The organism is Pseudomonas sp. H3_D04 (assembly GCF_054669175.1).
In genome coordinates this window covers 4,456,176-4,511,257 of the sequence record NZ_CP162801.1, presented here as the reverse complement: position 1 = coordinate 4,511,257, position 55,082 = coordinate 4,456,176, and the positions used below count along the sequence as shown (strand labels likewise).

Here is a 55,082-nt window from a genome sequence, read left to right as displayed (position 1 = left end):
TGCGCCTGGCTTACGAGGCTCGCGAAAACCTGATCGAGAGTTAGTTGCGAGGCTGATGTTTTACTCAAGGCCCGGTACAATCCGGGCCTTGTTGTCTTCACGTTTCTAGACAGGATCACTATGCCGGCTTCATTCGTTCATCTACGCCTGCACACTGAATATTCCCTGGTCGACGGTCTGGTGCGGATCAAACCGCTGGTCAAGACCCTGGTCGGCATGAACATGCCTGCCGTCGCGGTCACCGACCAGAACAACATGTGTTCCCTGGTCAAATTCTATAAAGCCGCCATGGGCGCAGGCATCAAGCCGATCTGCGGTGCCGACCTGTGGTTGTCGAACAAGGACCCGGACAACGCCCTGAGCCGGATCAGCCTGCTGGTGATGAACGCTGTCGGCTATCGCAACCTCACCGAACTGATTTCCCGCGGCTTCATCGACGGCCAGCGCAATGGCTCGGTCATCATCGAGCGCGAGTGGGTGGCCGAAGCCAGCGAAGGCTTGATCATGCTGTCGGCGGCCAAAGAGGGCGAGATCGGCCTGGCCATGCTCAGCGGCAATCCGGCAGAAGCGGAAAACCTCGCGCGCGAATGGATGGCGGTGTTCCCGGATCGTTTCTATCTGGAGATCCAGCGCACCAACCGCCCCAACGACGAAGAGCAGTTGCACGGCGCCGTGGCGCTGGCCGAGAAGATCGGTGCGCCGCTGGTCGCCACCAACGACGTGCGTTTCATCAAGCAGGAAGACTTTGCCGCTCACGAAACCCGCGTCTGCATCGGTGAGGGCCGCGCCCTCGACGATCCGCGGCGTTCGAAGAATTACAGCGATCAGCAATACCTCAAAAGCGCCGAGGAAATGGCCGAGCTGTTCAGCGACATTCCCGAAGCGCTGGCCAACACCGTCGAGATCGCCAAGCGCTGCAACATCGAAGTGAAGCTGGGCACTCACTTCCTGCCCAACTTCCCGATCCCTGATGGCATGACCATCGACGAGTATTTCCGCAAGGTCTCGTTCGATGGCCTGGAAGAGCGCCTCAGCGTTCTGCTGCCCCGAGACACCACCGAAGACTACGAAACCAAGCGTCAGGTCTACGTCGACCGGTTGAATTTCGAACTGGATATCATCATCCAGATGGGCTTCCCCGGTTACTTCCTGATCGTGATGGACTTCATCCAGTGGGCCAAGAGCAACGGCGTGCCGGTCGGGCCTGGCCGGGGGTCGGGTGCCGGGTCGCTGGTGGCCTATGTGCAGAAGATCACCGACCTCGACCCGCTGGAATATGACCTGCTGTTCGAACGTTTCCTTAACCCGGAACGGGTTTCCATGCCCGACTTCGACGTCGACTTCTGCATGGACGGTCGTGACCGTGTGATCGACTACGTGGCCGAGAAATACGGCCGTAATGCGGTGAGCCAGATCATCACCTTCGGTTCCATGGCCGCCAAGGCGGTGGTCCGAGACGTGGCGCGGGTGCAGGGCAAGTCCTACGGTCTGGCGGATCGTCTGTCGAAGATGATTCCGTTCGAAGTCGGCATGACCCTGGAAAAAGCCTACGAGCAGGAAGAAATCCTGCGCGACTTCATCAAGGTCGATGAAGAAGCCGCAGAAATCTGGGAAATGGCGCGCAAGCTTGAAGGCGTTGTGCGTAACGTCGGCAAGCACGCCGGTGGTGTGGTGATCGCGCCGACCAAGCTGACTGACTTCTCGCCGATTTATTGCGATGAGGCCGGCGACGGTCTGGTGACCCAGTTCGACAAGGACGACGTTGAAGCCGCCGGCCTGGTGAAGTTCGACTTCCTGGGCCTGCGGACCCTGACGGTCATCGACTGGGCACTGAAAACCATCAACCGCGACCGCGCCAAGGTCGATCAGCCGCCGCTGGATATCGCGTTCATCCCGCTGGATGACAAGCCGACCTACCAGCTGCTGCAAAAAGCTGAAACCACCGCGGTGTTCCAGCTCGAGTCGCGCGGCATGAAAGAGCTGATCAAAAAGCTCAAGCCCGACTGCCTGGAAGACTTGATCGCACTGGTGGCCCTGTTCCGTCCGGGCCCTTTGCAGTCGGGCATGGTGGACGACTTTATCAACCGTAAGCACGGTCGCGCCGAACTCGCGTACCCGCACTCGGACTACCAGTACGAAGGCCTCAAGCCCGTATTGGCACCGACTTACGGCATCATTCTGTATCAGGAACAGGTGATGCAGATTGCCCAGGTCATGGCCGGTTACACCCTTGGCGGCGCGGACATGCTGCGTCGGGCCATGGGTAAGAAAAAGCCGGAAGAAATGGCCAAGCAGCGCGGCGGTTTCATTGACGGTTGCAAGACCAACAATATCGACGCCGACCTGGCCGGTAACATTTTCGACCTGGTAGAAAAATTCGCCGGTTACGGCTTCAACAAATCCCACTCCGCCGCTTATGGCCTGGTTTCATACCAGACCGCTTGGCTGAAAACGCACTACCCGGCGCCGTTCATGGCCGCGGTACTGTCGGCGGATATGCACAACACCGACAAGGTCGTCACCTTGATCGAAGAAATTCGCACCATGAAGCTGCGTCTCGACGCGCCGGATGTGAATACTTCCGAGTTCAAGTTCACGGTGAATGACGAAGGCCGGATTATTTACGGCCTCGGTGCGATCAAGGGGGTGGGCGAAGGCCCGGTCGAGGCGATTACCGAGGCGCGTCAGGACGGTCCGTTCAAGGACCTGTTCGATTTCTGTGCCCGTGTCGACCTCAAGCGAATCAACAAGCGCACCCTGGACGGTTTGATCCGCAGCGGTGCACTGGATCGTCTGGGGCCTTATTTCCATGACGAGCAGAAAGCCTATCAGGCCAATATCGACCGTAACCGGGCGGTCTTGCTGAACGCCATGGAAGGGGCGATCAAGGCGGCCGAACAAACCGCGCGTACCCATGACAGCGGTCATGTCGACCTGTTTGGTGGTCTGTTCGTTGAAGAAGACGCCGACGTCTACGCCAATCATCGCAAAGCCAAGGAGTTGACCCTCAAGGAGCGCCTGAAAGGGGAGAAAGACACCCTCGGCCTGTACCTGACCGGTCACCCGATTGACGAGTACGAAGGCGAGATCCGCCGTTTTGCTCGTCAGCGCATCATCGACCTGAAGCCGGCTCGTGATACGCAAACCGTCGCCGGCATGATCATCGCCTTGCGGGTGATGAAGAACAAAAAGGGCGACAAGATGGGGTTCATCACCCTCGACGATCGCTCCGGGCGGATCGAGGCTTCGCTGTTTGCCGAAGCGTTCCACTCGGCGCAATCGCTGTTGCAGACCGATGCGATGGTCGTGGTCGAAGGCGAAGTCAGCAACGACGACTTCTCCGGTGGCCTGCGGCTGCGGGTCAAGCGGGTGATGAGCATGGAAGATGCGCGCACCAACCTCGCCGAAAGCCTGCGCCTGAAGCTGCAGACCAAGGATTTGAAGGGCGATCAGCTACGCTGGCTGGGTGAGTTGTTCAAGCGTCATCGCGGCGCGTGCCCGATCACCATGGAGTACACGAGCCCCGATGCGAAGGCCTTGCTGCAGTTTGGCGAGACCTGGCGGATCGATCCGGCGGATGCGTTGATTCAAGCCCTGCGTGACCAGTTCGGGCGAGACAACGTCTTCCTCCAATACCGTTGACGGTCGGGGCTGTCTGTAGGCCCCGATCTCGACCAGAATTTTTAATCTCGACCTGAACGCGCCTGTCCCTTAAGGTAGGGCGCGAATAGACAACCGGCCGGCCCAAGCTCTCTTGGACGTCGACCCAAGACGGACGCCTATGAACCCGAATTTTCTAGATTTCGAACAGCCGATCGCCGACCTGCAAGCCAAGATCGAAGAGTTGCGCTTGGTCGGTAACGACAATTCGCTGAATATCGGCGATGAGATCTCCCGCCTGCAGGACAAAAGCAGCACGCTGACCGAAGACATCTTCGGCAAGCTGACCAGCTGGCAGATCGCACGTCTCGCGCGTCACCCGAAACGTCCGTATACCCTGGACTACATCGAACACATCTTCACCGAGTTCGACGAACTGCACGGCGACCGTCACTTCTCCGACGACGCTGCGATCGTGGGCGGCATTGCCCGTCTGGACGATCAGCCGGTGATGATCATCGGCCACCAGAAAGGCCGTGAAGTGCGCGAGAAAGTGCGCCGCAACTTCGGTATGCCGCGTCCTGAAGGCTACCGCAAGGCGTGCCGCCTGATGGAAATGGCCGAACGTTTCAAAATGCCGATCCTGACCTTCATCGACACGCCGGGCGCTTACCCTGGCATCGATGCTGAGGAGCGTAACCAGAGCGAGGCGATTGCCTGGAACCTGCGCGTCATGGCCCGCCTGAAAACCCCAATCATCGCCACCGTGATCGGTGAAGGTGGTTCGGGTGGCGCGCTGGCGATCGGCGTCTGCGATCAACTGAACATGCTGCAGTACTCGACCTACGCGGTGATCTCGCCGGAAGGTTGCGCCTCGATTCTGTGGAAAACCGCCGAGAAAGCGCCGGACGCGGCTGAAGCCATGGGCATCACCGCCGAGCGCCTGAAAGGCCTGGGCATCGTCGACAAAGTGATCGGCGAGCCATTGGGCGGCGCTCACCGCGATCCGGCAGCGGCGGCGGCTTCGATCCGTGCCGAGCTGAGTTCGCAACTGGCGATGCTGAAGAAGTTCGATAACGAGGCGCTGCTGGCCCGTCGTTACGAGCGTCTGATGAGCTACGGTCTCTGATCTGACCGCGCTTCACCCATGTGGGAGCGAGCCTGCTCGCGAAAGCGGTATAACAGCCAACAGATAAGTTGAATGTTAAGCCGCCATCGCGAGCAGGCTCGCTCCCACATTTGATTTGTGCGAAGTGATCGATATGAGTCTGCCAACGCGTGATCTCTCCACCAGGCTTCTGCTGAATCTCGCGCCGTGGCGCAACGCCACAACCTGGCGCGTCGCCTTCTCCGGCGGACTCGACTCCACCGTCCTGCTGCACCTCCTTGCCCACCTCGCAAAAACCCAATCCCTGCCGGCGCTCAGCGCCATTTATGTTCACCACGGCCTTCAGGCTGCGGCTGATGCGTGGCCGCAACATTGTCAGTCGGTCTGTGACGCGCTGGGTGTGCCGCTGCAGGTGGTTCACGTTCAGGTTCAGCCCGGCGCCAGCCTTGAGCGTGCCGCCCGGGATGCGCGCTATGGCGCCTTCGTTGAAGCCACTCAAGCCAATGAGCTGCTACTCACCGCGCAGCACCGGGACGACCAAGCGGAAACCCTGTTGTTTCGGCTGTTGCGCGGGGCAGGGGTGAGGGGCTTGTCGGGCATGCCGCGCGAGCGAGTCCTGGGTCGCGGGCATCTTTTGCGTCCGTTGCTCGATGTCACACGCGCCGAGCTTGAGGCTTATGCGGCCGAGCATCGGTTGAGCTGGATCGAGGACCCTTCGAACCAGGACCGCCAGTTCTCACGCAACTACCTGCGGCATCAAGTGTTCCCGGCATTGACCGAGCGCTGGCCGCAAGCGACGGCAACCATTGCTCGCACTGCCGCGCATCTGAGCGAAGCGCAGGGGTTGCTCGATGAGCTGGCCCACATCGATCTGGCCAGCGCCAATACCGCCAATGAATTCGATTGGCTGGGTTTGCCTTCCCTGGAGTTGGCGCCGCTGGTCAGGCTTTCTGCCGCGCGCCAGCGCAACGCATTGAGTCACTGGCTTGCAGCATTGACGCGGCTGCCGGATAGCGACCATTGGTCGGGTTGGAATGATTTGCGCGATGCCACGGGTGATGCCCGTCCGGTCTGGCGATTGGCGGAGGGCGAATTGCATCGGGCGGGCGGGCGTATCTGGTGGCTGTCGGGTCGCTGGCTGCGCGTCCCCCCCCCAGTCGGCCTTTGGGCTGATCCTTCGACAACGCTGGTTTTACCGGAAAACGGCGAGCTTACGATCACCGGCCAAATCCCCGCCGGCCCGCTGCAAATCCGCTATCGTGAAGGAGGCGAGGTCATGAATCTGCCTGAGCGCGGCCACCGGGATCTCAAGCGTTTGCTCAACGAACGCGGGGTTCCGGGCTTCGTCCGTGGCAGATTGCCGCTGCTTTACCGGGACGCGCAATTGCTGGCGGTGGCCAACCTGCGGGGCCTCGATGGCAACGAGCAGGAGGGCTGGCATTTGCAGTGGGACCCACTGAGCGAAGATCAAGGTTTGAGCTGAAAGGGGCTTTCCGGTAGACTACGCTCCCTTCTTGATACAACTTCTGTGGATTCGCCTGAATTACAGAAGTTGCCGATTACCAAGCAGTCTTTGCTGGGCGATTCCAAAAAATGTGTAGCGAGCAACGTACCGGTGTTTCATCTGCCGGTCTGTCCCAACGCGGCGGTTTTTTTGAAAGGTGCACTGTGATTAATGCAGGTGATCGGGGGCTTCGGCCTTCCTTCGCTTTCCCCGGCGGCTCGGACCGCTTTAACGCAGACTTCTAGGGTTTTTCATGACGCGCTACATATTCGTCACGGGCGGTGTTGTTTCTTCATTGGGGAAAGGCATTGCCTCGGCTTCATTGGCGGCCATCCTGGAGGCGCGGGGACTTAAGGTCACCATGCTGAAGCTGGACCCGTACATCAACGTTGACCCGGGCACCATGAGCCCGTTCCAGCACGGTGAAGTGTTCGTCACCCACGACGGCGCCGAGACCGACCTGGACCTGGGCCACTACGAGCGGTTCATCCGCACGACCATGACCCAGAACAACAACTTCACCACCGGCCGTGTCTACGAACACGTCCTGCGCAAAGAGCGCCGTGGTGATTACCTGGGTGCAACCATCCAGGTAATCCCGCACATCACCGACGAAATCAAGCGCCGCATCATCAAGGGTGCCGGCGATGCCGACGTGGCGATGGTCGAGATCGGTGGCACCGTGGGTGACATCGAGTCGCAACCGTTCCTCGAAGCGATCCGTCAATTGCGTTTCGAAGTCGGCGCCAAGCGCGCGATGCTGATGCACCTGACGCTGGTGCCGTACATCGCCACTGCCGGCGAAACCAAAACCAAACCAACCCAGCACTCGGTCAAGGAACTGCGTTCCATCGGCCTGCAGCCAGACGTGCTGGTGTGCCGTTCCGATCACCCGATCGACATCTCGTCGCGTCGCAAGATCGCGCAGTTCACCAACGTTGAAGAACGTGCGGTGATCGCGCTGGAAGATGCCGACACCATCTACAAGATCCCGGGCATCCTGCACTCCCAGGGCCTGGACGATTTCGTCGTCGAGCGTTTCGGCCTGCAATGCGGCAGCGCGGACCTGTCCGAGTGGGAAGCGGTGGTTGACGCCAAGCTGAACCCGGAGCACGAAGTCACCATCGCGATGGTCGGCAAGTACATGGAACTGCTGGACGCCTACAAGTCGCTGATCGAAGCGATGAGTCACGCCGGCATCAGCAACCGCACCAAGGTCAACCTGCGCTACATCGATTCCGAAGACATCGAAAACCAGGGCACCGCGCTGCTGGAAGGTGTCGACGCGATCCTCGTACCGGGCGGCTTCGGTCTGCGTGGCGTGGAAGGCAAGATCACCGCCGTTCAATACGCTCGCGAAAACAAGGTTCCGTACCTCGGCATCTGCCTGGGCATGCAAGTGGCCGTGATCGAGTTCGCTCGTAACGTGCTGGGCTGGAAAGACGCCAACTCCACCGAGTTCGATCGCGCCAGCGGTCATCCGGTCGTGGGTCTGATCACCGAGTGGGAAGATGCCACCGGCGCCGTCGAAACCCGTACCGAATCGTCCGACCTGGGCGGCACCATGCGCCTCGGCGCTCAGGATTGCCTGCTGGAACCGGGTTCCCTGGTGCACGATTGCTACGCCAAGGACGTGATCGTCGAGCGTCACCGTCATCGCTACGAAGTGAACAACAACCTGCTGCCGCAAATCATGGAAGCCGGCCTGAAAATCTCCGGTCGTTCCGGTGATGGCGCGCTGGTCGAAGTGGTTGAAGCCCCGGATCATCCATGGTTCGTCGCTTGCCAGTTCCACCCTGAGTTCACCTCGACACCACGCGACGGTCACCCGTTGTTCAGCGGTTTCGTTAAAGCAGCTTTGGTTCAACACCAGAAGAAGGCGTAAATCCGATGGCGCAGAAGATCATCCGTGTAGGCGATATCGAGATTGCCAACGACAAGCCAATGGTGCTTTTCGGTGGCATGAACGTGCTGGAAAGCCGCGACATGGCGATGCAGGTCTGCGAAGAATACGTAAAGGTCACCGAGAAACTCGGTATCCCTTACGTGTTCAAGGCCAGCTTCGACAAGGCCAACCGTTCCTCCGTGGCCTCTTACCGTGGCCCCGGCCTGGAAGAGGGCATGCGGATTTTCCAGGACATCAAGCAAGCCTTCGGCGTGCCGATCATCACCGACGTCCACGAGCCTGACCAGGCCGCGGTCGTCGCTGAAGTCTGCGACATCATCCAGCTGCCGGCCTTCCTGTCGCGCCAGACCGACCTGGTGGTCGCAATGGCCAAGACCGGCGCGGTGATCAACATCAAGAAAGCCCAGTTCCTCGCCCCGCATGAGATGAAACACATCCTGAGCAAATGCGTGGAAGCGGGTAACGATCAGTTGATCCTCTGCGAACGCGGTTCGAGCTTTGGCTACAACAACCTGGTCGTCGACATGCTTGGCTTCGGCATCATGAAGCAGTTCGAATACCCGGTGTTCTTCGACGTGACCCACGCGCTGCAAATGCCCGGTGGTCGCTCCGATTCCGCCGGCGGTCGTCGCGCCCAGGTCACTGACCTGGCCAAGGCAGGCATGAGCCAGTCGCTGGCCGGTCTGTTCCTCGAAGCCCACCCGGACCCGGACAACGCCAAGTGCGACGGCCCTTGCGCCTTGCGCCTGGACAAACTGGAGCCATTCCTGGCCCAGCTCAAAGCCCTGGACGAACTGGTGAAGAGTTTTCCGACGGTAGAGACCGCGTAAACCTCATTTCTCCGGTAAAGTACCGCACGATTTGTTGCTCAGGCCCTCGGGCCTGAGCCTTATCGTCCGCAAGTCTGCCCGCTGCACACCACTTGCCGACGGTAAAAGATTTCCTCTAGCTGCGTCGTTTTCGTCAACTTTGGAGTGTTTACAACAATGGCAAAAATCGTCGACATCAAAGGTCGTGAAGTTCTCGACTCCCGTGGCAATCCCACCGTGGAAGCGGACGTGCTTCTCGATAACGGCATCATCGGTAGCGCGTGCGCGCCGTCCGGTGCTTCCACTGGCTCGCGTGAAGCGCTCGAGCTGCGTGATGGCGACAAGAGCCGTTACCTGGGCAAAGGCGTACTCAAAGCCGTTGCCAACATCAACGGTCCGATCCGCGATCTGTTGCTGGGTACAGACCCAAGCGACCAGAAAGCACTGGATCACGCGATGATCAAGCTTGATGGCACCGAAAACAAAGGCTCCCTGGGCGCCAACGCGATCCTCGCCGTTTCCCTGGCCGCCGCCAAGGCCGCCGCACAGGACCAGGACCTGCCGCTGTACGCGCACATCGCCAACCTGAACGGCACCCCGGGTGTCTACTCGATGCCGGTTCCGATGATGAACATCATCAACGGTGGCGAGCACGCCGATAACAACGTCGACATCCAGGAATTCATGGTTCAGCCGGTTGGCGCCAAGTCTTTCTCGGAAGGTCTGCGCATGGGCACCGAGATTTTCCATCACCTCAAAGCTGTTCTGAAGGCCCGTGGCCTGAGCACCGCAGTGGGTGACGAAGGTGGTTTCGCACCGAACCTGGCTTCCAACGAAGACGCGTTGAAAGTGATCTCCGAGGCCGTGGCCAACGCCGGTTACAAGCTGGGCACCGACGTGACCCTGGCACTGGACTGCGCGGCCAGCGAATTCTACGAAGATGGTAAATACAACCTGTCCGGCGAAGGCCAGGTGTTCACCGCCGAAGGTTTCGCTGACTACCTGAAAGGCCTGACCGAGCGTTATCCGATCATCTCGATCGAAGACGGCCTGGACGAGTCCGACTGGGCTGGCTGGAAAATCCTCACCGACAAGATCGGCGAGAAGACCCAACTGGTGGGCGACGACCTGTTCGTGACCAACACCAAGATCCTGAAAGAAGGCATCGATAAAAAGATCGCCAACTCGATCCTGATCAAGTTCAACCAGATCGGCACCCTGACCGAAACCCTGGAAGCCATCCAGATGGCCAAGGCCGCTGGTTACACTGCCGTGATCTCGCACCGCTCCGGCGAAACCGAAGATTCGACCATTGCCGACCTGGCGGTGGGCACTGCGGCTGGCCAGATCAAGACCGGTTCCCTGTGCCGTTCGGACCGCGTGTCCAAGTACAACCAACTGCTGCGTATCGAAGAGCAGTTGAATGGCAAAGCCAAGTACAACGGTCGCAGCGAATTCCGCGGTTAATCGTTAACTGGTAAAAAGACACCGGATTGTGTCGGAAAAATCGCTACAGCGATGGATTTGCCACTAATCTGATGCCTTATAAGCACAAGCCTGGGTCTTCCAGGCTTCGTGCTATCAGAAGCTTCAAAGTTTTGGCATGGCTGTCTTTTTTCACTGGATACCTGATATTCGATGCGCAGTCCCAATTGGTTGTTCCTCGTCTTGCTCTTGTTGCTGGCTGGCCTGCAATACCGCCTGTGGGTGGGAAATGGCAGTCTGGCGCAAGTGGCTGAGCTGACTCAGCAGATCGCAGATCAACACGCTGAGAACGAAGGGTTGCTGGAACGCAATCGGGTCATGGACGCCGAAGTCAGCGAGTTGAAAAAAGGCATGGAGACCGTGGAAGAGCGGGCTCGTCATGAGTTGGGCATGGTCAAGGACGGTGAAACCCTTTACCAGTTGGCTCAATGAATAACTCTTTACCGGCCTTCTGGGCCGTGATTCCTGCCGCGGGCGTCGGTGCCCGTATGGCCGCAGACCGTCCCAAGCAATACTTGCAATTGGGCGGGCGCACTATTCTAGAACACAGCCTTGGCTGTTTCCTTGATCATCCTGCCCTGAAGGGGTTGGTGGTCAGTCTTGCTGTTGATGATCCCTACTGGCCGAACCTGGCGTGTGCTGCCGATCCGCGTATTCAGCGGGTCGAGGGCGGCGACGAGCGTTCCGGGTCAGTGCTCAATGCCTTGCTGCATCTGCACGCTCAAGGTGCTGACGATGAAGACTGGGTGCTGGTTCACGATGCTGCACGGCCGAATCTTTCGCGTGATGATCTTGATAAGTTGCTGGGTGAGTTGGCGGACGATCCAGTGGGCGGGCTGCTGGCAGTTCCTGCCCGCGATACGCTCAAACGGGTCGACAAGCACGGTCGTGTGGTTGAAACCGTGGATCGCAGCGTGATCTGGCAGGCGTACACGCCGCAGATGTTTCGCCTCGGCGCGTTGCATCGGGCATTGGCGGACAGTCTGGTGGCGGATGCCTTGGTGACTGATGAAGCGTCGGCCATGGAGTGGGCTGGATTGGCGCCGCGTCTGATTGAAGGGCGGTCCGATAATCTCAAGGTTACTCGCCCTGAAGATCTTGAATGGCTTCGCCAGCGTTGGGCTAATCGCCGCTGAGTCGCTCATTGGCTGTTCAACCGCCATCGCGAGCAGGCTCACCCCTGCATTGGAATGAATTTCCCTGTAGCGCTGAGCCTGCTCGCGATGGCGTTCTATCAATCAGCAAAACTGTCACTGAAAGTGGCAATCCGAGCTAAGTTCGATACTCCGGCCGCTCAGCCAACCCTTGCTTCAAATAATCCACCAACTTGCGTACCTTCGGCGACAGATGCCGCTGCTGTGGATACAGCGCCCAAACCGCCGTGTTCGGTGGCTGGTGCGCCTCCAGCAATGAAATCAATTCGCCGTTTTTCAGGTGCTCCAGCACGTAATAGTCTGGCAGCTGACACAACCCGACACCCTGTAGTGCCGCATCCAGAACCGCTTGCCCACTGTTGCAGCGCCAGTTTCCCTGCACCCGTTGTGAAAATTCCCGCCCGTTCTGCTCCAGTTGCCACATGTCCGAACTGCCGATCAGGCAATTGTGGCGGCTGAGTTCCGACAAACTGTGTGGGCGACCATACCGTTCCACGTAGGACGGCGACGCGCACAAATACATCCGCCGTGGTGCCAGGCGCGTGGCGACCAGTCGCGAATCCTGGAGACGCCCGAGGCGGATTGCCAGGTCCAGCCCTTCGTGCACCAGGTCGAGAGGACGGTTGCTCAATTCAATGTCGACGCGCAGTTGTGGATAAAGGCCCATGAAACGGGTTACCAATGGCACGATGAAGCGTTCGCCATACGCCACGGCGCAGGTCATGCGCAGCATGCCCTTAGGCTCGCTGGTCAGGTCGCCGACCGCGCGCAAGGCTTCTTCGCGACCGTCCTGCAAGCGCTGGCAATGTTGCAAAAAGGTTTGCCCGGCTTCGGTCAGCGTCACCCGGCGAGTGCTGCGGTAAAGCAGTCGCGTCTGAAGGCGCTCTTCGAGGCGTGCGATTTGTCGACTGATGTGAGAGGAAGAAACTCCAAGGCGTTCCGCCGCCGCCGTGAATTGGCTGCACTCGGCCACGGCGACGAACTCGTCGATTCCTTCCCAGCGGTTTTCAGACATCCAGGATTATCCCTGTGTGGCAATAATGTTTTGCTTTTGCCCGGATTATTCCTCGTAACGCGCTGTATTACACTCGCTGTCTCGTTTTTATTCACTGGAGAATCCACATGATCAAGTCGCGCGCTGCCGTTGCCTTCGAGGCCAAGAAACCCCTCGAGATCGTCGAAGTCGATGTCGCCATGCCCAAGGCCGGTGAAGTTCTGTTGCGAGTGGTGGCCTCCGGTGTCTGCCATACCGATGCCTACACTCTGTCGGGGGCTGACCCGGAAGGCATCTTCCCGTCGATCCTCGGTCACGAAGGTGGCGCGGTGGTTGAGGCGATCGGTGAGGGCGTGACCTCCGTCGCGGTCGGCGACCATGTGATCCCGCTGTACACCCCGGAATGCCGTCAGTGCAAATTCTGTCTGTCGGGAAAAACCAACCTGTGTCAGGCGATTCGCGCGACTCAAGGCAAGGGCCTGATGCCGGATGGCACTTCGCGCTTTTCCTACAAGGGCCAGCCAATTTTCCACTACATGGGGACCTCGACATTCTCCGAATACACCGTGCTGCCGGAAATCTCCGTCGCCAAAATCCCAAAAGAAGCACCACTGGAAAAAGTCTGCCTGCTGGGCTGCGGTGTCACCACCGGTATCGGTGCAGTCCTCAATACCGCCAAGGTAAAACCAGGTGATACCGTCGCCATTTTCGGTCTGGGCGGCATCGGTTTGTCAGCCATCATCGGTGCGGTCAAGGCCAAGGCTGGTCGCATCATCGCCATCGACATCAACCCGGCGAAGTTCGAGATCGCCAAGCAGCTCGGTGCAACCGACTGCGTGAACCCGAAAGATTTCGACCGTCCGATCCAGGAAGTCATCGTCGACATGACTGACGGCGGCGTCGACTTTTCCTTCGAGTGCATCGGAAATGTGCAATTGATGCGGGCGGCCCTTGAGTGCTGCCACAAGGGTTGGGGTGAGTCGGTGATTATCGGTGTGGCCGGTGCCGGCCAGGAAATCTCAACCCGTCCATTCCAGCTGGTGACCGGTCGTGTCTGGCGCGGTTCGGCATTCGGCGGCGTGCGCGGTCGTACCGAATTGCCAAGCTACGTCGAGATGGCCGAAACCGGCGAAATCCCGCTGGATACGTTTATCACCCACACCATGGGCCTGGAAGACATCAACAAGGCTTTCGACCTGATGCACGAAGGCAAAAGCATCCGTAGCGTCATCCATTTCTGAGGTCGGTCATGAGCCTGGAAAATATCTCCTGCCAGAAAAGCTTCGGCGGCTGGCACAAACGCTACAAGCACCGCTCCGATGTCCTCGGCTGCGACATGGTGTTCGCCGTGTACCTGCCGCCGCAGGCGGAGCAGGGCGGCAAGTTGCCGGTGCTGTATTGGTTGTCCGGCCTGACCTGTACCGACGAAAACTTCATGCACAAGGCCGGCGCGATGCGCATGGCCGCCGAGCTTGGGTTGATCATCGTTGCGCCGGACACCAGCCCTCGCGGACCCGATGTTCCAGGTGATCCGGACGGCGCCTGGGACTTCGGTCTCGGTGCCGGATTTTATCTGAATGCCACGCAGGAACCCTGGTCCCGGCACTATCGGATGCATGACTATGTCGTGCAAGAATTGCCGGCATTGGTCGAAGCCCATTTCCCGGCGTCGGACAAGCGCGGCATCAGCGGTCACTCCATGGGTGGCCACGGGGCGCTGGTCTGCGCCTTGCGCAATCCGGGGCGTTACCAATCGGTGTCGGCGTTCTCGCCGATCAACAATCCGATGGATTGCCCGTGGGGGCAGAAAGCGTTTTCCCGCTACCTGGGCGAAGACCGCTCGAAGTGGCGCGAATGGGATGCCTGCGCACTGATCGCCGAGGCCGACGAAAAGTTGCCGTTGCTGGTCGATCAAGGTGATCGTGATGATTTCCTGGCGACTCAACTCAAGCCTGAAGCCTTGCAACAGACGGCCAAACTGGCCGGTCATCCGCTGACGTTGCGCCTGCAACCGGGCTACGACCACAGCTATTTCTTCATCGCCAGCTTCATTGACGACCACTTGCAGCATCACGCACGCGCTCTAGGCGCCTAATGCAGGTAGAATCACGCCCTGACAAAAATCGGGGCGTTTTTTTATGCGTATTGGCCACGGCTATGATGTGCACCGTTTCGCTGAAGGCGATTTCATTACTCTGGGCGGTGTGCGCATTGCACACGGCTTCGGGCTGCTCGCTCACTCCGACGGTGACGTCCTGCTGCACGCCTTGAGCGATGCCTTGCTCGGCGCCGCTGCGCTGGGTGATATCGGCAAGCACTTCCCGGACACCGACCCGACGTTCAAGGGCGCCGACAGCCGCGTGCTGTTGCGTCACGTCGTCGCACTGATCCACGCCAAAGGCTGGAAAGTCGGCAACGTCGATAACACCATCGTCGCCCAGGCGCCGAAAATGGCCCCGCATATCGAATCGATGCGCGCGCTGATTGCCGCGGATCTTCAAGTTGAGTTGGATCAAGTGAACGTGAAAGCTACCACCACCGAAAAGCTTGGCTTTGTCGGTCGCGAAGAAGGCATTGCCGTGCATTCCGTTGCCTTGTTGCTGCGCGCATGAACGAAGCGCAATTGCTCGGCCCGCGAGCCTATGGCGACGCCCTCGGTACGGCGGTTCTGAAAGCCACCGCAGAAGATTTTCAGGTCGATGAAGTACTCGATATCCCCCTCAGTGGCGATGGCGAACACTTGTGGATCTGGGTGGAAAAGCGCGGTCTCAATACCGAAGAAGCGGCACGGCGCATTGCCAAGGCGGCGGGTGTGCCATTGCGCACCGTCAGCTATGCAGGCCTCAAAGATCGTCAGGCGCTGACTCGCCAGTGGTTCAGCGTGCAGCTGCCGGGCAAGGCGGACCCTGATTTGTCGGCGGCCGAAAACGACACGCTGAAAATCCTCAAGACCGGTCGGCACAAGCGCAAGCTGCAACGCGGTGCCCATTCGGCGAATGGCTTCACCTTGCGCCTGACGCAATTCGCTGGCGACAAAGCCGCGATTGAAGAGCGGCTGCAGCTGATCGCCAAGCAAGGTATTCCCAATTATTTCGGTGCCCAGCGTTTCGGCTTTGATGGCGGTAACGTGGTCGATGCCCGTGCCTGGGCCGCGCGCAAGGCGTTGCCGGAGCAGCGCAATGTCCGTTCGCGTCTGCTCTCCACTGCCCGCAGCTTCCTGTTCAACCAGGTATTGGCGGCGCGTGTGGCCGATGGCACCTGGCAGCAAGCGCAGGTTGGCGATCTGCTGGCCTTCACCGACAGCCGCAGTTTTTTTCCGGCAGGTGAAGCCGAGTGCAGCGACCCGCGCCTGGCAATTCTCGACCTGCACCCGACCGGTCCCCAGTGGGGCGAAGGTGACTCGCCGGCGACCGGCGCTGTCCATGTACTGGAGCAGGCAATCGCCGCTCGCGAAGCGGATCTGCGCGATTGGTTGATTAACGCCGGAATGAACCACGAACGTCGCATCCTGCGGCTGCCCATTGGTGGGTTGACGTGGCATTATCCGGAGCCTGACATTCTGCAACTGGAATTCGTCCTCCCGGCCGGATGCTTTGCCACCGTATTGGTGCGCGAGCTTGTTGATCTGGTGCCGGTGGGGCAGACGGACAGCCCATGCGTATTCTGATTTCTAACGACGATGGGGTAGCCGCACCCGGTCTCGCCGCGCTTTATGCTGCGCTGGCGGATTACACCGAGTGCGTGGTTATCGCCCCGGACCAGGACAAAAGCGGCGCCAGCAGTTCGCTGACGCTTGACCGTCCGTTGCACCCGCAAACCCTGGCCAACGGCTTTATCAGCCTGAACGGCACACCCACCGATTGCGTGCACCTGGGCCTTAACGGCTTGCTGGAGCGCGAACCGGACATGGTGGTTTCCGGCATCAACCTGGGCGCCAACCTGGGCGACGACGTGCTGTATTCCGGCACCGTTGCGGCGGCACTCGAGGGGCGTTTCCTTGAGCGTCCTTCGTTCGCCTTTTCGTTGGTCTCACGGCAAGTGGAGAACCTTCCCACGGCCGCTTACTTTGCGCGCAAACTGGTCGAGGCCCACGCTGACCTCGACTTGCCACCGCGTACGGTACTGAGCGTGAATATTCCCAATTTGCCGCTGGACCACATTCGCGGTATTCAGCTGACCCGTCTCGGGCACCGCGCACGTGCTGCGGCACCGATGAAAGTGGTCGACCCGCGCGGCAAGTCCGGTTACTGGATCGCCGCCGCCGGGGACGCCGAGGATGGTGGCCCGGGCACCGACTTTCATGCGGTGATGCAGGGCTTTGTCTCGATTACTCCGCTGCAACTGGATCGCACCTTCAATGATGCCTTCAGAAGTCTCGATGGCTGGTTGGAGGGGTTGCGCTAATGGCTCGTGAACAAGACGATATTCTGCGTCGCGGCATCGGGATGACCTCGCAACGAACCCGCGAGCGCCTGATTCAGCGTCTGTATGAGGAAGGGGTTTCCAACGCCAAGGTGCTGGAAGTCATCCGTCGTACACCGCGTCACCTGTTCGTCGACGAAGCGCTGGCTCATCGCGCCTACGAAGACACGGCCCTGCCGATCGGACACAACCAGACCATCTCCCAGCCTTATATGGTGGCGCGCATGAGCGAGCTGCTGCTGGAGGCCGGTCCCTTGGACAAGGTGATGGAAATCGGTACCGGCTCGGGTTACCAGACGGCGGTGCTGTCGCAGCTGGTTGAACGGGTGTTCTCCGTGGAGCGCATCAAGGTGTTGCAGGACCGGGCCAAGGAACGCCTGGTGGAGCTGAACCTGCGCAACGTGGTGTTCCGCTGGGGCGATGGCTGGGAAGGCTGGCCGGCACTGGCGCCATACAACGGCATTATCGTGACCGCAGTGGCGACCGATGTACCCCAGGCGTTGCTGGATCAATTGGCGCCTGGCGGGCGGCTGGTGATTCCTGTCGGCTCCGGTGAGGTGCAGCAACTGATGCTGATCATCCGCGAAGAACAAGGCTTTTCACGTCGTGTTCTGGGGTCGGTTCGCTTCGTGCCACTGCTCAACGGGCCGCTGGCCTGAGCATTTGTTCAAGTACGCTGAATTCTCTTCGATTGCCCGGGTCTTACAGCGGCATAGATGGGTTAAACAGGATTCATCGGCAGGCAGCAAACGTGTGCGCGAAGCGATTTCGCTTCATTAAAGGTAAAGCCTGTTCGGCCCGTTATACTTGCGACATTTCGTGCCGAAACACGGCAATCCACTATTTCAGCCACCAAAAAGGGAGCGGCGGGTGAGTCTCACAGTCATTGCGCAGCGTATGGGTACAAAGAGCTTTCAGCGCCTGGTGACTGGCCTCGTCTTGAGCACCTTGCTGGTCGGTTGCTCCAGTTCCAAAACGAGTGACGTGCGTGTCGTCGATCGCAACAAGTCCGTCGCCCAGCGTCCGGCGGTGACCACGGGTCAATACGTCGTTCGACCAAAAGATACGTTGTTCTCGATCGCTTTTCGCTACGGCTGGGACTACAAAGCCCTCGCCGCACGGAACAATATTCCTACGCCGTACACGATCCATCCGGGTCAGACAATTCGCTTTGACGGTCGCACCGGATCAACGTCGGCGCCGGTAGCCAGTGCTACCGATTCAACGCCTTCGTCGTCGCTGAAAACCACGGTAATCCGGCGCCAGCCAAATGGCGCAACCACCAGCACAGCGGTGGTTGCACCGTCCGTCGCCAGCAAACCGACCCCCGCTCCGATGCCTCCTGCCGGCCCAGCCCCGACCGGCTGGGGATGGCCATCTAATGGCATTCTGATTGGAAAGTTCTCCTCAAACGGTAGTTTGAATAAAGGAATTGATATCGCCGGGGATTTGGGACAGCCTGTTTTAGCTGCGTCTGATGGGACGGTGGTATACGCCGGGAGTGGCTTAAGGGGCTACGGCGAATTAGTCATCATCAAACACAGCGACACCTACGTCAGTGCCTACGGACATAACCGCAGGCTGTTGGTTCGGGAGGGGCAGCAGGTCAAGGTCGGACAGACAATTGCCGAAATGGGGTCAACGGGTACAGACCGGGTGAAACTGCATTTTGAGATTCGCCGACAAGGTAAACCTGTAGATCCACTGCAGTTCCTGCCACGTCGTTGATTTGTTACCAGCCTGTTCCGTCACGTAGAGGGGACAGGCTCCAGCGTTGCCAAGGATAAAGGCGCCGCTTGAGCTTGGGGTCGAACTCACCAAAGGACTATAACAATGGCTCTCAGTAAAGAAGTGCCGGAGTTTGACATCGACGATGAGGTTCTCCTTATGGAGACCGGCATCGCTACGGATTCGATGTCGAATGATGAAGGGGCTGCTCCACCTTCCGTTCGTGCCAAATCCAAACACTCCGCTTCGCTAAAGCAACACAAGTACATCGACTACACGCGGGCACTTGATGCCACGCAACTGTACCTCAACGAAATCGGCTTTTCCCCGCTGCTCTCCCCGGAAGAAGAAGTTCATTTTGCGCGTCTGTCGCAAAGTGGTGATCCGGCCGGGCGCAAACGCATGATTGAAAGCAACCTGCGGCTGGTGGTGAAAATCGCCCGGCGTTACGTCAATCGTGGGTTGTCGCTGCTGGACCTGATCGAAGAGGGCAACCTCGGACTGATCCGGGCAGTGGAGAAATTCGATCCTGAGCGCGGCTTCCCGCTTTTCAACCTACGCAACCTGGTGGATTCGTCAGACCATCGAGCGCGCAATCATGAATCAGACCCGGACCATCCGGTTGCCGATCCATGTGGTCAAAGAGCTCAACGTGTACCTGCGGGCTGCACGAGAGCTGACCCAAAAACTCGATCACGAACCCTCACCCGAAGAAATCGCCAACCTGCTGGAAAAACCAGTGGCAGAGGTCAAGCGCATGCTCGGCTTGAACGAGCGGGTTTCTTCGGTCGACGTCTCGCTGGGTCCGGATTCGGATAAAACCCTGCTGGACACCCTTACAGATGACCGACCAACCGATCCATGTGAGCTGTTGCAGGATGACGACCTGTCCCAGAGCATCGATCAATGGCTTTCGGAACTGACCGACAAGCAGCGCGAAGTGGTGGTACGCCGCTTCGGCCTGCGCGGTCACGAGAGCAGCACACTTGAAGATGTGGGCCTGGAGATCGGCCTGACCCGGGAACGGGTCAGACAGATTCAGGTGGAAGGCCTGAAACGTCTTCGGGAGATTCTCGAGAAGAACGGCCTGTCGAGCGAGTCGCTGTTTCAGTAAGCAACGCGCTTGAGTAGCATTAAAAAACCTCGACTGGTTCGGGGTTTTTTAATGCCTGGGAGATGGCTGGCAAGCGCCTCAGGATTGTAGTTTTGCGCTGTAAGTCTTTGCTTACTCTTTCGTAAGTGTTCGTTATTTTTACAGTGTGGCAGTCGCTCATCTGTTACGTCTGCTCGAGTTATCTAATTGATTTATATGGTTATTAATAAAGATTAAAAGCATATGACAGAGCGTTGTGCCGATTGGGAGCGATTGCGCTTGGTGGGGAACTCTCTAGTATCTGAACTGTGTCAACGGACAGACACACCCTTCAAGGATGAGGGGAATGGACATCGCAGGGAAGCGATTCATCAGGACGATGAAAAGGAACACAGGGAATAGGGAAAAAATGTGGGCGGGTCAAACCGCCCCTTTTTTTTCCTGCAGAAAAGCAAAAAGGCCCGCTAGGGGCCTTTTCGAGAACGCGGGGGAAATCAGCGTTCGAGGTCTTTGATCTTGCCTTTGACGCCATCCCACTCTTCAGCGTCGGGCAGCGATTCTTTCTTCTCGGTGATGTTGGGCCAGATTTCGGCCAACTCAACGTTCAGCTGAATGAACTGCTGCATGTCTTCCGGGACTTCATCTTCAGAGAAGATGGCCACGGCAGGGCATTCTGGTTCGCACAATGCGCAGTCGATGCACTCATCCGGGTGAATCACCAGGAAGTTCGGGCCTTCGTAAAAGCAGTCCACCGGACAGACTTCTACGCAGTCGGTGTACTTGCACTTGATGCAGTTGTCGGTGACGACGAAGGTCATTTCTAATTTTCTCCTCAGGCGGCGGCAGCGGAGCCCCTTCTTGTTGGGGTCGCCAGGTTTGGGAGCGATAGTCTGCAGGCCAGGCTATTAGCCTGCAGCATCCCAAACCGCGCGAGATTCTAACAGCTTGCAGGCAAGTGCGTTAGATCCGTGTCTTTAGTGTATAGAGCATTTCTAACGCGCGACGCGGTGTCATGTCATCCAGATCCAGTTTGGCCAGTTCATCCAGCACCGGATGCGGCAGGCTGGCGAACATATCGCTCTGCTGCGGCGCGGCCGGTTTGCCTCTGGTTGGTTTCGGAACTTCATGGGGCAGGGCAGTCGCTTCCAGTCGGCCCAGGTGCTCGCGAGCACGCACGATCACTTCACTCGGCACACCGGCCAACTGCGCAACCGCCAGGCCGTAGCTCTGGCTGGCAGGCCCGGGCAGCACGTGGTGCAGGAACACGATGCGCTCGTTGTGCTCGGTGGCATTAAGGTGAACGTTGGCCACCAGCGGCTGGGCTTCCGGTAACACCGTCAGCTCAAAGTAGTGGGTGGCAAACAGCGTGTAAGCCCGCAGATGCGCCAGACGTTCGGCGGCAGCCCAGGCCAGGGACAGGCCATCGAAGGTGCTGGTGCCGCGACCGACTTCGTCCATCAGTACCAGGCTACGTTCGGTGGCGTTGTGCAGAATGTTCGCGGTTTCGCTCATTTCGACCATGAAAGTCGATCGCCCGCCCGCCAGGTCATCGCTGGAACCGATCCGGGTGAAGATCCGGTCCACCAGAGACAATTCGCAACTGGCTGCCGGCACGAAACTGCCAATGTGCGCCAGCAGCACGATCAACGCGGTCTGGCGCATGTAGGTGGATTTACCCCCCATGTTCGGACCGGTGATCACCAGCATGCGCGTGTTGTCGTCGAGGCTCAGGTCGTTGGCCACGAACGGCGTGGTCAGCACTTGCTCGACCACCGGGTGGCGACCCTGGGAGATGCGCATGCACGGCTCGTCAACGAAGCGCGGGCAGTTCAGGTCGAGGTTCAGCGCACGCTCGGCAAGGTTGCTCAGCACGTCCAGCTCGGCCAGTGCCGCGGCGGTGTCTTGCAACGGCGGCAATTGGGCGATCAGGTCTTCGAGCAGCGCTTCGTACAGCATCTTCTCGCGGGCCAGGGCGCGGCTCTTGGCTGACAACGCCTTGTCCTCGAACGCTTTCAGTTCCGGCGTGATGAATCGCTCGGCACCTTTGAGCGTCTGGCGGCGGATGTAGTCGGCCGGTGCCGATTCAGCCTGCTTGCTCGGCAACTCGATGAAGTAACCGTGAATGCGGTTGTAGCCGACCTTCAGGTGTGACAGGCCGGTGCGAGCCTTCTCCCGTGCTTCCAGGTCGATCAGGAACTGCCCGGCGTTTTCGCTGAGCGATTGCAAGTCGTCCAACTCGGCGTCGTAACCGGTTTTCAACACGCCGCCGTCACGGATCACCGCCGGCGGGTTGTCGATGATGGCTTTTTCCAACAGCGCCGCAAGTTCCGGGTAGGTGCTGGTGGTCTTCGCCAGTTGAATGATGTGCGGCGCTTCCAGTTCAGTCATCGCCACTTGCAATTCTGGCAATGCACCGAGCGCATCGCGCAGGCGAGCCAAGTCGCGAGGACGGGCATTGCGCAGGCCGATCCGCGCCAGAATCCGCTCGATGTCACCGATTTCCTTGAGCTGCGGTTGCAGTTTTTCGAAACGGTAACCGTCGAGCAGGCAGGTGATCGAGGTCTGTCGCGCCAGCAATACGGTCAGATCCCGCAGCGGACGGTTCAGCCAACGGGTCAGCAGGCGGCTGCCCATGGCGGTCTGGCAGCGGTCTACCACCGACTGCAACGTGTTGTCGCGGCCTCCGGCCAGGTTGGTGTCCAGTTCCAGGTTGCGACGGCTCGCGCCGTCCAGCACCACGGTGTCATCCAGGCGTTCATGGCGCAGGCTGCGCAAATGGGGCAGGGCGGTGCGCTGGGTTTCCTTGGCGTAGCTGAGCAGGCAACCGGCGGCGCCGATGGCCAGGGTCAGGTTCTCGCAACCGAACCCTTTCAGGTCCTGGGTGGAGAATTGCTGGCAAAGGCTTTTCAGTGCCGAGTCGCGTTCGAAATCCCACGGCGCACGGCGACGAACCCCGCGACGTTTTTCCGCCGGCAGGTCCTTTGGCCAGTCATCGGGAATCATCAGCTCCACCGGATTGACCCGCTCCAGCTCCGCCAGCAGGTTTTCCCAGCCCTTTATTTCCAGCACGGTGAAGTTGCCGCTGGTGATGTCCAGCACCGCCAGACCGAACAGACGTTCGTCACCCAACACCGCCGCGATCAGGTTGTCCCGACGCTCATCCAGCAGCGCTTCATCACTGACCGTGCCCGGCGTGATGATCCGCACCACCTGACGATCCACCGGCCCCTTGCTGGTGGCCGGATCGCCGACCTGTTCGCAGATCACCACCGATTCGCCGAGCTTCACCAGTTTCGCCAGGTAGCCTTCGGCGGCGTGGTAAGGAATCCCACACATCGGAATCGCCTGACCGGCCGACTGCCCACGGGCCGTCAGGGTGATGTCCAGCAACTTGGCGGCCTTCTTCGCGTCTTCATAGAAGATCTCGTAGAAGTCGCCCATGCGGTAGAACATCAGCTGGTCGGGGTGCTGGTTCTTCAGGCGCCAGTATTGCTGCATCATCGGCGTGTGGCTGGATAAATCTGAAATTGCTTTATTCATCAGTGGCTTAGCGTTATTCGTTCAAAAGTGTGGGGCAAAAATGGGGCTTTTTGGTTTGCTTTTGAATGCCTGACCAGATGTGTAGAAGCTCGGTCGGCGACTCGTCGTCCATCCACTTGGCGTACACCTCGACAAGCATGGTGAAATCCTTGTGGCCCATTTGCTTTGCAATGAACGCAAGGTTACCACGGGCTGTTAGGCACCAGCAGGCGTAGGTGTGTCGAGTCTGGTATGGCCGGCGCGGGCGAATCCCCGATCGCTTTTGGATGGCTGCCCACTTTGTGTTCCAGGACGTGGGGATAAACCATTGGTTGATGATCTTCTTCCTGGCTTGCGTTGTTGGGGACAGCAGCGGAGTGACTGTTTCAACGCGGCTTTCGTGGCGGTTCATGTATACCTGGATCTCACGGGGCGCGTGGTCGGCCACCAATCCCATTAGAATCTTGCAGGCCTCAACAGCCGGCGGCATAAGCAGCACTGCCCGAGGCTTTCCGGTCTTGGGGACTTTGAATGTACCGTCGGCTGTGATGGCTCGGGTGATGTTGATCTGTCCCGCGACCAGGTCTACGTCTTCGACGGCCAGTGCGCACATCTCACCTGGGCGAAGGCCGGTGTAAACCGCGAGAGTAATCGCCGCTGAGTCCTGTGGGTGGAGGCATCCTTTGCTGAGCAGCTGTTCGAACTCTCCCTTCGTCAATGGGTCCGGTTCGCGCCCGATCATGGCGAATCGGATGCAAGCGGCAGACAGACCCTTGCGGCAGTAGCTGTTGTTTTCGCACCAGGCCAGGAAGCCGGCGAACGTGGCTAGGTAATGGTTCGCTGTCGAAGGCGCACGGGTGGAGATCAGTTGTGTCCTGAGCAGCTGTATATCTTCTGGCAAAAGGATGCCGGCTAATCGGTCGGGCCCCAGTAGTTCAGTGCAGATATCCAGAGCGTAGCCATATTTTTCTTCAGTCATCGGGGTGATGTCGACGGCCTTCAGTGGTTTGTAGCGTGCCATCAGCGCGGCAAGGCGTTCGTCCTTTACGTTGCTGTAGTTGGTCGAGTTCTTCGAGTTGGGAAAGTGCCGGGTGTAATCGAAGTGCCCTGTTTTGATCTCATGAATGATTGCCGCCCTGAGTAGGGCGGCATGTTTGATGTTGGCTTTGGTAACCGGAAGGCCGAGGGATTCGCGGCAGCGAACTCGCCGCCACATGAACACGACGCGAATGTTGCCGCCGTGTAACTCGATCCCTTTGTGTTTGGCCAATTCGGCTTCTAGGCCGCTTCCTGCGGTGCGCTCTCGGCCCACTTGTCGTACTCCGTCATGTTGATTGCGATGCGGCCGTCTGGCGTTTTGCGCCAGATGCGGCCCTGTGCCCAAGTGCCGTTCTTCACTTTGTGGCGGATGGCGTCTTCGCTGTAGCCGGTAAGTTCGGAAGCGCGGTTGATCATTACCCAGCGTGGAAGGCTCATTGCTTTTGCTCCCGTGCACGGCGCGCGATGCCTTCGGCCTGGCGCTGCTTGCTGCATTGTTCGTGGTTGCCGTGTGCTCTCGACCTAACGCATTTGTCGCAGATGGTTTGCAGGTCGAGGGGCGGCATTTGCCCTTGGCGGATTCGGACCGTTCGGCGAAGGGCTGTCATGCGGCCTCCTTAAGTACTTGTGCTTGTCGCCATGGATCATTAGCCCGAGCAAGCGCGGCCATCGGCGGTGGGCTGACGCTGTTGCCGCACATGTGGACTTGCTGAGTCTTCGTAAATGGTTTGCCGTCGGCACCGTGGCTGATGATGTAGTCGGCGGGAAACCCCTGGGCCTTGTACAGCTCGGCCGGTTGAAGCATCCGCAGGCAGATGTCGACGATCACGTACGGCGTGCCCTTGATGGTGACGGTGACCAGTCCCAGTCGGTCCTTGGTGGTGATGGTCGGTGCTGGCTCGCCGGCGCCGCTCACGTTCTCCGTGCCGTAATAGCTGATCAGGAATGCTGCGACGCGCAGTGCACCGGCTTCAATCTCCGGCGAAAGCTGGAACTCAACCAACGAGCTCTTTCCTCCACCGCCTGCCGTGATGGTTGGTGCTGGCTCATCCACCGCCTGGCCAACGCTGGCGCCGAACTGGCGCTCCATGAATGCGGTGACCAGTCCGTGGTGGGTGCCGCCGGCGCTGATGGTGTGCAGCGGATCGGCAGTGTCCCGGGCATCGCAGTTGCCGCGCAGGTGCACCAGGTTCGCGGTCACCAGCTGCTGCTGGCTGCCGGTATTGGTCACCGTAGTCATCGGATCTTCAATGCTCTTGGCGGCGGTGGTGTTGAAGCCGCCATTCATCTGGGCCATGAACACCGTCGAGATACCCATTGCATGAGCGGCGCCGGCCGGGCGCTGGTAGTTGCCACCGCTGGTGATGGTAGGCAGCGGCTCGTTGAGCGCCTTGCCTTCATCAGCAAACCGAAACTTAACCAAGTGCGCCGCGGCCAAAGCGTGTTTTACCCCGCCGGCGACTACCGTGCCCAGTGGCTGATCCAGCCCAGGCACTCGCGGCTCTTGGCCGGCGCGCTCCCCGTATCCGGTTTGAATCAGGGTCGGGCTGATCAATGTCAGCTCGCCGCGGTTGGCGCAGGTTACTGTCGGCAGCGGTGCGTGCGCGTCGTTAATCCGGTCGCTACCCTGGTGCGTAGCCGGGGCGATGATCGGACTGGCCATGGCGAACGATCCGCCGCGCGGCCAAGAGGTGACAGTGCGCAGCGGGTCGTGCGCTGACTGAACACTTTCACCGGACCAGTTCGCGATCGGCACAATAAATGGGTCAGCGGCATCGATGACGAACTTCTTCATGCCCTTGGCGATTCGGCGCAGCGTGGCGTCGGCAAGTGGTTTCGGCCGTCCGAAAATGCTTTTGCTCGGGATGGTCCAATCGATGCACTCAGCAGCGGTGCGCCACTTCTGCTGACCCTTTACCGGGTGCTTGGCGTGTGTCGGCGCGGGCCAGACAATCGGCTCGCCGTCGCAGCGGGCAATCATGAAGAGGCGTTCGCGGCTGGTCGGTGCGCCGAAGTCGCAGGCCTTAAGGACGCGCCACTCGACGACATAGCCCAGGTGCTGCAGCTCGGCGACGAAGGTTGCCCAGGTCTGTCCGCGCCGTTTCGGGTCAGGCACCAAGAACTGCTGGTGGACCGGGACGACTTCGCCCTGCTCGGCAATGGCACCGCTCAGCTTGATTACTCGGCCTGTCGACTTGCAGCGCTTGGCGATCAGCGGACCCCATTGGAGGATTTGTTTCACGTTCTCCAGGCTGATGACGCGGGGCTTTTTCTTGCCTGCCCACTTCAAGCCGATCCACGACAGGTTTCTGATCTCACGCTTGCGCGGCTGGCCACCGGCGGCCTGGCTGTGGTGTGTGCAGTCCGGTGACATGTGAAACCAGCCAACGGCCTTGCCACCGCACTCGGTGTCTGGATCACCGTCGAACACGTCGGTGGTGTAGTGCACGGCGCCCGGGTGATTGACGGTATGCATGCTGATTGCCTGAGGGCTATGGTTTTTCGCGACATTCACCGCGCGACCCAGCCCCATCTCCAGTCCGGTACCGGCGCCACCACCACCGCAGAAGAAGTCGACAACAATCTCTTCATCCTGAGCGTTGAAGCCCAGCCCATATTGGGTTTTGAAGTCGAAGGGGTGCTTTTTAAATGCGGTCATGCACTCATCCTCCGGCGGTGGTCACCTTGCATCAGCTCCATCAGGCGGCTGAAGAATTTCATGCTCGCCTCTTGGGTGGACATCGGTGTGATGCGTTCGGGCATTGCCGGGATGCCCTTCAGGCATTGCCATTCACTGAAGTGTTGCGGCATCAAGTCGCGGCGTTCGGTAGCAAGGGCCACAATGTCGGCTCGGATAACGCTTTCTGGCAGGACTTGGGGGATGTTGAAGCGTTCGCAGATGGCGATCCAGACCCGTTGCTCGGCCTCGCGGTACGCGGGCATTAGCGCTTTGAGCGGGCTCGTCATGTCGCCGAGGTATGCTTCGGCGGCGTCGTGAATCAGCGCCGCGAGCTGGTCCTTCTTCGGTACCAGGTCACACACGATCAGGCTGTGCTGCGCAACGCTGTAGTGTTCGCGTGTGTGGCCGTTGAATCTGCAAAGGTTGGCCAGTGCGTGGGCTATGTCGTGCGGGTTGATCATGGCTGCGGTGGGGGCGACCAGGTCGAACTGTCGGCCGCTGTGGGTCAGAATCCAAGTCATGCTGCACCTCGCCCGAGACTCAGTTCCTTGCGGTTGAAATCGGTCCTCAACTTATCCGCAACCGAAAGCGTCGATAGCGCTCGGTCTGCAAGTTTTTTGATTTGGATCTGCTGGGCATATGCTTTCGCGTTTACTAATTCGGTGCCAGGGAACGCCTTCCATGTTTCTTGGGCGAGACGCAGGCTGTCCGCGGTGTTGAGCAGTACGTGCGCGTCCTCTCGGGTAAGGAAGGTACCGAACGACAAGGTCTGCCGATACAGCGCAAGGTAACGCTGCTTGGCTTCGTATAGATCAGCTTGATACTGCTTGAGATCGTCGCTGCTACGGCGATTGACCCGCTTCATTGCTTTGAAAAAGTAGAAGGATGTCAGCAGCCAGCCGACCAGAAGGCCGAAGAGGATGATGCTGGTTTCATTTTGCATGTGCTGTGTACCTCAGTAGAGCCCGCCGCCGGATCTTTGGTGAGAGGACGGCAGCGGGGTATAGCTTCGGGTTTAGTTACCGAGTTGCTTCGTACAGTGGTACGTCGTTGATCGCGCCTTTGATCTTTGTCCGGACGGCGTTGTAGGCCTCTTCCAGTACTTTTTCTGGGCGTACCAGCTCGAACCACATTTGCAGGCGGCTATCAACGATTCGGTAGCGAAAGCGTGCAGGGACGCAGAAAGCGTCACCGCCGAGGAAAGGTTTCACGCCGATGAAAAACTGTTCAGGGATATTGAGCTGACCGGTCTCGCCGGCGCGTCCGTCGATCTCTTCGTTGTAGGTCAGCTGGACCTGGCCGTTGTCCAGCCGAGTGCCTTGGCGAAATGAAATGTTCTTCTTCGCTTCCAGTGTTCTGCTGATCTCCAGCATGTCGGCGGCGCTTGGTGCTGTTGGCATGTCGTCTGGTGCGACGATGTCTTTCACGTTCTCTTCAACAAACTCGGCGAATGTGGCCTGGTCCATGCGCTTGCGATCGCCAGCTTTCCAACGGCCCCACTCGACAGTGATAGGGCAGCAATAGGTTGCGGTGTGATCGCTCCAGGCTGGCAAATCGGGTTGGTGGTAGTCGATCACCGCCGAGAATGTGCGGCCTTCGGGCCCATTGCAGAAGACCGCAGTTGCCGCAGTTGCAAATCGGTTGACGTAGGCAATGAAACTGTCGGCATCAAGCACGGTGATTTTCTGGCGGACACGCGATGGTGCGTGTTGCAGATGTTCCAGAGACTTAATGTCAACGCCGTCGGGTATCAGAGCGAATGGTGCGGCCAGATCGGCATGGTCAATCGGTTTGCCCAGAGCTTGGGCTAGGGTCACGAGATGTTGAATTGCTTGCTGCATTGGATGTGCTCCATTTTGGTGAGAGGCTTTACTGCGAAACGTTGCGAAGGCTTGCGGGGTTTTCCTCTTCAATCACAGGGCGAAGCTGCAAGTCTTGCTGCCGTGGGTCGCGGCGGGTGAGGTTGCCCTCAGGAGTCAGGAAGAACAGGGAGGTACCGCGAGACAGAACCGGTTCCTTCACTTTGACGTCAGCCTTGATGTTCATCTGGCCGCGCCCGTCGGGCTTGTAGTTCAGTTCGATCACCAGCTTCCCGGCTTTGCCGGACAGGCGAATGGCATCGATCAGGCTGTATTGGGCCTCGCTCAGTTCATCGAGCAAGCCGCCGGCCTCGATGTCTCGTAGCGTGTCGATGAAGGGTCGTGCTTTGCTCATGTGCTGTGCCTCATTGAGTGCGAGTTGTTTGCCCCTGGTCGGCAGGGGCACCGGTGAGTCAAGCTGCTGCCTTGGTTGCTTGGGCGTCGAGAAAGTCGGCCAGGTCGTGCAGGTACACCACACGTTGTGCGCGCGCTGACCCGTGCAGGCGCTTTACCAACAGCGCGATGCGGCCGGCCTTGATTTCCGTCAGCAGATAGCGGTCGGTCCGGATGTGTGGGAAATACTGTTCGCGTACTGCCGACAGGGTCGGGCAGGGTGTTGCGAACTGGCGGCGCAATTGGTCAAGTGTGTCGCTCACGCGGCTTCCTCCCCGTGCCCCTCCGATCGGGGCACCAATTTCAGGCGGATCAATTCGGCGAGGCCCTCTTTGCTTTTGCCCATGGCAGCGGCGCAGATCCGGCCGTTTCCGTCAGCAACAACGGCGCCGAATGGGTATTCCGGTGAGTTGGTTGGGGTGACGTAAGCCACCTGGCCTTCTTGAATCACGCCGTTAACGCAGCGAAAGACTTCGGCCAGTTCCAGAGTGCGGCAAGGAATGTTGCCCAGCAGGTCAATGGCTTCGCTGGCAGCGCCGATCAGCGTGGCTCGACTGACGACGCCCGGGCTGTCCAGATAGATCGGGATCAGCCGTAGGGCGCCAAGGGCTTGTGTGTACGCGTTGAAGTAGTTGGTTTTCATGCTGCAGCGTCCTTGTTCTGTGCCTTGATGCCGATGCCGAGCTGCTTTGCCAGCCATTCGACGCCGCGCTCAGTCACCATCACTACTGCGTAGTGGCTGTAGCCTTTGATGTTGTCGTTCCAGCGGCTACGTGGTTCGGAGAACAGGTGGCCACGATCGCGATGCTGACTGGCGAGCTCGCCGCTTTGGGTCAAAACACGGAGCTCGCGGAGTTGGCTGCGAAATTTGCGGGGTTTGAGACCGAGTACGGCGGCGGTTTCGTCCAGTGTGCGGTTCATGGCGCTGTCCTCAGGCTGCGATCAGTTTGCGAACTCGGTCTAGCAATGCTTCCGAGTCGGCCAGTGCTTGATCGATCTGCGCCAAGCGGCCGATTTGGTCTGGTGGGGCGGGTTGCGCCGACTCGATTCGGCCATTCGCAATGTCCTGAATGAACTCTCGCAGGTGCAGGTGGTTGGCCCTGTCTGCGCGCTTGAGGGTCAATTCACCGGTAAGGCCGCCCAGGTCAACGTTTATGACTGCGGTGGACTCGGTGAGCTCGACTTCAAATTTCGCGTGGATGGTTTGCTCAGGTCGCTGGAGAGGGCATACGGCTGCGCCGCCGACTTGCAGCATGTGGTGCAACAGATCTTGCTTTGCGAGGGGGATGAGATAGCTATTCATGCTGCGTCGCCCCCGAAAGGCCAGAGACTGTCGGTGGCGGAGGTGGATGGCTCGACAGCTGCGGGACGGCCTTTAGGAGTGGTGATTACCAACAGGCCGGTTTGGCGCTGAATGGCTTCGACGGCGGCCCGGCTACTGCATGCCGACGGGTGCAGATATACCGGGCAGCGGGTGTTGCTGTGCTGTGTGGTTTGCATGGCTCGTACTCTTGGGTGAGAGGGGTACGAGGGCTAGACTACAATTCAATTTGTAATATGGTCAACAGGTAAATTTGTATTTTGGTTTTTGGTGAAAAAAAACCCGCTTGATGCGGGCTTTTTATTTGGGAGTGTCAGCGAAGGACTGAGTACCAGAACACTCTGCCAATGATGATTATCGATTCCGAGCGAATTCTTTCCTGGGAGTATTCCTCGTCGGGATACTCGTCTCTGTTGAAACTCCGCATCCTGATGCCGCCGAGGGGTAAGCGATAGAGCATTTTTACGCGAAGCTCATCGTTGTGACTGATCGCATAAATGTCCCCGTCCTTAAACTCTTTTTTCCCTTGATCAACGCCGACCGTGCTGCCGTTTGGAAGTACCGGCTCCATGCTGTTGCCATACACCGTGACGCAGACTGCGTTGTCGGGTTCGACTCCTTGCCTGCGTAGGGAAATTTTGCCGAAGCGAAGCTTTGACCTCACGTGGGCCTGAGTGACGGCCCTGCCATTTCCCGCCGAGAGCTGAACTTCCTTGAGCAATGGAACCTCGATTTCATCGTCATCTAGCGGCGTCTCGTCATCCCAAACTTCAATTGGGCCGAGCATGACCGCCTCAGGAGCGGTTGATGTCTTTTGTTCTCCATTGAGAGCGGCAACTTCATCTATAGAGATTCCGAGTACCTGGGCTATCTGAATGGCGAAGCGCGTGTTTTTGGTGTCGCCGGCTTCGAAAGCTGCGTAGGTCTGCTGGCTGAAGGTTTCTTCCGGTCCCAACAGAGACCTCACTTTCTCAGCGAGTGCTACCTGGCTGAGCTTGAGTTGCTTTCGGCGAGCCTTGAATAAGGCTGCTACGGCAGATGGATTTTTCGAGGCTTTAGTCATCCCTGAATAATACAAATGATTTTGTACTCCATCCAACACGCTAAATTGTTGCGCAAATACAAATTTAGCTGTAATTTCTGTTTGTACTTTCTGCTTTGAGGTCCCCATGAACCACTCTGATGAGATGCGCTTAGCGCTGGTTGAAGCTGTCGAGGCGGCCAAAGGTCAGGTCGCCTTCGCGCAAGTCATGTCGAGCCCGGGGCGTGTGGTTTCGCAGCAGATCGTCTCGTATTGGCTGAAGCGGGGGTATTTGCCCGCTGAACTTGTAGTTAGAGCCGAGTTGATGACCGGTGTTTCTCGGTTTCGACTTCGCCCTGACGTCTTCTGCGTACCGCAAGACCTTCAAGAATCAAAAGCTGCTTAATAAAGGTGCCGAGCTGGGGCCTCTCACCAAAGATCCCCCAGCTCAGCTACGACGACACACAGCACATGCACATCGGTCGTGGTCGTAGGATAGGGTTTACCCTGGACTATGGCTACACCGTAAACAGGGGATTTACGGTTATGAGTCGCACAGATCTTTTGCCGGACGCTGGTCCGGTCCTTCCTTTGCGCCAGGCGATCTATCGCGCTGGTCGTGACTACAGGGGCGGAATCACCGCCCTTGCCTTTGACATGGTGTTGGAGAACGACACCCTCCAGAAGAAACTCAAGCTTGATGAAGAGCGCCGGTGGCTGAATCCTGATGAGCTAGAAGAGCTGATCAGGCTGACTGGCGATGCCCGTCTGCTCGATGCGCTGATGCGTCCGGCGGGTGCGGTCTGGTATCGCCCTGTGCCGGTACCGGCGACACGTGATGCCTTGAAAGCGGTTGGCAAGTTGCTCGGCGAGACCGGCGAGTTTGTTGCCGCGATGCATGATGGCGCTGCCGACAACGTTTGGGAGCTTCACGAAGTTCTTGATCTTGAAAAGCAGGGCATGGACGTGATCCGCGAAATCCTCGGCATCATGGCCGGTGCGCGGCAGGCGATGGAGGATCGCGCTGATGGCTGACGATATCGATCGCGCCAACGATCAGGCGCAATACCTGCTCGACGTTGCTATCCATCGCAATCGACGTGTGCCTACAAGCCGTGTCAGCGCGCAGTTCTGCGAAGACTGCGATGACCCAATCCCGTTGCTTCGACAGCAGACGATTGAAGGTTGCGAAACCTGCGTCCACTGTCAGGGGTTGCGGGAGGCGCGGCGATGAGTGACGACAAGATCCCTCTACAGCTTTCCGATCTGCCGCATCTTCTTCAATACATATCGCCGGACTCACGAGATACGTGGGTCGAGGTGGGTATGGGCTTGAAGGCTGAATTCGGTCAGGACGGCTACGGCCCGTGGAATGTCTGGAGCCAGAGCAGCAAAAGCTACGACGGCAAGGCTGCCTTGTCCGTCTGGAAGTCATTCAAAAAGGGCGGTACCGGCATGGGTACCGTGATCAAGCTGGCACACGATGCTGGCTGGCGTCCTGAAAAAACTGAAATGACCGCCGAGGAAAAGAAGCGGTTCGCGGCGGAAGCGGAGGCGAGGCGCAAACAGCGTCAGGCTGAGGTCGAGGCTGATGAGGCGCTACTTGAGGAGATGCGTTCACTGGTCGCGGAAAGCTGTCAGCGGATCTGGAACGAGCATTGCCGACCAGATGGCCAGAGTGCTTATCTGGAACGAAAACAAGTCGGTGCCTTCGGTATCGGCTTTTTCAATACGACCGTGATTCTGTCCATTGATGACCACAACAAGCGCTGCCAGGTGTGGTCCGGCAGCAACGCCATGCAGTTTTTCAACAATCTGCCTAAGCCGCGACCGGCATCACTGAGCTTCCTGATGTTCAAGCCCGGCAGCATTGCGATTCCGCTGCGGGATCTGGCGGGCAAGCTTTGGAGCCTTCAATCGATCAACGGGCAGGGCACCAAGCTGTTTCCGAAGTATGGCCGCAAGTCAGGCTGCTTTCATGTGCTGGGCGTTGTCGATTCACCGGTTGTCGTTGCAGCCGCCGAGGGTTACGCGACTGCTGCCAGCGTGCACATGGCAAGCGGGTGGCCGGTAGCGATGGCCGTTGACTCGGGCAACCTGGTCAATGTCGTCAGGTCCATACGTTCTCTTCATCCGACGGCGGCAATAGTTGTCGCGGGTGACGATGATCCGGACGCAACTGGCAATCCCGGTCGAACTAAAGCAGAAGCTGCTGCCGTTGAGGTCGGTGGCTTCGCTGCGTTTCCTTATTTTGGGGAGGCTGCCTGATGGCCAAGGATTGGAATGATTTGCACATCGAGCAAGGTCTTGATGTTGTTCGTGCCCAGCTCGACGCGGCGGCACTGTCTGCTGCATCTGCCCGACTGAACGATCTTCCCCATGCCCCATCTTTGGAAGAGCCTGCCGAAAACGGCGCTGCTACTCCAGAGGGGGGCGGGGGGAATCCGTGGACGGCTGAGCGGATCTTCACCCGGTTTGCTTTGGTTGAGGGTAAGACTGCGATCTTCGATACCTTCAAGCGAGTGATCATCAAGAAGTCGGCGTTCGAAATGCTGGTGACCAAACCGCTGGCCAAAGACTGGTTGGAGTTGCCGGTAAAGAAGGTTATCGCCGATGACATGGCTGAGCGTCTGGCCAACAAGGCGAAGGCCGAGGCCAAGTTCAAACAGGTCAGCGGCAACGGGATGGCGCCGGTCGAGCGTTACGTTTACATCGATGGCACCAAGGACTCGTGGGATATCCAAAAGCGCCGGCGGATTCCCGAGGGCGCGCTGAAAATGTCGTTGGGTGATGCGTATGGCATGTGGTTGAACAGTCCGGATCGCCGCACGGTGGACATGGAGCACATCGTGTTTGATCCATGCATGACGAAAGACCCTGAGGTGTACATCAACACCTTCGAGGGTTTGCCATTGGTGCCGGATAACGACCTGGGGAAATGCCGCACGCTGAAGTCGCTCATTCCGTTCTTGTGCAACGGCGACAAGGCCGCCACTGACTGGCTGACAAAGTGGTTGGCATACCCGCTGCAAAACGTCGGTGCCAAGATGGATACCGCCGTGCTGTTGCATTCGACAATGGAAGGCAGCGGCAAAAGCCTTCTGTTCAGCGACATCATGGGTCAAATCTACGGTGACTGCGGTGCCACAGTCGGCCAAGCGCAGCTTGAGTCGAACTGGACCGTCTGGCAGTCGAACAAGCTTTACGGCGTGTTCGAAGAGGTCGTTAGCCGGGACCAGCGATACAACCAGGTTGGCAAGATCAAACACATGGTCACCGGCAAAACAGTCCGCATGGAGTCGAAGTTTGTGAACGGTTGGGAGGAGGCCAACCACATGAACGCGGTGTTCCTTTCGAACGAGATCATGCCGTGGCCTATCGGTGAGAACGACCGGCGCATGTTGGTGGTGTGGCCCAAGGGCACGCTACCTGCCAATGCTCAGAAGAAGGTCGCGCATGAACTGGCGAATGGCGGAGTAGAGGCACTTTACGACTACTTGCTCAGCTATCCGCTGGGCGACTTCGATGAGCGTACACGTCCGCCCAATACTGATGCCCGCCAGCGGCTGGTGGAGTTGAGCATGGCCAGCTGGCAGACCTTCCTCCGTGAATGGCGTCATGGCTTGCTCGGTGCGCCTTTCGATATCTGCGTGAGTAGTGATCTGTACGCGCTCTTCCTGGAATGGTGCCACCGGAACAAAGAGCATTCGTTGAGTCACACGAAGTTCAGCGGGTTCATTTCGACGGAGGTGGACAAGGTGCAGCGCGTGCCTTGGATGGAAGGGGCGCGGCGGGCGTTCGGGACCTTCTTCTTTCCCTGGTCTGGCATTGACCCGGCGCCTTCCCCCGCCCCATCTATGACCGCTGGCGCGCTCGGAACGGCTGTGGCCAAGTGGAGAGATCAGGCTCGTTCTGGCGGATGGAGTGTGGATAGTTGGGATCACGTGAAGTTTGCTGACAAGGGGAGTGCGGCGGCATGACGACCAATCGTGTGTCAGGTGTGTTTCCTCTGTTTCAGGCTGGCCACGGCAACCTGACACAGCTACAGGCCGCGCTGTTACTGGCTTTGCGTCGGTCCGTGTCAGGTGTGTCAGGTTTAACACGTGCGCAGGCATACGCACATCATCAACAGTCCAGCTTAAAACAACATTCTTTTTGTTTTTTTATGCGTGAAGAACTACCCAACACACCTAACACACCTGACACAGTTATTTTAAAGCATTGTTTTATAAGGTTTTTAGGTGTGTCAGGTTTGTGTCGGGTTGTGGGTTTTTTGTGTCGGGTTCGGTTTGTTCGGGAGAGCTGGTGATGATCGAAGAAATTGAAGTGCTGTTGAACCACTGGGGAGAGCAGTGCCGTAAGAACGGTGAGAGCGGCGGCATGGGCAGTCCGATGGCCACGATCATGGAGTGGGGTGGTTGTGCGCCACGCGGCACACCTGGGTCACGGATCATTCTCGGTGCTGGTGCAGGACCAGATAGCGTTGCCCAAGAGATCACGGCGGCGCTGGCAGAGATCGCACGGCAGGATGATCGAGGCGTGATGTTGCAGCGGCTGGCTGCGTTGCGATATGGCGATGATCCGGCGCCGACGTGGTTGATGCAGATGCACCTGGTAGGGATGGCGTCCAGCGCCAAGCAGACTTACTACGACCAGGTGCATTGCCTGCATGTGAGACTGTTGCAGGTGCTCACTGATCGGGCTGGGGCGCGCAAGTGGCTTGCCACTGGTCGGGGCGGAATGCCTCAAAGTCTCCTCAAAGCTGCGTCAAAGTTGCGTCAAGTCGGATAACCGAAAATGCCCCCTTTTCGGTTCCGTACTGAGGGGGTAAAAAGTCCCCACGATATGGAATTTGCGCCTTGGCGCTGACCTCGCACGTGCTGTGCAGCTTCACCCGGCCCTCCCTGTGCCGGTCACCTAACCCCGCTTCGGCGGGGTTTTTATTTTCGGCCCGATGGGTGTCTGCAATGGAGAATCAGCATGAGCGAGCCGGCAACTATTGTCGTGGCCGGTGGTGTGGGACTGGCTGCTACTGGCCTGCTAGCGGGCGTTGACATGCTCGCAGTAATCGGCGCGCTGGCTGGCTCGCTGGTGTTCTTCACCACGACCGAGGAATTGCCCGTATGGAAGCGCGTACTGTTCCTGCTCGTCTCTTTCGTGATGGGTTACATGTTCGCCCCTGGCATGGCCGAGGTTGAGTTGTTCGGCACCAGGCCATTCAAGTACACCGGGCCGGCGGCGTTCGGTGCTTCGGTTGTGGTTGTTACCGTTGCACTGGCCATCATCAAGCGGCGCGGCCTCATTGCTGAACAGCAAGGGAGGCAGGATGGATAGTCAACTATTGCAGCAGGTCCTGACGCAAGCGACGTTCTGGTTGTGTGTTGCGTTGTTCGTTCGGCTGTTTACCTTCAAGCGGCATGGTGCTCGGTTCCGGCGGAACATGAGTTGCCTCGCCTGGCTGGTGATGGTCGCGTCGGGCTCTGCGGTGGTGTACATCGGAAAGGGCCTGTTGGTCATGCCGCACAACTCGTGGCCGTTGGTGTTACTGCTTTCGGTGTTCGTGGGTTCGGTCTGCAAAAGCTCGGGCAACCTCGCCCGCGTATGGAAGATGGGTTAATGAGCAAGGTATCTGATGACCGACGCGGCAGCAGTACTGAGCGGGGTTACGGGTACAAGTGGCAGAAGTCCCGCGATGGTCATTTGCGTCAGCATCCCTATTGCACGATGTGCTCGACCGATCAGCGACCCGTGGCGGCGACTATCGTCGACCACAAGATCGCGCCCAAGCTAAAGGATGCTAAGGACAGCGGCGACCCGGTCCGCATCAAAGCGGCGTGGAAGTTGTTCTGGAATCCGAAGAACTGGGCGAGCCTGTGTAAGTTCTGCCATGACTCTACCAAGCAGCGGATGGAGAAGAGCGGCAGGCTCCCCGGGTGCAATGCTGATGGCTTGCCACTCGACCCTGGACATCATTGGAATCGATGATCAGCTGACTGACACGCACCAAAAAAAGGCGCTCCCCCGGGTAGGGGGGGTGAAAAACTTTCGCGGGAATTTGTTCTAGACCGCTCGCCCCCCTCTCCTCGCAAAGTCGGGAAATATGAGGGGAGGGGGGTATCAATCGACAGGGGTTTGTTATGGCCGGAAACGGAAACTCGGGTCGCCCTGGAAAACCAGCGGTGCTCAAACTTTTGCAGGGAAATCGAGGTCGGGAAAATCGCGATGACCTGCTGGCAGAGGCTGCGGCCTCGGCGATTCCCGTCGGGGCGCCACCGATGCCTGATGTCCTCTCGGCTGAGGCTGTCGCGGAATGGGAGCAACTGGTGCCCGCATTGATCGCTCTCGGCATCGTTTCACAATTGGATTCGATGGCGCTGGCCACGTATTGCCAGGCCGTTGCTGATTGGCGGCGCTACCAGCGGTTGATCGCCACGCGAAACGCTGCGTCGGCTGACGCATTGGGCGGCGATATACAGACCTTCAAGACCGGCGCGCAACAGATGCACGTCCTTCGGCAGCTCGCGAACGACGCGGAGAAGCGTGCCAATGCTGCCGGCGCCCAGTTCGGCATGTCGCCAATGTCCCGGCGCAACCTGAAAACTGCACCGGCACCGCAAGGTGATCTATTCCCAAATGACCAACGAGACGCCGCAGACAAGTACTTCAGCTGACGACCGAGTCACCGGCTTTGCGCAAGCCGTCCTAGACGGAGAAATCGTCGCCGGCCCCAACGTCCGTAACGCCTGTAAACGCCACCTTCGTGATCTTGAGCACGGCCCGTCTCGCGGTTTGATCTGGGATCTTGAGCGCGTCAACCGCGCCCTCGGCTTTTTCGAAGATGTCCTTTGCCTCAACGGCGGCGATTACGAAGGCATGCCCTTCATGCTCGCGCCCTGGCAAGCCTTTGTCGTCGGTAGTTTATTCGGCTGGATGACCGATGACGGTTTTCGCCGCTTCCGACTCGGCTACATCGAAACAGGAAAAGGCTCGGGGAAAAGCCCCTTGGTCGCCGGCATCGGCCTATATGGTTTGGTTGCCGACGGTGAGCAGCGCGCCGAAATCTACGCAGCCGCCACCAAGCGCGACCAGGCAATGATCCTGTTTCGTGATGCTGTGTCGATGGTCGACATGTCGAAGAAACTTCGCTCGCGACTTGTGCAGTCGGGTCGCGACGAAAAGGTTTGGAACCTGTTCTACCCGAACACCAATTCCTTTTTCCGGCCGATCAGCGCCGACGAAGGCAAGTCCGGCCCACGGCCACATATTGGTTTGCTCGACGAGCTGCACGAGCACAAGACGGCCTCGACCGTGAACATGATGCGGGCCGGTACCAAGAACCGTCGCAAAGCGATGGTCGTGATGATCACCAACAGCGGTTCCGACAAGAAGACGGTCTGCGGTCAGTACCACGACCTGGGCGTTCGGATCTGCGCAGCCATCGAAGATGATGACAGCTTCTTCGCTTTCATCTGCTCGCTGGATGAAGGTGACGATCCGTTCAAGGACGAATCCTGCTGGCCCAAGGTAAACCCCTCGTTGGACTACATCGCCGAGGGGCAGAGCGATGGCATCCCAGGCCGCAAGTATTTGCGTGAGCAGGTCCAGTCGGCCCGAGGGTTGCCGGCTCAGGAGTCGGTGGTGCGCCGGCTTAACTTCTGCGAGTGGACTCAAGCGGATGCCCCGTGGATTTCTTGGGGTGTTTGGAAGCAGGCCGAAGAGCGTGTGCCAATGCGTCTTCTGCGGAACCGCCGCTGCGTCGGCGGGCTCGATCTCGCCAGCACCACGGACTTGACCGCATTCGTCCTTATCTTCTGGCCGGCACCTCACGACCCGCACTGGCGGCTGCTCCCTTATTTCTGGATTCCCGACGACGACCTGCAAGGGCGTGAGGATCGCGACAAGGTCCCCTACGCCATGTGGATTAAAGGCGGTCACCTTGAAACGACCCCGGGCAGGGCCATCAGCAAGCTGCATGTGTTGCGCCGCCTGGTCACGATCTGTGCGTACTTCGACGTCGAGCGCATTGCTTATGACCGCTGGCGCATCGAAGACCTGTTGCAGCTGATGTCCGAATACGACATCTCGCTGCCGGAAATGGTGGGCTTCGGCCAGGGCTACAAAGACATGGGCCCGGCAGTTGATGAGTTTGAAAGGCGCCTGCTGGGCTTGTCGCCCGAGCAGGATGTGATTGACCTTGATCCGAGTGAGTGGGAGGTCGTCGAAAGCGAGACAGTCGAAACCCTGCGTCACGACGGCAACCCCGTCATGACCTGGAACGCTGGCAACGCGGTGATTGTTTCCGATCCAGCCAACAACCGAAAGGCCGACAAGGCCAAGGCAACCGGTCGGATCGACGGAATCGTCGCATCCATCATGGCCGTCGGCATCAGCAGCAAGGCTGCTGGGCCGAGTGGCAAATCCATCTACGACGAAGGGGCGGGTATATGAAATTGGTCATCCTTTCATGGCTGGCCGGTCTGCTGGGCTTCGGGTTGCTGGTGTACGGCGTGGCAATGATCAGCACGCCGGCGGCCTGCATCGTCGCCGGCATCGGCTTAATGGCCTGGTCATTCCTTGCCGATCGCGCATCCGCCGCACTGAAAGCCAAATCTAAGCCCCAAGGAGGTTGAGCATGTTCTTTTCAAGCGTGCTCGGCGAGGGGCGCGGCAATCTGACAGAAGCGGGCGGCGGCTTTTGGCGTGGAATTCTGGGTGGTGGTCGCAACAGTACGGGCGTCAAGGTCACGCCCGAGTCAGCACTGGGCCTGCCGATCCTGCAAAACTGCGTCACGCTGCTGGCCGAGACCATGGGGCAATTGCCTTGTGAGATGTACCGCCGACTGGATAAGGGCCAGCGCGAAGCGGCCATCAACCACCCGGCGTATGACGTCCTTCGGTATCAGCCGAACGGGTTTCAGACGCCTTATGAATACCGTGAGTGCACGCAGGGTGCTGCCGGTTTGCGGGGCAACGCTTACAGCTTCATTGATCGCCGGGACGACGGAAACGTCACGGCCCTCTGGCCATTGTGCAACGACAAGGTGCAGGTGCTGAAAGGCGGCGACATGCTGCCGTATTACCGGATCAGCGGCGGGGAAACTCTGCCGATGCGTATGATCCACCACGTGCGGTGGTTCAGCACCAACCATTACGTTGGGCTGTCGCCGATTGAGGTGCATGCCGAATCGTTAGGCTTGGCTCAGGCGGTGCGCCAATACACGGGCAAAAGCTTCGCCAACGGCGTGACCGTCTCCGGTGTGATCGAGCGCCCGCGTGAAGCCCCGGCGATCAAGGATCAAAGCAGCATCGACAAGATCGTCGATCAGTGGGGCCAGAAATTCGGCGGCATGGACAACGCCAAGAAGGTTGCGTTGTTGCAGGAAGGCATGACCTTCAAGCCTGTCTCCATGAACAACGTGGACGCCGAGGTGTTGGGGATTCTTAAAACCACCGGCACCGATATCGCCCGGATTTATAAGATCCCGCTGCCCATGGTCAACGACCTGGAGAAGTCCAACTACAACACCCTTGAGCAGTTGATGATTCAGTTTGTGGTGTTCGCACTGTTGCCTTGGGTGAAGCGTCACGAGCAGTCGATGATGCGGGACTTCCTGCTGCCTGCTGACCGGCGCGAGTACTTCATTGAGTTCAACCTGTCCGGCCTGCTGCGCGGTGACCAGAAGAGTCGCTATGAGGCCTACGCCATTGGACGGCAGTGGGGCTGGCTCAGCGTCAATGACATCCGCCGGCTGGAGAACATGCCTCCGGTACCGGGCGGGGATATTTACTTGCAACCGCTGAACATGGTGGACGCAGGCAAGGGCGCCGCTGATTTGACCAACCCCAACGTGCGAGCGCAGCTCGAACTGCAGCACGCTGAAATAGAGAGGATTCTCGCGCAATGAAAAACTACCTGCGAGCCTCCAGCCTGCTGTTCAATCAGCCGCTGTTGGTGACGCCTGACATGTTGGACCTGGGCGTTCGCTGGGCCAACCAGGCAATGAGCTTGAACATCGTCAACATCGGCGCCGTAGCAGGCACCGGTCTATGGTCGGACGATGGCCTGGACCGCATCGCCCAGCGCGAAGAAGAGCGTCGGACTGCAATCGCGCGCACTGGCATTGAGGTGATTCCGGTCAGCGGAGTGCTGGTCAGTCGCGGTAGCCACGTGAGCATGTGCGAGACGATGACCAGCTATGAAACGCTACGGGCTCAGATTAGCAACGCTGTTGCGGATCCGATGGTCGAGCGCATCGTGTTGGACATCGACAGTCCCGGAGGTTCTGCCGTCGGCGCCTTCGAGTTGGCGGCGGACATTCGCGCCATGGCCCAGCAGAAGCCCATCACCGGTATCGTCAACTTCATGGCCTACAGCGGCGGCTACCTGATCGGTGCCGCCTGTAGCGAACTGGTGGTGAGCCAGACCAGTGGCGTCGGATCGATCGGCGTCATCGCCAGCCACATGGATCGTTCCAAGATGGAAGAAGGCATGGGCGTCAAGGTGACCACCGTGTTTGCCGGCGCTCACAAAAATGACCTTAGCCCTCACGAACCGTTGAGTGACCAGTCACTCAAGTACCTCAACGACGTTGTGCAGGAGAGCTATCAGCTCTTCGTCAATGCGATTGCCGACTACCGCGGGCTCTCGGTGCAACAAGTCATTGCCACTGAGGCGGGCCTGTATCGAGGGCAGGCGGGTATCGCGGCAGGCCTCGCCGATCGCATGCAAAGTCCTCAACAAGCTGTCGATGATTTATCCAACTCGGTGGCCTTGAGCCGAGCCAACCGCCAGCAAGGCCGACTTTCGGTCCGTGCAGCTGCACTGAATTTTCAAACCCAGATCTGACCGCGTTCGCGGCAGTCGTTCGAAGCCCGCCGTGTGCGGGTTTTTTTTATGCCCAGGAGGCACCATGTCCCTTGTACTTCAATTGCGTAGCGAACGCGCCAAACTCAATGAGTCGCTTCAGGCTCTGGCCAAGCTTGAGTCTGGTGGTGAAACCCTGTCGGCTGAGCAGCTGACTCAATTCGCCAGTCTGGAGGCTCAGTTCAATGCGCTGACTGACAAGATCAGTCGAGCGGAACAGGCCGAGCGAATGGCAGCAGCGAGCGCTGTCCCCGTAAGTGAATCGGCGCAAGGCCGCACCGGGCCGCCACCAGGTTACATTTCCGGGTCGGGTCCAGCTGATGCGCCAGGTGTGCGGATGGCTCAGATGGTCCGTTTGCTGGCTGCGGCGGGAGGCAATCAGCAGCAGGCCGCACAAATGGCACAACAAGGTGGGTATTCCACTGACGTTGCCATGGCGTTGAGCACTGTGACGCCGGGAGCCGGTGGTGTGTTGGTACCTCAAAATTTCGCAACCGAGATCATCGAGGCTCTGCGCCCGATGTCGGTTGTGCGCAAGATGGGCACCCGGAGTCTGCCGTTGAACAACGGCAACCTGACCATGCCGCGTATCACTGGCAACACCATTGTGACCTACATCGGTACCGAAACCGATATCCCGATCACTGGCATGACGTTCGCTGATACAAAGCTTTCCGCAAAAAAAGCGGCAGCGATTGTGCCTATCTCGAATGACCTCATTGCCAACGCCGGGATCAGTCCTCGTATTGACGACATTGTCGTGAACGATCTGGCGGTGTCGATGGGTCTCTCGGAGGACCTGCACTTCATTCGCGCCGACGGTACCGGCACACTGCCAAAGGGTATGCGCTATTGGGCACAAGCGTTCAACGTGTTACCAGCTCCTGACACCGCTGGCATCACCCTGGAACAAATCGACCTGTTCTGCGGCGGCATGATGCTTCGTATCGAAACGGCCAACGTGATGATGAAGGACTGCGGTTGGCTGATGCATCCGCGCGTGTTCCGTTGGTTGCAGTCGCTGCGTGATGGCAACGGCAACAAAGCCTATCCGGAAATTGAACAGGGCTTGTTCAAGGGTTACCCGGTTGGTCTGAGCAACCAGATCCCAGTCAACCTCGGCGCCGGCGGCAACGAGACCGAATTCTACTTCGTCAACTTCGCCGACATGATGATCGGCGAAGACATGGACCTGACGATCTCGTTCAGTAATGAGGCGTCGTACAAGGACTCCGAGGGCAACATGGTCAGCGCTTTCCAGCGTGACCAGACCCTGGTCAAGGTAATCGCCAAGCATGACTTCGGTCCACGCCACGTCGAGTGCATCGTGGTCGCCGTCGCCGTGAAGTGGGGCGCTGGCATGTAATCCTTTTGCCCCGCTTCGGCGGGGCTTTGCATATCTGAGGTCGAAGTGATGAGCGATAAAGTTGTTGTGCGGTTTCTGAAAGCCTGGCGCGGTTACTCGGCCGGAGAGTTGGCGGGGTTTGACGAAGAGGTTGCTGAGGGCCTGAAATCCAAGGGCTTTGCTGAGGCCTACGAAAAGCCAAAAGCCGGTAAGGCTTCGGCCAAAGCCAGTGGCGCAAAAAATGCTGGTGAAACTGGGACGGCCGGTTCACCCACTGAGTCTTCGGGCGCGGCGTCAAACGGTGCTGAAGGCGGCGAAGTTAATTCCGGTACCGATGACGACGCGAAGCCATAAGCCATGGCCCGCCGTATCGAGTACTTCGGCGAACCCGTTCTCACCCTGGCACAGGTTGCGTTCCAGTGTCGGGTTGAGCCAGAGGACATGGAGCCGGCGTTGATCGAACAGATCATCATTCCCGGCGTGACAACTCAATGTGAATCGAAGACGGGCGCTTCAATTCGCGGCGCGATTTACGAAGAGGACTGGCCGACTCACTTCGCGGCAGGCCATGCGCTGGATGTCGGCCAGGCCAATGAGATCGTTTCGGTTATGGCGCAGCAAGCGGACGGCGCATGGGTGGCCCAGCCGGGGCCGTTTGAGCTTCGTCAAGATCAGCGGGAAAGTTTCCTGTTCTTCCCGTCCCTAAGGCCGGCTGGTGTGCTGCGGATTCGGTATAAGGCACAGCTTGATATGGCCGTGCACCCCGGCGTGCGCAACTGGTTGTTGATGGCTGCGGCGACGATCTACCGACACCCGGAAATGTTTCTGGTGGGGCAGACCCTGGCAGAGCTGCCATCTGCATTCCTCGACCACTTGGTCGCTGAGATCACCGTCCCGCCGAGGTTCTGACTATGGCGATGCGCGAACCTAGTGCTGGGGAGTTGACCCGGCGTATCACTCTGAGGTTGAGAACAGACATACCGGCTCCAGACCAAGGGCTCGACTCGTTGTTCACCGACCAGAAAAGGCGATGGGCAAAGATAGAGCCTGTCGGTACCGCCGTTTATGCGAATGGTGTTCAGACCGATGTGAAGATTACCCATCGGATGATCCTGTATTACCTGAAGGGAATGAGCGAATCCCACGAAGTTGTTCATGGCGACACGATCTATCGGGTGCGCAGGGTTGCAGACATGAACGGTAACAGTCGGTTTACCTTACTCGAAGTAGAAGAGCTGGGGCCCCAACTGGCTGGGGGAGGGATCTATGTCTAACTCGGCTTCGATTGATGGATATCTGCACGTAGAAGGCTTCGACAAGTTCGAACGCGATGCCTTTGACAAACGGAAGATCCGCGCCGGGATGCGGAAGGTCGGCCTGCTGATCACCCAAAAAGCGCAAATGAATCTCGCCCTTGGCGGTGGCCAGGATGGCTATCCAATAACGCGCACCGGTGCCACGGTGGAATCGATCAGTTTCAAGGTGTCGCGCTCCGGCTTTCTTGTTCGCATCTCTCCCACCAAAACCACGGCCATGGAAGATTTCTACCCGGCCTACCTGCACTACGGGGTGAAAAAAGGGAAGCGCCTCGGAAAGCTGGCGCCCGGGAAGGGCAAAGGTAAATCGAACCGTCGAGCAAAAGGTGCTCGCGCTGCGGCGTTGGCCGAGCGAGCTTCTGGTGAATGGCGGATCAAACCCCGTGACAACTACATGGCTGATGCCCTGCAGGACTCCGCCTCACAAGTTCAATCGATCCTCTCTGCTGCATTCGCCGCCGCCCTGGGCTGATTGCTGCTTCTGGACACTCTCATGAAACTGAATCCAATTGTTGCTCACCTTCGAGCGACATGCCCCACCTTTGCCGGTCGAGTCACTGGCGGGATTGACTGGGATGCTGTTGTGGACAGCGCCCAGCTTTCGCTGCCAGCGGCGTATGTCATCGCCTCGGCAGATGCCGGCGGCCCCAACAAAGCACAAAACGCAGTCATTCAAGACATCACGGATCAGTTTGCGGTGGTGATCGTACTCGATGCTGGTGATGAGCGAGGGCAGGAAGCCAACGACGCTTTGCACGACCTGCGCGCGGAGCTCTGGCTATCACTTGTCGGTTGGCGCCCAGCAGCTGAATACGACCCCATCGAATACGGCAAGGGCGCGATGCTTCACATTAGTCGGGCGCGAGTGGTGTACCAGTTTCTGTTCACCGCTGAATTCCAGCTTGGCCGTAACAGGCAAGGCGACCCCGCTGAAACCTGGCACGAACGCGAACTCGATGGTTTACCGCCATTTACCGGCGCGACCTTCAACATGGACTGCATTGACCCGGCAGATCCGAACCTGCAACGACCTGGCCCGGACGGGCGCATTGAAGCGAAATTCTCAGGAGACGTAACACCATGACCAATCGCATCACTGTGGTGCCGGCCTCTGGCCGCTCCGTGCCCGATCCGGAGGCTGGCGACTTGTTGCCTGTTGAAGGCCGGGAAGTCCCAGATAACGCATGGTGGCGCCGCCGCCAGGCGGATGGGGACGTAACCCTCAAGGCTAATAAAGCCCAATCCACCAAGGGCGTCACCACGCCGAAACCCGAGGAAGCGCAATAATGGCTATCGGATTCAGCAACATCCCCGCCGATATCCGCGTGCCGCTGTTCTATGCGGAGATGGATAACTCGGCGGCCAACAGTGCGTCGTCGGCCCTGCGTCGACTGATCGTCGGTCAGGTCAATGGTGATGCCACTAGCGAAAGCATTGGCCAGCTGGTGCTGGTGTCGAGTTTGGGACTGGCCAAGGACATCGGCGGCCAAGGCTCGATGCTGGCGGCAATGTACGAAACCTGGCGCAAGACTGATCCGATCGGCGAGATTTGGTGCCTGCCGTTACAGAACGATACCGGTACCGCAGCAACAGCGACGGTCACTATCACCGGTGCCGCGACCGAGCCAGGGTTATTGAACCTGTACGTTGGCGGTGTTCGCGTGCAGTCGGTCGTCGTTTCGGCGGCTACTCCGACTATCGCGGCGTCGGCGTTGGCCGTGAAGATCAACGCCACGCCAGACCTGCCAGTTACCGCCCTGGCTGTCGCTGGCGTTATCACACTCACTTGTAAGTGGAAGGGTGAGAGCGGCAACGACATTGGTCTGGTTCTGAATCGCCTGGGCAAGTCCAATGGCGAGGCGACCCCTGCGGGCCTGACTGTTGTTGCGACCCAGATGACGGGGGGCGTCGGCGCACCTGACCAGATCGATGCAGTCGCGGCGTTGGGCGATGAGCCTTTCGAATTCATCTGCGTGCCCTGGTCAGACACGACCACGCTGAACGCGTGGAAAGATGCGATGGACGACAATACCGGCCGCTGGAGTTGGGCGAAACAACTGTTCGGCCACGTCTACACGGCGAAGCGCGGCACCTTGGGTACGCTGGTGGCGGCAGGCCAAGACCGTAATGATCAGCACATGACCATCCAAGCGGTGGAGCCTGGTGTGCCCCAGCCGGTCTGGGTGCAGGCAGCGGCACTGGCGGCTCGCACTTCGGTGTTTATCTCGGCAGATGCCAGCCGGCCCACGCAAAGCGGCTCTCTGCCCGGGCTAGATCCGGCACCGGCCAGCGAGCGGTTCACGCTCACGGAACGCCAATCACTGCTGACCTACGGTCTGGCCACGGCCTACTACGAAGGTGGATACGTGCGCATTCAGCGCTCGATCACCACCTATCAGAAGAACGCCTATGGCCAGGCCGACAACTCGTACCTGGACAGCGAGACCATGCACCAGTCGGCATTCATCATCCGCCGCATGCAGAGCGTTATCACCAGCAAGTACGGCCGCCATAAGCTGGCCAATGACGGTACCGAGTTCGGCGCGGGTCAACCCATCGTCACGCCGAGCACGATCCGGGGCGAACTGATTGCTCAGTACGGCAAGCTTGAATCCGAAGGTCATGTCGAAAACGCCGACCTGTTCGCCGAGCACCTGGTGGTTGAGCGCGACAGCAATGACCCAAGTCGTATCAATGTGCTGTTCCCGCCGGACTACATCAACGGCCTGCGTATCTTCGCGCTGCTGAACCAGTTCCGCCTCCAGTACGACGCTGCTGCGTAACGCTGACCACGATCACCAAGCCCGCCTCGAGCGGGCTTTTTCATTCTGGAGATTCACCCCATGGGCAAAAAAGTAGCGGGCACGGCCTACATCAAGGTGGACGGCACCCAGTTGACCGTCACCGGTGGCGCCGAAGCGCCGTTGATGGATGTAAAGCGAGAGACGGTTTATCCGGGTTTTTTCAAGGAAGAAAAGCTGGCGCCTTATCTGAAGATGACCGTCATCCATGATCCTGATCTGTCGATCAAAACGTTGACCGATGGAAAGGATATGACGGTCACCTGTGAATTCAGCAACGGCAAGGTTTACGTGCTTTCGGGTGCGTACCTGGTCGACGAGCCGACCTCGAAGGGCGACGACGGCACCATTGAACTGCAATTCGACGGCATCAAAGGGGTGTGGCAATGACGGGCGCAGTAAAACTTCAGGTGGCCATCGAGGCCCACGGCGAGCCACTGACTGAGCTGACGTTGCGTCGGCCGACCGTACAGGAAGTGCGCGCCATCAAGGCGCTGCCATATCGGATCGACAAGAACGAAGAGGTCGGGCTCGACATGGATGTGGCCGCCAAATACATCGCGGTCTGTGCAGGCATCCCGCCGTCGTCGGTCAACCAGCTGGACCTGGCCGACCTCAACGCGCTGAGCTGGGCGGTCGCCGGTTTTTTCATGAGTGCGGCGTCGGCTCCATCAACGACCTGATTTCAGTCGCATACGACCTGGCCTGGTTCTGGAAGGTTGACCCCGAACAGATGATGGCCAGGCCACTGGATGCGCTCACGGAATGCCTTGAGCACGCCCAACGCATTAACGAACTTCAGCAGGTGCAGTGATGGCGGACAAGTTCCAGCTCAAGGCGTTGATCACCGGCGTCGACAAGCTGTCGCCGACACTGACCGGGATCCGCAAGAACGTTGCGGGCTTCCGCAAACAGATGAACAGCACAGGCCTTGGCAACATCGGCTTCAAGGATATGTTGCAGGGCGGTGCTTTTGCGGCGCCGTTTATCGCTGGTGCCCGGGCTGCCATGGAATTCGAAACGTCCATGGCCGATGTGAAGAAGGTGGTTACCTTCGACACGCCCGAACAGTTCAAGCAGATGGGACAGGACGTGCTTGATATGTCGGAGAAAATGCCGATGGCGGCGAGCGGCATCGCGGCCATTGTTGCCGCCGGCGGCCAAGCCGGTTTCGCCCGTGGTGAGCTGAAGCAGTTCGCCGAAGACGCGGTGAAGATGGGCATCGCCTTCGATCAGACAGCCGATCAATCCGGCGACATGATGGCGAAGTGGCGCACCTCTTTCAAAATGACGCAGCCTGAAGTCGTGACCTTGGCTGACAAGATCAACTACTTGAGCAACATCGGCCCTTCGTCGGCTGCGCAGATCTCCGACATCGTGACTCGGATCGGTTCGTTGGGTGGCATCGCCGGCTTGTCGGCGGGGCAGGTCGCTGCGATGGGTGCCACGCTCGCCGGGGTGGGCGTGCCGAGTGAAGTAGCGGCGACGGGCATGAAGAACTTCATGCTGTCGCTCACCAAGGGCAGTGCGGCCACGAAGCAACAATCGGAAGCGTTCAAGTCGCTGCGGCTGGACGTCAAGCAAGTTTCGAAGAGCATGCAGAAGGATGCGCAGGGCACCATCGAGGACGTGCTGGAGCGCATCGCCAAGGTCGATCCGGCGAAGCAGGCCGGGTTGCTAACCCAGCTGTTCGGTACGGAGTCGGTGTCTGCCATCGCACCGTTGCTGACCAACCTCGATTTGTTGAAATCCAGCTTCGGCGCCGTAGGCAAGGAAGGGAAGTTCGCGGGCTCGATGGAGGCGGAATACACGGCGCGGTCCGCGACCACTGCCAACTCCATGCAGCTGCTGACCAACAAGGTCACCCGCTTGGGTGTAGCCGTGGGTTCTGGTCTCCTACCGCCGTTCAATGCCTTCATGGATCAGATCGGCCCAGCCATCTCCCAAATGTCTTCGCTTGCTGCTGAACACCCTGGCGTTATCCGTGGTGTGTTGGGCGCTGGCGTTGCGTTCGGTGTGCTGCGTGTAGCGGTGATGGGCGCCGTGGTGGCAACCAAGATCCTCAGTGCCGTCACCGCAATGTCGCCGATCGGGATCATCGTTCGCGGCATCGCGCTAGCGGCGGGCCTGTTGATTGCCAACTGGGCGACCGTTGCGCCGTACTTCGAGGCGATCTGGGAAAAGATCAAAGGGCCGGCCATGATCCTGTGGGGCTGGTTTAAGCAGGCCTTTGCATTCACTCCGATCCCGATGGTGATGGAAAACTGGGGGCCGTTAACCGAGTTGTTCTCGTCCTTATGGGGTGTTCTGGTTGCGGTCTCTACTCCGGTTATGGAATTTCTCGGGCGCATGTTTGAGTGGACGCCGCTCGGAATGATTGCCAAGAACTGGGCGCCCATCACTGAGTGGTTTCAGAAGCTCTGGGTGAAACTGAAGCCGATCATCGAACCGATGATGAAGTACTTCGGAGGCGGTGAGGGGGGTGAAGGAATCATCAAGACCGCGACCAACAAAGCCAATGAGTTTGCCGAAGAACAGCGCGTGCGCAACGCGGGGCCAGGTGGCGGTGATGGTGCGTTTGTTGAGGCCGGCGCTGTCGAAGGCGCGCAGCGATATCAGCGGATGATGAAAAACGCGGCGGGCATCCCGAGCACTGACAAGTTGTTGAGTCGGCCAAATCTGGCCAATCAATCCAGCGGTCTGCTTCAACAAGCGTCAGGTAATCAGGCGCCGAAGCTCAATGGTGAGATCACTATCAACATCCCCGGTGCTCCTCCCGGCACCACCGTCGATCAGGCGAAAACCAATCAGCCGGGCCTGAGCATCAAGCCCAGTGTCGGTACCCGAACCATCGGTGTTATGAGGCCCAACTAATGACTGCGTCGTGGCGTGATAAGTTGTTGCCGGCTTCGTTCCGGGGGATCAGCTTCTTGATCCCCCAGACTTCGGTGCCGGTGGGTATGAAGGGACAGCTGCATGAATTCCCGCAGCGAGACACACCGTTCTTTGAGCAGCTGGGCAAGCAGTCCCAAGTGCACAAGATGACGGCGTGGATCATCGGTGATGACTGTTTCGAGCGTCGAGACAAGTTGATTGAGGCGCTGAACACGCCGGGTGGCGGGGAGCTGGTGCATCCCTGGCTTGGAAAAATGCAGGTCAAGGCGGGCGAGTGCGATATGTCCCACGACTTTGTGGGCGGTGGCATGGTCAGTTTTGAGCTGACGTTCTATCCGGACGTGCCGCTGAAGACGCCCGCTGCGAAGGTCAACACCCAGGCGCAGGTGGTGAATTCGTCCGAAAGCCTGCTGACGTCTTCGCTCAATCGTTACAAGACCGCCATGGGTACAGTGAATCAAGCCCGGCTCGGGTTGCTGCAAATGCGCAACAGCCTGACGAACGTCTTCTCTGTCATTCAGCAGCAGTTTGCGCCGTTCGTGAGTGTCTTCACGGATGTCACGGGTTTCGCGCAATCGCTCATCAACTCCCCTGGCTCTTTGTCCTCGCTCTTCTCCAGCTACTTCAGCAGCTTTTCAGGCTTCGATTTTTTCAGCTCAAGTTCAAGTGGCCGGTCCAGCTCGGGCAGCAGCGTCGGTAGTAGCTCGGGCAATGATGGCGGCGGTTACCGCGGGGCTGTCGCCGAAGCCAGCAAGCAGACGGAGGCGGTCGGCAGCATCAACACCGTAAGCTCTATCGGTGGCACTGATGCAATCACTGCATCACAGGCCGCCGCAAACCTGGTGCAGGATTCGACCCTGGTGCAGATCGGCCTCATCGTGAGCGAGATGCCGGTAGCCCCGCAGCCAGAGTCAATTGGGGCCATGCCTTCCGTTGAGCAACAGGCGCTCCAGCCCATTGTTCGGCCCGACGTGCCGGTGGCTGACGACGTGATCGAGCTCCGTGACAACCTCAATGAGGCCATTCACGAAGCGTCGTTGAAGGCTGACCCTGAGCATTATCTGGTGCTGAACAATTTTCGGCAGACGGTGGTGAAGCACCTGACGGCCGTCGCGCAGTCTGGGGTCAAGTTGGTCGACATCACGCCGCCTGAAACCCTGGCGGCGTTGGTGCTGGCTTACAGGCGCTTCGGCGATGCAACGCGCTCGCCGGAGGTAGTGCAGCGCAACCGCATTCAGCACCCGGGCTTTGTGCCGGCGGTGCCCATAAAAATCGCCCAGAGGTAACCAATGTCTGATGACCAAAATGCGGTCAGCCTCACGGTTGGCGGTATGGATTACTTCGGCTGGAAATCGGTGGAAATTACTGCGGGGCTCGAAGATCAGGCCCGCTCGTTCAATGTGTCGTTGACCTGGAAGTGGCCGGGGCAAGTTCAAAACGTACCGATCCGGCAGGGTGATAAGTGCCAGGTGCGGATCGGCAATGACCTGGTGCTGACGGCGTGGGTGTTCGCAACGCCGGTCAGCTACGACGATAAGCAAATCACCAAGACGATCAGTGGACGATCATTGACGGCGGACCTGGTGGACTGCGCGGCAGTCAACAAGCCCGGTCAATGGAACAACCAGGCGGTGCTGGCCATCATCAAAGCACTGGCTGCGCCCTATGGCATCACGGTGAACAGTGAGATCCCCGAAGGGCGCAAACTTTCCGACCACACCGTTGAGCCAGGCGAGACGGCGTTCGCCTCCATTGATCGGCTGTTGACGTTGTTCCGGGTGTTCTCCACGGACGACGCGCGCGGCGCCGCCGTACTGGCCAGTCCCGGCAGTGGTGGCCGCACCTTCGATGCGATTGAGGTGGGCAAGAACGTCAAGACCGGCGACGCGCCGCTTGACTTCTCCGGGGTGTTTTCTGAGTACCACGTGCTGGGCCAGAAGAGCGGTACCGACGATGAGTTCGGTCCCGACGCCGCCGAAGTGTCGGCCAGCGCGTTGGATGATCGCACCACACGCAAGCGGGTGATGATCATTCAGGAGTCTGGCCAGGTGACCAAGGAACTGGCGCAATCGCGGGCAGACTGGGAGCGCAGCAGCCGAATGGGGAAAGCGCTGACGGTCACTTATGTGGTTCAGGGCTGGCGTCAATCCAATGGTCAGCTTTGGCGGCACAACATGATTGTCAGGGTGATCGACCCCATCATCGGCATGGACCGGGACATGTTGATCTCGCGCATCACCTACACGCTGAGCGAGCAGGGGATGCTCGCCAAGTTGGAGGTGGGGCCGCCTGAGAGTTTTGAGCCTGAGCCGAAGGACCCTCATGGCAAAAGGAAGGTGAAGAAGGGCGGCAAGGGCGACAACTTCGAATACCTGATCCCCGCTGACTACGAGCCAAAAAAATGAATATGAAAAATTTGCTCGCCCGCGGCACGGTGGTGCTCGTCGATGCCGCAAAAAAGCTTCAAGGCCTACAGGTCCGCCTCACCGCTGGCGAGCTCAAGGATGGCGCTGAACACTTCGAGCCCTACGGTTTCACCAGCAACCCGCTGGCTGGTGCCGAGGTACTAACGGCGTTCATCGGTGGTGATCGCTCCCATGCAGTAGTGCTGGTGGCGGCTGATCGCCGGTACCGCATTCAAGCATTAGCGTCTGGCGAGGTGGCTATCTACACCGACGAAGGCGATCGCATTCACTTCAAGCGCGGGCGGATCATCGACATCGAAACGCAGACCCTGAACATCAAGGCCACGACGGGGGTGAACATTGATTCTCCGGTGATCAACCAGACCGGAAAAATCGTTTCGCAGGGTGATCAGGTCGCTGGTGGGATCAGCCAAATTAATCACGTCCACGGTGGAGTGATGGCTGGTAGTGGTCAGAGCGGCGTACCTGTCGCAGGAGGTTGAGCATGGTCATTTCTTCCGACGTTGAAGCTGCCCTTATTCGCGCCGTGACCATCAGCCTCTACACCTGGCGCCGCGCCGAAACAGATGACCCGGTTGATGATGACGATCGCTTTGGTTGGTGGGGCGATAGCTACCCGCCGATCACGAATGACCGCATCGGCTCCCGCCTATGGCTATTACGCCGGGTGAAGCTGACACCACAAACCCAGCGCGATGCCGAGGCCTACGCACATGAGGCCCTGCAATGGTTGCTGGATGATGGTCACGTCATTGACATCGCTGTCGCCAGTGAAAAGGTTGATATCAACCGACTGAATCTGGTCCCAACGTTGACCATCACCGGCGGCACGCGGCTTGAAATCAAACAACCCTCTTCATGGCAGGTGATCTATGCCGTTTGAAACGCCTTCGCTACCTGTCTTGATTGGCCGTACCCAAGGTGACTTGGCCTCTGATTCGCTGCGCCGATCTGATGCGCAGGTGCTGGCCAGAACCTTGGGTGGCACGGCTTTCGGTTTGTACGGCTACCTCGACTGGATCGTTGAGCAGATCCTTCCCGATCGGGCGGACGAAGAAACGCTGGAGCGGGTTGCGTTGCTGCGACTGAATCAGCCGCGCAACCCTGCCCAACCAGCAGAGGGACCGGTCAGTTTTTCAGCTGCGGCGGGGGCCGTGCTCGATGTTGATGTTGTGTTGCAGGCCGGTGATGGTCGCACCTATAAGGTGACGGCGGGCGTCACCACAGTGGCAGGACTCAATACCGCCACGATCGAGGCGGTCGACGCCGGCACTCTGGGCAACGCTGATCCGGGGCTGACCTTAAGCCTGGTCCAGCCGGTAGCCGGCGTCACCAATACTTTTACCGTGTTGGCTCCCGGTGTAACGGGGGGCATCGCGGAGGAAAGTGTTGAGTCGTTGCGTGCGCGGGTGGTGCGGTCCTATCGGGTTATCCCGCACGGTGGATCTGCCGCCGATTATGAGACGTGGGCACTGGAAGTTGCCGGCGTGACTCGTGCCTGGTGTCGCGGTAGCTACATGGGGCCAGGCACAGTTGGCTTATTCATCATGCGCGATGGCGATGTTGATCCGGTTCCTAATCCGGCGCAGCTCGCGGAAGTGAAAGCCTACATCGAGCCGCTGCGGCCGGTAACGGCAGAGCTCTATGTTCTCGCACCCAACAGAGTCCCGGTGCTCTACACCATCCATGCGGTACCAGACACCAGCGCGGTTCGTGCCGGCATTCAGGCTCAGTTGATAGATCTGCACGAGCGTGAAGCCGGGCTGGGGGAAACCTTGCTCATAAGCCATATCCGAGAGGCG

General features: G+C 58.9%; 60 protein-coding genes and 2 pseudogenes (2 of these 62 cut by a window edge). 47 read left to right on the top strand and 15 right to left on the bottom strand.

Annotation, left to right across the window (positions count from 1 at the left end; translation table 11 throughout):
• The 9 genes from rnhB to ispD all read left to right on the top strand — a co-directional run.
• Positions 1–44, top strand: partial view of a ribonuclease HII gene (gene rnhB, locus AB4N91_RS20950; protein ID WP_010462803.1) — the 3' end only. Its footprint begins 583 nt before the window's first position; the window shows 44 of its 627 coding nt (coding positions 584–627); its start codon lies off the left edge, out of view; its stop codon occupies positions 42–44.
• Between the two features lie 76 nt (positions 45–120).
• On the top strand, positions 121–3,642 hold the full coding sequence (dnaE, locus tag AB4N91_RS20945; RefSeq protein ID WP_010462801.1) for a DNA polymerase III subunit alpha: 3,522 nt from the start codon (positions 121–123) through the stop codon (positions 3,640–3,642).
• Positions 3,643–3,781: 139 nt separating this feature from the next.
• Positions 3,782–4,729, top strand: a complete 948-nt coding sequence (locus tag AB4N91_RS20940; RefSeq protein WP_010462799.1) for an acetyl-CoA carboxylase carboxyltransferase subunit alpha — start codon at positions 3,782–3,784, stop codon at positions 4,727–4,729.
• A gap of 133 nt (positions 4,730–4,862) precedes the next feature.
• Positions 4,863–6,191 carry a tRNA lysidine(34) synthetase TilS gene (gene tilS / locus AB4N91_RS20935; protein WP_154912968.1) on the top strand — a complete coding sequence of 443 codons (1,329 nt, stop codon included), beginning with the start codon at positions 4,863–4,865 and terminating at the stop codon, positions 6,189–6,191.
• Between the two features lie 274 nt (positions 6,192–6,465).
• Positions 6,466–8,097, top strand: coding sequence for a CTP synthase (locus AB4N91_RS20930; protein WP_010462795.1), 1,632 nt, complete (start codon positions 6,466–6,468; stop codon positions 8,095–8,097).
• 5 nt (positions 8,098–8,102) lie between these two features.
• Entirely contained in the window at positions 8,103–8,948 is an 846-nt protein-coding gene (gene kdsA / locus AB4N91_RS20925; protein ID WP_010462794.1) for a 3-deoxy-8-phosphooctulonate synthase, read from the top strand.
• 156 nt (positions 8,949–9,104) lie between these two features.
• Positions 9,105–10,394 carry a phosphopyruvate hydratase gene (gene eno, locus AB4N91_RS20920; protein ID WP_010462792.1) on the top strand — a complete coding sequence of 430 codons (1,290 nt, stop codon included), beginning with the start codon at positions 9,105–9,107 and terminating at the stop codon, positions 10,392–10,394.
• A gap of 171 nt (positions 10,395–10,565) precedes the next feature.
• Positions 10,566–10,844 (top strand): cell division protein FtsB, encoded by a 279-nt coding sequence (gene ftsB / locus AB4N91_RS20915; RefSeq protein ID WP_008028992.1) that lies wholly within the window; start codon positions 10,566–10,568, stop codon positions 10,842–10,844.
• Positions 10,841–11,548 carry a 2-C-methyl-D-erythritol 4-phosphate cytidylyltransferase gene (gene ispD / locus AB4N91_RS20910; RefSeq protein WP_010462788.1) on the top strand — a complete coding sequence of 236 codons (708 nt, stop codon included), beginning with the start codon at positions 10,841–10,843 and terminating at the stop codon, positions 11,546–11,548. The genes ftsB and ispD overlap by 4 nt, the downstream gene beginning before the upstream one ends.
• A 136-nt stretch (positions 11,549–11,684) precedes the next feature.
• Here the strand turns inward: ispD and AB4N91_RS20905 are convergent, their stop codons facing one another.
• Positions 11,685–12,581, bottom strand: coding sequence for a LysR substrate-binding domain-containing protein (locus AB4N91_RS20905; protein ID WP_010462786.1), 897 nt, complete (start codon positions 12,579–12,581; stop codon positions 11,685–11,687).
• Positions 12,582–12,688: 107 nt separating this feature from the next.
• Here AB4N91_RS20905 and AB4N91_RS20900 point away from each other — a divergent pair, with 107 nt between their 5' ends.
• The 8 genes and pseudogenes from AB4N91_RS20900 (at position 12,689) to rpoS (ending at position 19,824) form a co-directional block, all read left to right on the top strand.
• Positions 12,689–13,801, top strand: a complete 1,113-nt coding sequence (locus AB4N91_RS20900) for an S-(hydroxymethyl)glutathione dehydrogenase/class III alcohol dehydrogenase (RefSeq protein WP_010462785.1) — start codon at positions 12,689–12,691, stop codon at positions 13,799–13,801.
• Between the two features lie 8 nt (positions 13,802–13,809).
• Complete coding sequence (fghA, locus tag AB4N91_RS20895) at positions 13,810–14,655, top strand: S-formylglutathione hydrolase (RefSeq protein WP_154503315.1); 846 nt, start codon at positions 13,810–13,812, stop codon at positions 14,653–14,655.
• Positions 14,656–14,698: 43 nt separating this feature from the next.
• Positions 14,699–15,172, top strand: coding sequence for a 2-C-methyl-D-erythritol 2,4-cyclodiphosphate synthase (gene ispF / locus AB4N91_RS20890; protein ID WP_010462780.1), 474 nt, complete (start codon positions 14,699–14,701; stop codon positions 15,170–15,172).
• Positions 15,169–16,227, top strand: coding sequence for a tRNA pseudouridine(13) synthase TruD (gene truD, locus AB4N91_RS20885; protein ID WP_077748334.1), 1,059 nt, complete (start codon positions 15,169–15,171; stop codon positions 16,225–16,227). Before ispF ends, truD begins: the two co-directional genes overlap by 4 nt.
• Entirely contained in the window at positions 16,215–16,964 is a 750-nt protein-coding gene (surE, locus tag AB4N91_RS20880) for a 5'/3'-nucleotidase SurE (protein WP_077748335.1), read from the top strand. Before truD ends, surE begins: the two co-directional genes overlap by 13 nt.
• A 41-nt stretch (positions 16,965–17,005) precedes the next feature.
• A complete protein-coding gene (locus AB4N91_RS20875) occupies positions 17,006–17,641 on the top strand; it encodes a protein-L-isoaspartate(D-aspartate) O-methyltransferase (RefSeq protein WP_010462773.1) in 636 nt (211 codons plus the stop codon).
• A gap of 211 nt (positions 17,642–17,852) precedes the next feature.
• Positions 17,853–18,710 carry a peptidoglycan DD-metalloendopeptidase family protein gene (locus AB4N91_RS20870; protein WP_083374911.1) on the top strand — a complete coding sequence of 286 codons (858 nt, stop codon included), beginning with the start codon at positions 17,853–17,855 and terminating at the stop codon, positions 18,708–18,710.
• Positions 18,711–18,815: 105 nt separating this feature from the next.
• Positions 18,816–19,824, top strand: a pseudogene (rpoS, locus tag AB4N91_RS20865) (RNA polymerase sigma factor RpoS).
• Positions 19,825–20,297: 473 nt separating this feature from the next.
• On the opposite strand, the gene fdxA reads toward rpoS, so the two are convergent.
• From fdxA to AB4N91_RS20795, 14 genes are all read right to left on the bottom strand, one after another.
• Positions 20,298–20,621 carry a ferredoxin FdxA gene (fdxA, locus tag AB4N91_RS20860; RefSeq protein WP_008154011.1) on the bottom strand — a complete coding sequence of 108 codons (324 nt, stop codon included), beginning with the start codon at positions 20,619–20,621 and terminating at the stop codon, positions 20,298–20,300.
• A gap of 142 nt (positions 20,622–20,763) precedes the next feature.
• Positions 20,764–23,331, bottom strand: coding sequence for a DNA mismatch repair protein MutS (gene mutS / locus AB4N91_RS20855; RefSeq protein WP_191650639.1), 2,568 nt, complete (start codon positions 23,329–23,331; stop codon positions 20,764–20,766).
• 25 nt (positions 23,332–23,356) lie between these two features.
• A complete protein-coding gene (locus AB4N91_RS20850) occupies positions 23,357–24,592 on the bottom strand; it encodes an Arm DNA-binding domain-containing protein (protein WP_460111757.1) in 1,236 nt (411 codons plus the stop codon).
• 8 nt (positions 24,593–24,600) lie between these two features.
• Positions 24,601–24,798, bottom strand: a complete 198-nt coding sequence (locus AB4N91_RS20845; protein WP_056856218.1) for a hypothetical protein — start codon at positions 24,796–24,798, stop codon at positions 24,601–24,603.
• Positions 24,799–24,964: 166 nt separating this feature from the next.
• Positions 24,965–27,019, bottom strand: a complete 2,055-nt coding sequence (locus AB4N91_RS20840; RefSeq protein ID WP_460111756.1) for a DNA cytosine methyltransferase — start codon at positions 27,017–27,019, stop codon at positions 24,965–24,967.
• Positions 27,016–27,561 carry a phosphohydrolase gene (locus AB4N91_RS20835; protein WP_460111755.1) on the bottom strand — a complete coding sequence of 182 codons (546 nt, stop codon included), beginning with the start codon at positions 27,559–27,561 and terminating at the stop codon, positions 27,016–27,018. Before AB4N91_RS20835 ends, AB4N91_RS20840 begins: the two co-directional genes overlap by 4 nt.
• Positions 27,558–27,983 carry a hypothetical protein gene (locus AB4N91_RS20830; protein ID WP_460111754.1) on the bottom strand — a complete coding sequence of 142 codons (426 nt, stop codon included), beginning with the start codon at positions 27,981–27,983 and terminating at the stop codon, positions 27,558–27,560. Before AB4N91_RS20830 ends, AB4N91_RS20835 begins: the two co-directional genes overlap by 4 nt.
• A 76-nt stretch (positions 27,984–28,059) precedes the next feature.
• A complete protein-coding gene (locus AB4N91_RS20825; RefSeq protein ID WP_458725672.1) occupies positions 28,060–28,881 on the bottom strand; it encodes a YfdQ family protein in 822 nt (273 codons plus the stop codon).
• 28 nt (positions 28,882–28,909) lie between these two features.
• Positions 28,910–29,254 (bottom strand): hypothetical protein, encoded by a 345-nt coding sequence (locus tag AB4N91_RS20820; protein ID WP_282412222.1) that lies wholly within the window; start codon positions 29,252–29,254, stop codon positions 28,910–28,912.
• 58 nt (positions 29,255–29,312) lie between these two features.
• Positions 29,313–29,555 (bottom strand): pyocin activator PrtN family protein, encoded by a 243-nt coding sequence (locus AB4N91_RS20815; protein WP_458725671.1) that lies wholly within the window; start codon positions 29,553–29,555, stop codon positions 29,313–29,315.
• On the bottom strand, positions 29,552–29,935 hold the full coding sequence (locus tag AB4N91_RS20810; RefSeq protein WP_458725670.1) for a hypothetical protein: 384 nt from the start codon (positions 29,933–29,935) through the stop codon (positions 29,552–29,554). The genes AB4N91_RS20815 and AB4N91_RS20810 overlap by 4 nt, the downstream gene beginning before the upstream one ends.
• Positions 29,932–30,213, bottom strand: coding sequence for a phage antirepressor KilAC domain-containing protein (locus AB4N91_RS20805; RefSeq protein ID WP_460111753.1), 282 nt, complete (start codon positions 30,211–30,213; stop codon positions 29,932–29,934). Before AB4N91_RS20805 ends, AB4N91_RS20810 begins: the two co-directional genes overlap by 4 nt.
• Before the next feature lie 10 nt (positions 30,214–30,223).
• Positions 30,224–30,595 (bottom strand): hypothetical protein, encoded by a 372-nt coding sequence (locus tag AB4N91_RS20800; RefSeq protein WP_460111752.1) that lies wholly within the window; start codon positions 30,593–30,595, stop codon positions 30,224–30,226.
• A gap of 331 nt (positions 30,596–30,926) precedes the next feature.
• Positions 30,927–31,676 carry a S24 family peptidase gene (locus AB4N91_RS20795; RefSeq protein ID WP_460112675.1) on the bottom strand — a complete coding sequence of 250 codons (750 nt, stop codon included), beginning with the start codon at positions 31,674–31,676 and terminating at the stop codon, positions 30,927–30,929.
• 106 nt (positions 31,677–31,782) lie between these two features.
• On the opposite strand from AB4N91_RS20795, the gene AB4N91_RS20790 reads away from it, so the two are divergent.
• From AB4N91_RS20790 to AB4N91_RS20645, 30 genes and pseudogenes are all read left to right on the top strand, one after another.
• Positions 31,783–32,040 carry a helix-turn-helix domain-containing protein gene (locus AB4N91_RS20790; protein ID WP_282412228.1) on the top strand — a complete coding sequence of 86 codons (258 nt, stop codon included), beginning with the start codon at positions 31,783–31,785 and terminating at the stop codon, positions 32,038–32,040.
• 140 nt (positions 32,041–32,180) lie between these two features.
• The gene (locus AB4N91_RS20785; RefSeq protein WP_460111751.1) at positions 32,181–32,669 is read left to right on the top strand and encodes a phage regulatory CII family protein; all 489 of its coding nucleotides are present in this window, start codon (positions 32,181–32,183) and stop codon (positions 32,667–32,669) included.
• Positions 32,662–32,868: a TraR/DksA C4-type zinc finger protein gene (locus AB4N91_RS20780; RefSeq protein ID WP_458725665.1), complete on the top strand. Its 207-nt coding sequence runs from the start codon at positions 32,662–32,664 to the stop codon at positions 32,866–32,868. The genes AB4N91_RS20785 and AB4N91_RS20780 overlap by 8 nt, the downstream gene beginning before the upstream one ends.
• The gene (locus AB4N91_RS20775) at positions 32,865–33,902 is read left to right on the top strand and encodes a PriCT-2 domain-containing protein (protein WP_460111750.1); all 1,038 of its coding nucleotides are present in this window, start codon (positions 32,865–32,867) and stop codon (positions 33,900–33,902) included. Before AB4N91_RS20780 ends, AB4N91_RS20775 begins: the two co-directional genes overlap by 4 nt.
• A gap of 65 nt (positions 33,903–33,967) precedes the next feature.
• Positions 33,968–35,614 (top strand): annotated as a pseudogene (locus tag AB4N91_RS20770) (DUF5906 domain-containing protein); the annotation flags it as partial.
• A 328-nt stretch (positions 35,615–35,942) separates the two neighbouring features.
• Entirely contained in the window at positions 35,943–36,425 is a 483-nt protein-coding gene (locus tag AB4N91_RS20765; RefSeq protein WP_460111749.1) for a hypothetical protein, read from the top strand.
• 189 nt (positions 36,426–36,614) lie between these two features.
• Entirely contained in the window at positions 36,615–36,968 is a 354-nt protein-coding gene (locus AB4N91_RS20760; RefSeq protein WP_460111748.1) for a putative holin, read from the top strand.
• Positions 36,961–37,251, top strand: coding sequence for a phage holin family protein (locus tag AB4N91_RS20755; RefSeq protein WP_460111747.1), 291 nt, complete (start codon positions 36,961–36,963; stop codon positions 37,249–37,251). Before AB4N91_RS20760 ends, AB4N91_RS20755 begins: the two co-directional genes overlap by 8 nt.
• The gene (locus tag AB4N91_RS20750; protein ID WP_460111746.1) at positions 37,251–37,619 is read left to right on the top strand and encodes an HNH endonuclease; all 369 of its coding nucleotides are present in this window, start codon (positions 37,251–37,253) and stop codon (positions 37,617–37,619) included. Before AB4N91_RS20755 ends, AB4N91_RS20750 begins: the two co-directional genes overlap by 1 nt.
• Before the next feature lie 194 nt (positions 37,620–37,813).
• Entirely contained in the window at positions 37,814–38,305 is a 492-nt protein-coding gene (locus tag AB4N91_RS20745) for a phage terminase small subunit P27 family (RefSeq protein ID WP_460111745.1), read from the top strand.
• A complete protein-coding gene (locus tag AB4N91_RS20740; protein ID WP_460111744.1) occupies positions 38,268–40,082 on the top strand; it encodes a terminase large subunit in 1,815 nt (604 codons plus the stop codon). The genes AB4N91_RS20745 and AB4N91_RS20740 overlap by 38 nt, the downstream gene beginning before the upstream one ends.
• Positions 40,079–40,264: a hypothetical protein gene (locus AB4N91_RS20735; RefSeq protein ID WP_460111743.1), complete on the top strand. Its 186-nt coding sequence runs from the start codon at positions 40,079–40,081 to the stop codon at positions 40,262–40,264. The genes AB4N91_RS20740 and AB4N91_RS20735 overlap by 4 nt, the downstream gene beginning before the upstream one ends.
• Positions 40,265–40,266: 2 nt before the next feature.
• Positions 40,267–41,538 carry a phage portal protein gene (locus AB4N91_RS20730; RefSeq protein WP_460111742.1) on the top strand — a complete coding sequence of 424 codons (1,272 nt, stop codon included), beginning with the start codon at positions 40,267–40,269 and terminating at the stop codon, positions 41,536–41,538.
• A complete protein-coding gene (locus tag AB4N91_RS20725; RefSeq protein WP_460111741.1) occupies positions 41,535–42,479 on the top strand; it encodes a S49 family peptidase in 945 nt (314 codons plus the stop codon). Before AB4N91_RS20730 ends, AB4N91_RS20725 begins: the two co-directional genes overlap by 4 nt.
• A 64-nt stretch (positions 42,480–42,543) precedes the next feature.
• On the top strand, positions 42,544–43,863 hold the full coding sequence (locus AB4N91_RS20720; RefSeq protein WP_449102166.1) for a phage major capsid protein: 1,320 nt from the start codon (positions 42,544–42,546) through the stop codon (positions 43,861–43,863).
• A 48-nt stretch (positions 43,864–43,911) separates the two neighbouring features.
• Positions 43,912–44,196 (top strand): hypothetical protein, encoded by a 285-nt coding sequence (locus AB4N91_RS20715; protein ID WP_460111740.1) that lies wholly within the window; start codon positions 43,912–43,914, stop codon positions 44,194–44,196.
• A 3-nt stretch (positions 44,197–44,199) separates the two neighbouring features.
• Positions 44,200–44,751 (top strand): hypothetical protein, encoded by a 552-nt coding sequence (locus AB4N91_RS20710; protein WP_460111739.1) that lies wholly within the window; start codon positions 44,200–44,202, stop codon positions 44,749–44,751.
• Positions 44,752–44,753: 2 nt separating this feature from the next.
• Positions 44,754–45,116 (top strand): phage head closure protein, encoded by a 363-nt coding sequence (locus AB4N91_RS20705; RefSeq protein WP_460111738.1) that lies wholly within the window; start codon positions 44,754–44,756, stop codon positions 45,114–45,116.
• Positions 45,109–45,630 carry a hypothetical protein gene (locus AB4N91_RS20700; protein ID WP_460111737.1) on the top strand — a complete coding sequence of 174 codons (522 nt, stop codon included), beginning with the start codon at positions 45,109–45,111 and terminating at the stop codon, positions 45,628–45,630. Before AB4N91_RS20705 ends, AB4N91_RS20700 begins: the two co-directional genes overlap by 8 nt.
• Before the next feature lie 21 nt (positions 45,631–45,651).
• Positions 45,652–46,242: a phage tail terminator protein gene (locus tag AB4N91_RS20695; RefSeq protein ID WP_460111736.1), complete on the top strand. Its 591-nt coding sequence runs from the start codon at positions 45,652–45,654 to the stop codon at positions 46,240–46,242.
• Positions 46,239–46,445: a DUF2635 domain-containing protein gene (locus AB4N91_RS20690; protein WP_154912986.1), complete on the top strand. Its 207-nt coding sequence runs from the start codon at positions 46,239–46,241 to the stop codon at positions 46,443–46,445. The genes AB4N91_RS20695 and AB4N91_RS20690 overlap by 4 nt, the downstream gene beginning before the upstream one ends.
• Positions 46,445–47,941 carry a phage tail sheath subtilisin-like domain-containing protein gene (locus AB4N91_RS20685; RefSeq protein ID WP_460111735.1) on the top strand — a complete coding sequence of 499 codons (1,497 nt, stop codon included), beginning with the start codon at positions 46,445–46,447 and terminating at the stop codon, positions 47,939–47,941. Before AB4N91_RS20690 ends, AB4N91_RS20685 begins: the two co-directional genes overlap by 1 nt.
• Before the next feature lie 60 nt (positions 47,942–48,001).
• Entirely contained in the window at positions 48,002–48,349 is a 348-nt protein-coding gene (locus AB4N91_RS20680; RefSeq protein ID WP_460111734.1) for a phage tail tube protein, read from the top strand.
• A complete protein-coding gene (locus tag AB4N91_RS20675) occupies positions 48,346–48,642 on the top strand; it encodes a phage tail assembly protein (RefSeq protein ID WP_154912983.1) in 297 nt (98 codons plus the stop codon). Before AB4N91_RS20680 ends, AB4N91_RS20675 begins: the two co-directional genes overlap by 4 nt.
• Positions 48,643–48,772: 130 nt before the next feature.
• Positions 48,773–50,833 carry a phage tail tape measure protein gene (locus tag AB4N91_RS20670; RefSeq protein ID WP_460111733.1) on the top strand — a complete coding sequence of 687 codons (2,061 nt, stop codon included), beginning with the start codon at positions 48,773–48,775 and terminating at the stop codon, positions 50,831–50,833.
• The gene (locus tag AB4N91_RS20665) at positions 50,833–52,140 is read left to right on the top strand and encodes a DNA circularization protein (protein ID WP_460111732.1); all 1,308 of its coding nucleotides are present in this window, start codon (positions 50,833–50,835) and stop codon (positions 52,138–52,140) included. The genes AB4N91_RS20670 and AB4N91_RS20665 overlap by 1 nt, the downstream gene beginning before the upstream one ends.
• Positions 52,141–52,143: 3 nt before the next feature.
• On the top strand, positions 52,144–53,259 hold the full coding sequence (locus tag AB4N91_RS20660) for a phage baseplate assembly protein (RefSeq protein WP_460111731.1): 1,116 nt from the start codon (positions 52,144–52,146) through the stop codon (positions 53,257–53,259).
• Entirely contained in the window at positions 53,256–53,762 is a 507-nt protein-coding gene (locus tag AB4N91_RS20655; RefSeq protein ID WP_460111730.1) for a phage baseplate assembly protein V, read from the top strand. Before AB4N91_RS20660 ends, AB4N91_RS20655 begins: the two co-directional genes overlap by 4 nt.
• A gap of 2 nt (positions 53,763–53,764) precedes the next feature.
• Positions 53,765–54,163 (top strand): phage GP46 family protein, encoded by a 399-nt coding sequence (locus tag AB4N91_RS20650; protein ID WP_460111729.1) that lies wholly within the window; start codon positions 53,765–53,767, stop codon positions 54,161–54,163.
• Positions 54,153–55,082 carry the 5' portion of a baseplate J/gp47 family protein gene (locus tag AB4N91_RS20645; protein ID WP_458725643.1) on the top strand. The gene runs 108 nt beyond the window's last position, so only the first 930 of its 1,038 coding nucleotides appear in the window; the start codon lies at positions 54,153–54,155; its stop codon lies beyond the right edge, outside the window. Before AB4N91_RS20650 ends, AB4N91_RS20645 begins: the two co-directional genes overlap by 11 nt.

What these genes read in the sequence shown, in the direction of transcription:
- dnaE (WP_010462801.1), top strand. Translation starts at nt 121, where the DNA reads ATGCCGGCTTCATTCGTTCATCTACGCCTGCACACTGAATATTCCCTG.
- AB4N91_RS20940 (WP_010462799.1), top strand. Translation starts at nt 3,782, where the DNA reads ATGAACCCGAATTTTCTAGATTTCGAACAGCCGATCGCCGACCTGCAA.
- tilS (WP_154912968.1), top strand. Translation starts at nt 4,863, where the DNA reads ATGAGTCTGCCAACGCGTGATCTCTCCACCAGGCTTCTGCTGAATCTC.
- AB4N91_RS20930 (WP_010462795.1), top strand. Translation starts at nt 6,466, where the DNA reads ATGACGCGCTACATATTCGTCACGGGCGGTGTTGTTTCTTCATTGGGG.
- kdsA (WP_010462794.1), top strand. Translation starts at nt 8,103, where the DNA reads ATGGCGCAGAAGATCATCCGTGTAGGCGATATCGAGATTGCCAACGAC.
- eno (WP_010462792.1), top strand. Translation starts at nt 9,105, where the DNA reads ATGGCAAAAATCGTCGACATCAAAGGTCGTGAAGTTCTCGACTCCCGT.
- ftsB (WP_008028992.1), top strand. Translation starts at nt 10,566, where the DNA reads ATGCGCAGTCCCAATTGGTTGTTCCTCGTCTTGCTCTTGTTGCTGGCT.
- ispD (WP_010462788.1), top strand. Translation starts at nt 10,841, where the DNA reads ATGAATAACTCTTTACCGGCCTTCTGGGCCGTGATTCCTGCCGCGGGC.
- AB4N91_RS20905 (WP_010462786.1), bottom strand. Translation starts at nt 12,581, where the DNA reads ATGTCTGAAAACCGCTGGGAAGGAATCGACGAGTTCGTCGCCGTGGCC.
- AB4N91_RS20900 (WP_010462785.1), top strand. Translation starts at nt 12,689, where the DNA reads ATGATCAAGTCGCGCGCTGCCGTTGCCTTCGAGGCCAAGAAACCCCTC.
- fghA (WP_154503315.1), top strand. Translation starts at nt 13,810, where the DNA reads ATGAGCCTGGAAAATATCTCCTGCCAGAAAAGCTTCGGCGGCTGGCAC.
- ispF (WP_010462780.1), top strand. Translation starts at nt 14,699, where the DNA reads ATGCGTATTGGCCACGGCTATGATGTGCACCGTTTCGCTGAAGGCGAT.
- truD (WP_077748334.1), top strand. Translation starts at nt 15,169, where the DNA reads ATGAACGAAGCGCAATTGCTCGGCCCGCGAGCCTATGGCGACGCCCTC.
- surE (WP_077748335.1), top strand. Translation starts at nt 16,215, where the DNA reads ATGCGTATTCTGATTTCTAACGACGATGGGGTAGCCGCACCCGGTCTC.
- AB4N91_RS20875 (WP_010462773.1), top strand. Translation starts at nt 17,006, where the DNA reads ATGACCTCGCAACGAACCCGCGAGCGCCTGATTCAGCGTCTGTATGAG.
- fdxA (WP_008154011.1), bottom strand. Translation starts at nt 20,621, where the DNA reads ATGACCTTCGTCGTCACCGACAACTGCATCAAGTGCAAGTACACCGAC.
- AB4N91_RS20845 (WP_056856218.1), bottom strand. Translation starts at nt 24,798, where the DNA reads ATGAGCCTTCCACGCTGGGTAATGATCAACCGCGCTTCCGAACTTACC.
- AB4N91_RS20840 (WP_460111756.1), bottom strand. Translation starts at nt 27,019, where the DNA reads ATGACCGCATTTAAAAAGCACCCCTTCGACTTCAAAACCCAATATGGG.
- AB4N91_RS20835 (WP_460111755.1), bottom strand. Translation starts at nt 27,561, where the DNA reads ATGACTTGGATTCTGACCCACAGCGGCCGACAGTTCGACCTGGTCGCC.
- AB4N91_RS20830 (WP_460111754.1), bottom strand. Translation starts at nt 27,983, where the DNA reads ATGCAAAATGAAACCAGCATCATCCTCTTCGGCCTTCTGGTCGGCTGG.
- AB4N91_RS20825 (WP_458725672.1), bottom strand. Translation starts at nt 28,881, where the DNA reads ATGCAGCAAGCAATTCAACATCTCGTGACCCTAGCCCAAGCTCTGGGC.
- AB4N91_RS20820 (WP_282412222.1), bottom strand. Translation starts at nt 29,254, where the DNA reads ATGAGCAAAGCACGACCCTTCATCGACACGCTACGAGACATCGAGGCC.
- AB4N91_RS20810 (WP_458725670.1), bottom strand. Translation starts at nt 29,935, where the DNA reads ATGAAAACCAACTACTTCAACGCGTACACACAAGCCCTTGGCGCCCTA.
- AB4N91_RS20805 (WP_460111753.1), bottom strand. Translation starts at nt 30,213, where the DNA reads ATGAACCGCACACTGGACGAAACCGCCGCCGTACTCGGTCTCAAACCC.
- AB4N91_RS20800 (WP_460111752.1), bottom strand. Translation starts at nt 30,595, where the DNA reads ATGAATAGCTATCTCATCCCCCTCGCAAAGCAAGATCTGTTGCACCAC.
- AB4N91_RS20795 (WP_460112675.1), bottom strand. Translation starts at nt 31,676, where the DNA reads ATGACTAAAGCCTCGAAAAATCCATCTGCCGTAGCAGCCTTATTCAAG.
- AB4N91_RS20790 (WP_282412228.1), top strand. Translation starts at nt 31,783, where the DNA reads ATGAACCACTCTGATGAGATGCGCTTAGCGCTGGTTGAAGCTGTCGAG.
- AB4N91_RS20785 (WP_460111751.1), top strand. Translation starts at nt 32,181, where the DNA reads ATGAGTCGCACAGATCTTTTGCCGGACGCTGGTCCGGTCCTTCCTTTG.
- AB4N91_RS20780 (WP_458725665.1), top strand. Translation starts at nt 32,662, where the DNA reads ATGGCTGACGATATCGATCGCGCCAACGATCAGGCGCAATACCTGCTC.
- AB4N91_RS20775 (WP_460111750.1), top strand. Translation starts at nt 32,865, where the DNA reads ATGAGTGACGACAAGATCCCTCTACAGCTTTCCGATCTGCCGCATCTT.
- AB4N91_RS20765 (WP_460111749.1), top strand. Translation starts at nt 35,943, where the DNA reads ATGATCGAAGAAATTGAAGTGCTGTTGAACCACTGGGGAGAGCAGTGC.
- AB4N91_RS20760 (WP_460111748.1), top strand. Translation starts at nt 36,615, where the DNA reads ATGAGCGAGCCGGCAACTATTGTCGTGGCCGGTGGTGTGGGACTGGCT.
- AB4N91_RS20755 (WP_460111747.1), top strand. Translation starts at nt 36,961, where the DNA reads ATGGATAGTCAACTATTGCAGCAGGTCCTGACGCAAGCGACGTTCTGG.
- AB4N91_RS20750 (WP_460111746.1), top strand. Translation starts at nt 37,251, where the DNA reads ATGAGCAAGGTATCTGATGACCGACGCGGCAGCAGTACTGAGCGGGGT.
- AB4N91_RS20740 (WP_460111744.1), top strand. Translation starts at nt 38,268, where the DNA reads ATGACCAACGAGACGCCGCAGACAAGTACTTCAGCTGACGACCGAGTC.
- AB4N91_RS20735 (WP_460111743.1), top strand. Translation starts at nt 40,079, where the DNA reads ATGAAATTGGTCATCCTTTCATGGCTGGCCGGTCTGCTGGGCTTCGGG.
- AB4N91_RS20730 (WP_460111742.1), top strand. Translation starts at nt 40,267, where the DNA reads ATGTTCTTTTCAAGCGTGCTCGGCGAGGGGCGCGGCAATCTGACAGAA.
- AB4N91_RS20725 (WP_460111741.1), top strand. Translation starts at nt 41,535, where the DNA reads ATGAAAAACTACCTGCGAGCCTCCAGCCTGCTGTTCAATCAGCCGCTG.
- AB4N91_RS20720 (WP_449102166.1), top strand. Translation starts at nt 42,544, where the DNA reads ATGTCCCTTGTACTTCAATTGCGTAGCGAACGCGCCAAACTCAATGAG.
- AB4N91_RS20715 (WP_460111740.1), top strand. Translation starts at nt 43,912, where the DNA reads ATGAGCGATAAAGTTGTTGTGCGGTTTCTGAAAGCCTGGCGCGGTTAC.
- AB4N91_RS20710 (WP_460111739.1), top strand. Translation starts at nt 44,200, where the DNA reads ATGGCCCGCCGTATCGAGTACTTCGGCGAACCCGTTCTCACCCTGGCA.
- AB4N91_RS20705 (WP_460111738.1), top strand. Translation starts at nt 44,754, where the DNA reads ATGGCGATGCGCGAACCTAGTGCTGGGGAGTTGACCCGGCGTATCACT.
- AB4N91_RS20700 (WP_460111737.1), top strand. Translation starts at nt 45,109, where the DNA reads ATGTCTAACTCGGCTTCGATTGATGGATATCTGCACGTAGAAGGCTTC.
- AB4N91_RS20695 (WP_460111736.1), top strand. Translation starts at nt 45,652, where the DNA reads ATGAAACTGAATCCAATTGTTGCTCACCTTCGAGCGACATGCCCCACC.
- AB4N91_RS20690 (WP_154912986.1), top strand. Translation starts at nt 46,239, where the DNA reads ATGACCAATCGCATCACTGTGGTGCCGGCCTCTGGCCGCTCCGTGCCC.
- AB4N91_RS20685 (WP_460111735.1), top strand. Translation starts at nt 46,445, where the DNA reads ATGGCTATCGGATTCAGCAACATCCCCGCCGATATCCGCGTGCCGCTG.
- AB4N91_RS20680 (WP_460111734.1), top strand. Translation starts at nt 48,002, where the DNA reads ATGGGCAAAAAAGTAGCGGGCACGGCCTACATCAAGGTGGACGGCACC.
- AB4N91_RS20675 (WP_154912983.1), top strand. Translation starts at nt 48,346, where the DNA reads ATGACGGGCGCAGTAAAACTTCAGGTGGCCATCGAGGCCCACGGCGAG.
- AB4N91_RS20670 (WP_460111733.1), top strand. Translation starts at nt 48,773, where the DNA reads ATGGCGGACAAGTTCCAGCTCAAGGCGTTGATCACCGGCGTCGACAAG.
- AB4N91_RS20665 (WP_460111732.1), top strand. Translation starts at nt 50,833, where the DNA reads ATGACTGCGTCGTGGCGTGATAAGTTGTTGCCGGCTTCGTTCCGGGGG.
- AB4N91_RS20660 (WP_460111731.1), top strand. Translation starts at nt 52,144, where the DNA reads ATGTCTGATGACCAAAATGCGGTCAGCCTCACGGTTGGCGGTATGGAT.
- AB4N91_RS20655 (WP_460111730.1), top strand. Translation starts at nt 53,256, where the DNA reads ATGAATATGAAAAATTTGCTCGCCCGCGGCACGGTGGTGCTCGTCGAT.
- AB4N91_RS20650 (WP_460111729.1), top strand. Translation starts at nt 53,765, where the DNA reads ATGGTCATTTCTTCCGACGTTGAAGCTGCCCTTATTCGCGCCGTGACC.